Source organism: Erwinia sp. GW821-FHT03D09 (genome assembly GCF_059420805.1).
Window position 1 is genome coordinate 115343 of record NZ_JBWKUK010000010.1, and the last position, 57671, is coordinate 173013.

Annotated in this window: 45 protein-coding genes (2 of these 45 running past the window's edge); 29 read left to right on the forward strand and 16 right to left on the reverse strand. The window is 53.6% G+C overall.

Features of this window, described 5'->3' with window-relative positions; translation table 11 throughout:
- From AC07U6_RS11960 to AC07U6_RS11970, 3 genes are all read left to right on the forward strand, one after another.
- Positions 1-1105, forward strand: partial view of a replication-associated recombination protein A gene (locus AC07U6_RS11960; RefSeq protein ID WP_494762166.1) — the 3' portion only. Its footprint begins 239 nt before the window's first position; only the last 1105 of its 1344 coding nucleotides appear in the window; its start codon lies off the left edge, out of view; its stop codon occupies positions 1103-1105.
- A gap of 96 nt (positions 1106-1201) precedes the next feature.
- Positions 1202-2494 (forward strand): serine--tRNA ligase, encoded by a 1293-nt coding sequence (serS, locus tag AC07U6_RS11965; RefSeq protein WP_494762167.1) that lies wholly within the window; start codon positions 1202-1204, stop codon positions 2492-2494.
- 302 nt (positions 2495-2796) lie between these two features.
- On the forward strand, positions 2797-3954 hold the full coding sequence (locus tag AC07U6_RS11970) for an MFS transporter (protein ID WP_494762168.1): 1158 nt from the start codon (positions 2797-2799) through the stop codon (positions 3952-3954).
- 141 nt (positions 3955-4095) lie between these two features.
- Here AC07U6_RS11970 and pflA read toward each other — a convergent pair whose 3' ends face one another.
- From pflA to AC07U6_RS11995, 5 genes are all read right to left on the reverse strand, one after another.
- Positions 4096-4836, reverse strand: coding sequence for a pyruvate formate lyase 1-activating protein (gene pflA / locus AC07U6_RS11975; RefSeq protein ID WP_494762169.1), 741 nt, complete (start codon positions 4834-4836; stop codon positions 4096-4098).
- 135 nt (positions 4837-4971) lie between these two features.
- Positions 4972-7254 carry a formate C-acetyltransferase gene (pflB, locus tag AC07U6_RS11980; protein WP_494762170.1) on the reverse strand — a complete coding sequence of 761 codons (2283 nt, stop codon included), beginning with the start codon at positions 7252-7254 and terminating at the stop codon, positions 4972-4974.
- Between the two features lie 89 nt (positions 7255-7343).
- Positions 7344-8201, reverse strand: a complete 858-nt coding sequence (gene focA, locus AC07U6_RS11985) for a formate transporter FocA (protein WP_494762171.1) — start codon at positions 8199-8201, stop codon at positions 7344-7346.
- A gap of 356 nt (positions 8202-8557) precedes the next feature.
- Complete coding sequence (gene ycaO / locus AC07U6_RS11990) at positions 8558-10315, reverse strand: 30S ribosomal protein S12 methylthiotransferase accessory factor YcaO (protein WP_494762172.1); 1758 nt, start codon at positions 10313-10315, stop codon at positions 8558-8560.
- Complete coding sequence (locus AC07U6_RS11995) at positions 10312-10491, reverse strand: hypothetical protein (protein ID WP_494762173.1); 180 nt, start codon at positions 10489-10491, stop codon at positions 10312-10314. Before AC07U6_RS11995 ends, ycaO begins: the two co-directional genes overlap by 4 nt.
- Before the next feature lie 133 nt (positions 10492-10624).
- On the opposite strand from AC07U6_RS11995, the gene serC reads away from it, so the two are divergent.
- From serC to AC07U6_RS12055, 12 genes are all read left to right on the forward strand, one after another.
- On the forward strand, positions 10625-11710 hold the full coding sequence (serC, locus tag AC07U6_RS12000) for a 3-phosphoserine/phosphohydroxythreonine transaminase (protein WP_494762174.1): 1086 nt from the start codon (positions 10625-10627) through the stop codon (positions 11708-11710).
- A gap of 90 nt (positions 11711-11800) precedes the next feature.
- Positions 11801-13087: a 3-phosphoshikimate 1-carboxyvinyltransferase gene (aroA, locus tag AC07U6_RS12005; RefSeq protein WP_494762175.1), complete on the forward strand. Its 1287-nt coding sequence runs from the start codon at positions 11801-11803 to the stop codon at positions 13085-13087.
- 209 nt (positions 13088-13296) lie between these two features.
- The gene (gene cmk, locus AC07U6_RS12010; RefSeq protein ID WP_494762176.1) at positions 13297-13980 is read left to right on the forward strand and encodes a (d)CMP kinase; all 684 of its coding nucleotides are present in this window, start codon (positions 13297-13299) and stop codon (positions 13978-13980) included.
- Positions 13981-14131: 151 nt separating this feature from the next.
- Positions 14132-15805 (forward strand): 30S ribosomal protein S1, encoded by a 1674-nt coding sequence (gene rpsA, locus AC07U6_RS12015; RefSeq protein WP_105593445.1) that lies wholly within the window; start codon positions 14132-14134, stop codon positions 15803-15805.
- An 84-nt stretch (positions 15806-15889) separates the two neighbouring features.
- Entirely contained in the window at positions 15890-16177 is a 288-nt protein-coding gene (ihfB, locus tag AC07U6_RS12020) for an integration host factor subunit beta (protein ID WP_105593444.1), read from the forward strand.
- A gap of 215 nt (positions 16178-16392) precedes the next feature.
- A complete protein-coding gene (locus AC07U6_RS12025; protein WP_494762177.1) occupies positions 16393-18657 on the forward strand; it encodes a ComEC family protein in 2265 nt (754 codons plus the stop codon).
- Between the two features lie 35 nt (positions 18658-18692).
- Positions 18693-20441 (forward strand): lipid A ABC transporter ATP-binding protein/permease MsbA, encoded by a 1749-nt coding sequence (msbA, locus tag AC07U6_RS12030; protein WP_494762178.1) that lies wholly within the window; start codon positions 18693-18695, stop codon positions 20439-20441.
- Positions 20438-21412 (forward strand): tetraacyldisaccharide 4'-kinase, encoded by a 975-nt coding sequence (lpxK, locus tag AC07U6_RS12035; RefSeq protein ID WP_494762179.1) that lies wholly within the window; start codon positions 20438-20440, stop codon positions 21410-21412. The genes msbA and lpxK overlap by 4 nt, the downstream gene beginning before the upstream one ends.
- A gap of 61 nt (positions 21413-21473) precedes the next feature.
- The gene (locus AC07U6_RS12040) at positions 21474-22697 is read left to right on the forward strand and encodes a winged helix-turn-helix domain-containing protein (RefSeq protein ID WP_494762180.1); all 1224 of its coding nucleotides are present in this window, start codon (positions 21474-21476) and stop codon (positions 22695-22697) included.
- 79 nt (positions 22698-22776) lie between these two features.
- Entirely contained in the window at positions 22777-22959 is a 183-nt protein-coding gene (locus tag AC07U6_RS12045) for a Trm112 family protein (protein ID WP_494762181.1), read from the forward strand.
- Positions 22956-23702 (forward strand): 3-deoxy-manno-octulosonate cytidylyltransferase, encoded by a 747-nt coding sequence (gene kdsB / locus AC07U6_RS12050; protein ID WP_494762182.1) that lies wholly within the window; start codon positions 22956-22958, stop codon positions 23700-23702. Before AC07U6_RS12045 ends, kdsB begins: the two co-directional genes overlap by 4 nt.
- Before the next feature lie 136 nt (positions 23703-23838).
- Entirely contained in the window at positions 23839-24732 is an 894-nt protein-coding gene (locus tag AC07U6_RS12055) for a YcbJ family phosphotransferase (protein ID WP_494762183.1), read from the forward strand.
- On the opposite strand, the gene elyC is transcribed toward AC07U6_RS12055, so the two are convergent.
- Positions 24709-25497 (reverse strand): envelope biogenesis factor ElyC, encoded by a 789-nt coding sequence (gene elyC / locus AC07U6_RS12060; RefSeq protein WP_494762184.1) that lies wholly within the window; start codon positions 25495-25497, stop codon positions 24709-24711. The two genes, AC07U6_RS12055 and elyC, sit on opposite strands and share 24 nt — an antisense overlap.
- A 126-nt stretch (positions 25498-25623) precedes the next feature.
- On the opposite strand from elyC, the gene cmoM reads away from it, so the two are divergent.
- The 7 genes from cmoM to AC07U6_RS12095 all read left to right on the forward strand — a co-directional run bounded on the left by cmoM (position 25624) and on the right by AC07U6_RS12095 (position 36311).
- The gene (gene cmoM, locus AC07U6_RS12065; RefSeq protein WP_494762185.1) at positions 25624-26409 is read left to right on the forward strand and encodes a tRNA uridine 5-oxyacetic acid(34) methyltransferase CmoM; all 786 of its coding nucleotides are present in this window, start codon (positions 25624-25626) and stop codon (positions 26407-26409) included.
- Entirely contained in the window at positions 26406-27728 is a 1323-nt protein-coding gene (gene mukF / locus AC07U6_RS12070; protein WP_494762186.1) for a chromosome partition protein MukF, read from the forward strand. The genes cmoM and mukF overlap by 4 nt, the downstream gene beginning before the upstream one ends.
- Positions 27709-28428: a chromosome partition protein MukE gene (mukE, locus tag AC07U6_RS12075; protein WP_494762187.1), complete on the forward strand. Its 720-nt coding sequence runs from the start codon at positions 27709-27711 to the stop codon at positions 28426-28428. Before mukF ends, mukE begins: the two co-directional genes overlap by 20 nt.
- Positions 28429-32886: a chromosome partition protein MukB gene (mukB, locus tag AC07U6_RS12080; RefSeq protein ID WP_494762188.1), complete on the forward strand. Its 4458-nt coding sequence runs from the start codon at positions 28429-28431 to the stop codon at positions 32884-32886. It abuts the gene before it with no gap.
- Positions 32887-33104: 218 nt separating this feature from the next.
- Positions 33105-34904 carry a L,D-transpeptidase gene (gene ldtD / locus AC07U6_RS12085; RefSeq protein WP_494764461.1) on the forward strand — a complete coding sequence of 600 codons (1800 nt, stop codon included), beginning with the start codon at positions 33105-33107 and terminating at the stop codon, positions 34902-34904.
- A gap of 186 nt (positions 34905-35090) precedes the next feature.
- A complete protein-coding gene (gene mepK, locus AC07U6_RS12090; protein ID WP_105593430.1) occupies positions 35091-35639 on the forward strand; it encodes a peptidoglycan L,D-endopeptidase MepK in 549 nt (182 codons plus the stop codon).
- A 42-nt stretch (positions 35640-35681) separates the two neighbouring features.
- On the forward strand, positions 35682-36311 hold the full coding sequence (locus AC07U6_RS12095; RefSeq protein ID WP_494762189.1) for an MBL fold metallo-hydrolase: 630 nt from the start codon (positions 35682-35684) through the stop codon (positions 36309-36311).
- Between the two features lie 47 nt (positions 36312-36358).
- Here the strand turns inward: AC07U6_RS12095 and AC07U6_RS12100 are convergent, their stop codons facing one another.
- From AC07U6_RS12100 to pncB, 5 genes are all read right to left on the reverse strand, one after another.
- Positions 36359-37549, reverse strand: a complete 1191-nt coding sequence (locus AC07U6_RS12100; protein ID WP_494762190.1) for an amino acid aminotransferase — start codon at positions 37547-37549, stop codon at positions 36359-36361.
- 111 nt (positions 37550-37660) lie between these two features.
- A complete protein-coding gene (locus AC07U6_RS12105) occupies positions 37661-37930 on the reverse strand; it encodes a hypothetical protein (RefSeq protein WP_494762191.1) in 270 nt (89 codons plus the stop codon).
- Positions 37931-38157: 227 nt separating this feature from the next.
- Positions 38158-39276: a porin OmpC gene (ompC, locus tag AC07U6_RS12110; RefSeq protein ID WP_494762192.1), complete on the reverse strand. Its 1119-nt coding sequence runs from the start codon at positions 39274-39276 to the stop codon at positions 38158-38160.
- Between the two features lie 298 nt (positions 39277-39574).
- Positions 39575-40975 (reverse strand): asparagine--tRNA ligase, encoded by a 1401-nt coding sequence (gene asnS, locus AC07U6_RS12115; RefSeq protein ID WP_494762193.1) that lies wholly within the window; start codon positions 40973-40975, stop codon positions 39575-39577.
- A gap of 167 nt (positions 40976-41142) precedes the next feature.
- Positions 41143-42348: a nicotinate phosphoribosyltransferase gene (pncB, locus tag AC07U6_RS12120; protein ID WP_494762194.1), complete on the reverse strand. Its 1206-nt coding sequence runs from the start codon at positions 42346-42348 to the stop codon at positions 41143-41145.
- A 262-nt stretch (positions 42349-42610) separates the two neighbouring features.
- On the opposite strand from pncB, the gene pepN reads away from it, so the two are divergent.
- Positions 42611-45226, forward strand: coding sequence for an aminopeptidase N (gene pepN / locus AC07U6_RS12125; protein WP_494762195.1), 2616 nt, complete (start codon positions 42611-42613; stop codon positions 45224-45226).
- A 46-nt stretch (positions 45227-45272) separates the two neighbouring features.
- Here pepN and ssuB read toward each other — a convergent pair whose 3' ends face one another.
- The 4 genes from ssuB to ssuE all read right to left on the reverse strand — a co-directional run bounded on the left by ssuB (position 45273) and on the right by ssuE (position 48680).
- The gene (gene ssuB, locus AC07U6_RS12130; protein ID WP_494762196.1) at positions 45273-46064 is read right to left on the reverse strand and encodes an aliphatic sulfonates ABC transporter ATP-binding protein; all 792 of its coding nucleotides are present in this window, start codon (positions 46062-46064) and stop codon (positions 45273-45275) included.
- A complete protein-coding gene (gene ssuC, locus AC07U6_RS12135) occupies positions 46061-46852 on the reverse strand; it encodes an aliphatic sulfonate ABC transporter permease SsuC (protein ID WP_494762197.1) in 792 nt (263 codons plus the stop codon). The genes ssuB and ssuC overlap by 4 nt, the downstream gene beginning before the upstream one ends.
- Positions 46853-46927: 75 nt before the next feature.
- Entirely contained in the window at positions 46928-48073 is a 1146-nt protein-coding gene (gene ssuD / locus AC07U6_RS12140; protein ID WP_494762198.1) for an FMNH2-dependent alkanesulfonate monooxygenase, read from the reverse strand.
- Between the two features lie 55 nt (positions 48074-48128).
- Entirely contained in the window at positions 48129-48680 is a 552-nt protein-coding gene (gene ssuE / locus AC07U6_RS12145) for an NADPH-dependent FMN reductase (RefSeq protein ID WP_494762199.1), read from the reverse strand.
- 257 nt (positions 48681-48937) lie between these two features.
- On the opposite strand from ssuE, the gene pyrD reads away from it, so the two are divergent.
- Both pyrD and AC07U6_RS12155 read left to right on the forward strand, forming a co-directional pair.
- On the forward strand, positions 48938-49948 hold the full coding sequence (pyrD, locus tag AC07U6_RS12150) for a quinone-dependent dihydroorotate dehydrogenase (protein WP_494764462.1): 1011 nt from the start codon (positions 48938-48940) through the stop codon (positions 49946-49948).
- Positions 49949-50123: 175 nt separating this feature from the next.
- Positions 50124-50669 carry a cell division protein ZapC gene (locus tag AC07U6_RS12155; protein WP_494762200.1) on the forward strand — a complete coding sequence of 182 codons (546 nt, stop codon included), beginning with the start codon at positions 50124-50126 and terminating at the stop codon, positions 50667-50669.
- Between the two features lie 19 nt (positions 50670-50688).
- Here AC07U6_RS12155 and AC07U6_RS12160 read toward each other — a convergent pair whose 3' ends face one another.
- On the reverse strand, positions 50689-51798 hold the full coding sequence (locus tag AC07U6_RS12160; RefSeq protein WP_494762201.1) for a YcbX family protein: 1110 nt from the start codon (positions 51796-51798) through the stop codon (positions 50689-50691).
- 135 nt (positions 51799-51933) lie between these two features.
- Between AC07U6_RS12160 and rlmKL the strand changes: the two genes are divergently transcribed.
- The 4 genes in view from rlmKL to pqiB are tightly spaced (at most 18 nt apart) and all read left to right on the forward strand, a layout consistent with a single transcriptional unit that may run on beyond the window.
- Positions 51934-54051, forward strand: a complete 2118-nt coding sequence (rlmKL, locus tag AC07U6_RS12165) for a bifunctional 23S rRNA (guanine(2069)-N(7))-methyltransferase RlmK/23S rRNA (guanine(2445)-N(2))-methyltransferase RlmL (protein WP_494764463.1) — start codon at positions 51934-51936, stop codon at positions 54049-54051.
- 6 nt (positions 54052-54057) lie between these two features.
- Positions 54058-55971, forward strand: coding sequence for an ABC transporter ATP-binding protein (locus tag AC07U6_RS12170; RefSeq protein WP_205065221.1), 1914 nt, complete (start codon positions 54058-54060; stop codon positions 55969-55971).
- 18 nt (positions 55972-55989) lie between these two features.
- A complete protein-coding gene (pqiA, locus tag AC07U6_RS12175) occupies positions 55990-57264 on the forward strand; it encodes a membrane integrity-associated transporter subunit PqiA (RefSeq protein WP_494762202.1) in 1275 nt (424 codons plus the stop codon).
- Positions 57251-57671, forward strand: partial view of an intermembrane transport protein PqiB gene (pqiB, locus tag AC07U6_RS12180; RefSeq protein ID WP_494762203.1) — the 5' end (the start) only. Its footprint extends 1220 nt past the window's final position; the window shows 421 of its 1641 coding nt (coding positions 1-421); it begins with the start codon at positions 57251-57253; the stop codon falls past the right edge of the window. The genes pqiA and pqiB overlap by 14 nt, the downstream gene beginning before the upstream one ends.

The following is a 57671-nucleotide window of genomic DNA, read 5'->3' on the forward strand; positions in this document are numbered from 1 at the left end:
TATTTCCGCCGTGACATCCGGCGTGAAAGAGATACGTGAAGCCATCGATCGTGCCAGACAAAGCCGCAATGCGGGTCGCCGTACCATCCTCTTTGTCGATGAAGTGCATCGCTTCAATAAAAGCCAGCAGGATGCCTTCCTGCCGCATATTGAGGATGGCACCATTACTTTTATCGGTGCAACAACTGAGAACCCCTCGTTTGAACTCAATTCTGCGCTGCTTTCACGTGCCCGCGTCTATCTGCTTAAATCGTTAACCAGCGATGATATCGCCGGTGTGCTCGATCAGGCGATGTATGATGCTGAACGTGGCTTCGGCAAAGACAACGTCATTTTGCCGGATAATACCCGCAGTATGATTGCCGAACTGGTTAACGGCGATGCGCGTCGGGCGCTGAATACGCTGGAAATGATGGCGGATATGGCTGAGGTTAACGCAGAGGGCAAGCGTGAACTGACGCCGCAGCTGCTTAACGAAGTTTCAGGGGAACGCAGCGCCCGCTTCGATAACAAGGGCGACCGTTTTTACGATTTGATCTCTGCCTTGCACAAATCCGTGCGCGGTTCCGCACCGGATGCGGCGCTGTACTGGTATGCGAGAATTATTACCGCGGGGGGCGATCCGCTGTATGTTGCTCGCCGCCTGTTGGCTATCGCTTCTGAGGACGTCGGCAATGCTGACCCGCGCGGTATGCAGGTAGCTATTGCCGCCTGGGACTGCTTTACCCGGGTTGGCCCGGCTGAGGGTGAACGTGCGATTGCTCAGGCGATTGTCTACCTGGCCTGCGCACCGAAAAGTAATGCCGTTTACACCGCGTTCAAAGCGGCCATGCGCGATGCGCGTGAGAATCCGGATTACGACGTGCCTGAACATTTGCGCAATGCACCAACGAAGCTGATGAAGGAAATGGGGCTGGGAGCAGAGTACCGCTATGCCCACGATGAACCGAACGCTTACGCTGCCGGTGAGGACTATTTTCCCCAGCAGATGGCTCAGACGCGCTACTATCAGCCTACTTCTCGCGGGCTGGAGGGCAAAATCGGTGAAAAGCTCACCTGGCTTGCCGCTCAGGATCAAAATAGCCCGACAAAACGCTACCGCTGACCGGGGCGTTGCGGTAAGGTTACCTGCGAATTCAACGCATTCACTACGGTGAATGCGCCTTTTCTTTAATTCCATCACAACAAGCACAGGACAAGCATGCTCGATCCCAATCTGCTGCGTAATGAGCCAGACGCAGTCGCTGAAAAACTGGCACGCCGGGGTTTTAAACTGGACGTTGACACGCTGCGCGCTTACGAAGAGCGTCGTAAAGTGTTGCAGGTAGAAACTGAAAATCTGCAGGCAGAGCGTAACTCGCGATCCAAATCCATCGGGCAGGCTAAAGCGCGTGGGGAAGACATCGAACCGTTGCGTCAGGAAGTGAATGCCCTGGGCGAACGCCTGGATGCGGCTAAAGCAGAGCTGGACGCACTGCAAAACGATATTCGTGACTTCTCACTGGCTATTCCTAATTTGCCTGATGATGTGGTTCCGCTGGGTAAAGACGATACTGAAAACCTGGAAATCAGCCGCTGGGGCGAACCGCGTAAGTTCGATTTTGCGGTGCGCGACCACGTTGAGCTGGGTGAAATGGCCGCAGGCTTGGATTTTGCCGCAGCCGTTAAGTTGACCGGTTCTCGCTTTATCGTGATGAAGGGCCAGATTGCCCTGATGCACCGCGCGCTGAGCCAGTTTATGCTCGACCTGCACACTGAGCAGCATGGTTATCAGGAAACCTACGTCCCTTATCTGGTGAACCACGCCAGCTTATACGGTACCGGCCAGCTGCCTAAGTTTGGCGAAGATCTGTTCCATACCCGTCCTCTGGAAGAAGAAGCCTCCAGCAGCAACTATGCGCTGATCCCAACCTCGGAAGTGCCGCTGACTAACCTGGTTCGCGATGAGATCCTGGAAGAAGAGTCACTGCCGCTGAAGATGACCGCGCATACGCCGTGCTTCCGTTCCGAGGCCGGTGCTTATGGACGAGATACCCGTGGCCTGATTCGTATGCACCAGTTCGATAAAGTCGAGATGGTACATATTACTCGTCCTGAAGACTCCATGGATGCGCTGGAAGAACTGGTAGGGCACGCAGAGAAAGTGCTGCAGTTGCTTAATCTGCCGTACCGTAAAGTGCTGCTGTGCACCGGTGATATGGGCTTTGGTTCAACCAAGACTTACGATCTGGAAGTCTGGCTGCCGGCGCAGGACACTTACCGTGAAATCTCTTCCTGTTCTAACATGGGTGATTTCCAGGCGCGTCGTATGCAGGCACGCTGCCGTACCAAAACAGAGAAAAAACCGCGTCTAGCCCACACGCTGAACGGTTCCGGTCTGGCAGTGGGGCGTACTCTGGTTGCGGTGCTGGAAAACTACCAGCAGGCAGACGGTCGTATTGAAGTGCCGGAAGTGCTGCGTCCCTATATGAAAGGCCTTGAATACATCGGCTAATACCGATCGCTATTCATGCTGAACAGGCCGCCTGTGACATTGCGTCTCAGGCGGTTTTTTTTCATTGTTATCAAGCAAAATTTGTTATGGATATTTTCGTTCTCTGCAGCTTAATTTTATGCAAATTCAATGAGATATTTTTAGCTGTTGTGCTGGTTTTAATTCTGCTAACTTCTTGTAGATAAAAAAATTAAATCATTTAGCAGCAAATCGTGCTGCGACCATTTTTTGATGCTTTTACAAACCTTCGCGCGGTGGCATGATGCGTACAAAATCCTTCCTTATTCTGGTTTCTCACTACTATGTCCATCTGGTCGCGTTCTGTAATAGTGCTGCTTTGCGGTCTGCTGTTGCTGACGATTTCTATTGCTGCGCTGAATACTCTGGTTCCGCTGTGGCTGACACACGACGCGTTACCGACCTGGCAGATTGGTGTTGTCAGTTCCTCTTACTACTGCGGCAACCTGTTGGGTACCCTGATTGCAGGCTGGCTGATTAAGCGCCTGGGTTTTAACCGCAGCTACTATCTGGCTTCCCTGGTCTTTGCTCTGGGTACTGTCGCGCTGGGTCTGCAAAGCGGTTTCTGGACCTGGACGTTGTGGCGATTTGTGGCTGGCGTTGGCTGTGCGCTGATATGGGTGATTGTCGAGAGTGCGCTGCTGTGTAACGGCACCCTCCGTAATCGTGGCAGACTGCTGGCGGCCTACATGATCGTTTATTATGTCGCGACAGTTGCCGGGCAGCTGATGGTCAGTCGCGTTTCTACCGAACTGATGCAGGTGCTGCCGTGGGTGAGTGGTCTGATTCTGGCCGCTATTCTGCCCCTGGTCTTTACCCGAATTACCGCTTCTGCTTCAGAAGAGGGTGAAGAAGGGGCTTCTGGCCGTCTCTGGCCAATGCTGCGCCGTCGCAATGCTCGCTTAGGTATTAACGGCTGTATTATTTCCGGTATTGTACTGGGCTCATTGTATGGCCTGATGCCGCTGTATCTGTCGCATCAGGGAATGAGTGATTCCAACGTAGGCTATTGGATGGCTCTGCTGGTCAGTGCCGGTATTATTGGACAGTGGCCAATCAGCCGCCTTGCGGATCGCTATGGGCGTCTGCTGGTGCTGAGGGTTCAGGTCTTTGGTGTGATCCTCGGCGCACTGGCAATGCTGGGTAACGCGGCGATGGGCCCTGCGCTGTTTGTTCTTGGCTGCGCGGGTTTTACCCTGTATCCGGTCGCGATGTCCTGGGCCTGTGAGAAGGTCGCCCATCATGAACTGGTTGCGATGAACCAGGCGTTGCTGCTCAGCTATACCGTTGGCAGCCTTGCCGGTCCTGCCATGACTTCAATGTTGATGCAGAATTATTCAGATCGTTTGCTGTTTGTGATGATAGCCGTGGTGGCTTTGATTTATCTCGCCATGCTGCTGCGCAAAGCGGATCATCATATCAATCCGGTGGCACATGCCTGATAAACGGGCGTATTGAGTTACGTCTTGACTGAGCTGCATGCGGGCTCAGTCATACATGGTGGGAAGCAAAGGGCTGTTGCGTACCGGATGGTAAGCAAGAATATAAAAGGGCGACCCGGTTGGTCGCCCTTTTAGTTTTATCTAGTACATCACGAAGTGACCGTAGCCTTCAAGGATATGTTTAATCCGCTCCATGGTTTCCGCTTTGGGGGGATGTACACCGTCAAGCTTGTATTCCTCACCCATCGCTGCCCATTTGTGCTTGCCCAATTCGTGATAGGGCAGCATTTCAATTTTTTCTACATTGCCCATATCGCGAGTAAATTCACCGAGGCGGTGTGCGGAATCATCATCATCCGTATAGCCGGGCACTACCACATAACGTATCCAGGTGCGAATTTTCCGCTTAGCCAGATAGCGGGCAAAATCCAGCGTACGGTGGTTTGAAACGCCAACCAGAACCTGATGGATATCATCATTAATCTGCTTTAAATCGAGCATCACCAGGTCTGTAACATCCAGAAGCTCATCAATGACCGGGTCGTAGCGCCGCACGAAACCATTGGTGTCGAGGCAGGTATTAATGCCCTCGGCCTTACAGGCGCGGAACCAATCGCGAACGAATTCAGCCTGCAGGATGGCCTCACCACCGGAAGCGGTAACGCCGCCGCCGGATGCATTCATAAAGTGACGATAGGACACCACGTCCTTCATGAGTTCCTCGACCGTAATCTCTTTACCGCCGTGAGTATCCCAGGTATCCCGGTTATGGCAGTAGAGGCAGCGCATCAGGCAGCCCTGGAAGAAGGTGATAAAACGAATACCGGGACCATCAACGGTTCCGCAGGATTCAAATGAGTGAATACGTCCGATAACTGACATTGCGATGAATTCTCCACGTTGACGCAGTCTTAAGCTGCGTTAAGTCTGTTTTGACAGTGCCCTGCAAGAAGAAAAACAGACCACTGGCTAAACCGACTTCTAACGGCGGCCCTCCGAAGAGGGCCCCGCGGGGTATTACATGGTTTGCGTGAAGGTACGGGTAATCACGTCCTGCTGCTGTTCTTTGGTCAGCGAGTTAAAGCGAACAGCATAACCAGAAACGCGAATGGTCAGCTGCGGATATTTTTCCGGATCTTCCATCGCTTCCAGAAGCATCTCACGGTTCATCACGTTGACGTTAAGGTGCTGACCGCCTTCGATGCTGGCTTCATGGTGGAAGTATCCATCCATCAGGCCTGCGAGGTTGGTTTTACGCACGTCATCGTTTTTACCCAGCGCGTTTGGCACGATAGAGAAGGTATAGGAAATACCATCCTTAGCGTAGGCAAACGGCAGTTTGGCAACGGAGGTTAAAGAAGCCACCGCACCTTTCTGGTCACGACCGTGCATCGGGTTAGCGCCGGGTCCGAATGGTGCGCCGGCGCGACGTCCGTCTGGGGTATTACCGGTTTTCTTACCGTACACCACGTTTGATGTAATGGTCAGGACGGACTGAGTCGGTACGGCGTTACGGTAGGTGTGCAGTTTCTGAATTTTCTTCATGAAACGCTCAACCAGGTCGCAGGCAATATCATCAACGCGGGAATCATTGTTACCGAACTGCGGATACTCACCTTCAATTTTAAAGTCTACCGCCAGGCCATCTTCATCACGAATGGTGGACACTTTGGCATACTTAATCGCTGAGAGTGAGTCAGCGGCAACCGACAGGCCTGCGATACCACATGCCATGGTGCGATAGACGTCACGATCGTGCAGTGCCATCAGTGAAGCTTCATAGCTGTATTTGTCATGCATATAGTGGATGACATTCAGCGCGGTGACATACTGTTTTGCCAGCCAGTCCATAAAGTGATCCATACGCGCCATCACTTTTTCGTAATCCAGCACCTCATCCATCATTGGTGCTTCTTTCGGGCCTACCTGCATTTTCAGTTTTTCATCCACGCCACCGTTAATTGCGTACAGCATGGTTTTCGCCAGGTTGGCACGGGCGCCGAAGAACTGCATCTGTTTGCCAACGATCATTGGGCTAACGCAGCAGGCGATAGCGTAGTCATCGTTGTTAAAATCAGGGCGCATCAGATCGTCATTCTCATACTGCAGAGAAGAGGTATCGATAGAGACTTTCGCCGCGAATTTTTTAAAGTTCAGAGGCAGTTTTTCAGACCAGAGAATGGTCATATTAGGCTCCGGTGACGGGCCCATGGTGTAGAGCGTATTCAGGAAGCGGAAGGTGTTTTTAGTCACCAGGGTACGGCCATCAACGCCCATACCGGCCAGTGATTCCGTTGCCCAGATTGGGTCACCGGAGAACAGCTCATCGTATTCAGGGGTACGCAGGAAGCGAACCATACGCAGTTTCATCACCAGATGGTCAATCAGTTCCTGCGCTTCTTCTTCGGTAATTTTGCCAGCTTTCAGATCGCGGCTGATGTAGATGTCGAGGAAGGTTGACACGCGACCGAAGGACATCGCTGCACCGTTCTGCGATTTCACCGCAGCAAGGTAACCAAAGTAGGTCCACTGCACGGCTTCCTGAGCGGTCGTTGCCGGGCCAGAGATATCAAAGCCGTGTTTCGCCGCCATTTCTTTAATCTGCTGCAGCGCGCGATGCTGATCAGCAATCTCTTCACGCAGGCGGATAGTGGCTTCGAGGTTGACGCCATTTTCCATATCGCTCTGCAGAGAAGCGAACTGGGCAAATTTGTCTTTCATCAGATAATCAATACCGTACAGCGCAACGCGACGGTAGTCACCGATGATACGGCCACGGCCATAGGCATCCGGCAGGCCGGTCAGCACACCTGATTTACGGCAGCGCAGAATATCCGGGGTGTAAACATCAAATACGCCCTGGTTGTGGGTTTTACGGTACTCGGTAAAGATTTTTTTCAGTGAAGGATCGAGCTCGCGGCCGTAAACCTTACAGGAGCCTTCCACCATTTTGATGCCGCCGAAGGGGATCAGCGCACGTTTCAATGGAGCTTCGGTTTGCAGACCAACAATCTTTTCAAGGTCTTTTTCGATGTAGCCAGCATCATGAGAGGTAATGGTCGCCACAAGGCCGGTATCAAAATCAACCGGCGCATGGGTTTTGTTTTCCAGCTTGATGCCTTCCATGACCTTATTCCACAGGGTGGTGGTCGCCTGAGTGGCATCGGCCAGGAATGACTCGTCGCCTTCATATGGAGTGTAGTTTTTCTGGATGAAGTCACGAACGTTGACGCTGTTCTGCCATTCACCTTCTGCAAAACTGTCCCAGGCTTTTGCCATATCTTTATTTAGCTCGGTCATGTGATACCTACCTTTATAACGTGAAGTTCGTTGTACGTTGCCGTCAGACGGTGATCGGCCTGCGGCTGTATAAGATTCTGTTACAGAAGTCAGTGGTGATCGCCATCGCGCAGATAGATCACCCAGTAAGTTAACCCTACCAGCAGTCCGCCACCGATAATGTTGCCGATGGTAACGGGGATCAGGTTGTCAGTAACAAAGTTGCTGACGGTAAGGTGTGAAAACTGTTGGGCTGTTGCCCCGGTTGCCTGCCAGAACTCTGGCGAAGCAAAATCTTTGATGACAATGGCCATGGGGATAAGAAACATATTGGCTATGCTGTGTTCGAAGCCGCTGGCCACAAACATGGCAACCGGCAGAACCATGGCAAACATCTTATCCATAAGGCTGCGGCCGGAATAACTCATCCACACCGCCATACACACCATCAGGTTAGCCAAAACTCCCAGGCATACTGCTTCGATAAAGGTGTGGTGCATTTTATGGTCAGCGGTCTGCAGGACGTTCAGCCCCCATGCGCCGTCTGCGGTCATGTATTGACCCGCGAACCAGATCAGGGCGACGAAGAAAACGGCACCGATAAAATTGCCAACGTAAACATTAATCCAGTTGCGTGCCAGTTGAGCCCAGGTGATTCTGCCGCTGGCTTTAGCCACTACGATGAGAACGGTAGAGGTGAAAAGGTCGGCACCGCAAACAACAACTAACATCAGGCCCAGTGAAAAGCAGATACCTCCAACCAGTTTTGCCAGTCCCCAGGGGATGGTGGCGGTGCCGGTAGTTGCCGTGATGTAAAAAGCGAAAGCGATAGAGATAAATACGCCTGCGTTAATTGCCAGAAAGAAGGTGGTGAACGGTTTTTTTGTCGCTTTATAGACGCCAGCGTCTTCAGCAACTTTGGCCATTTCAGCAGGTAATAATAGATCAAAGAGGTTGCCAGCTTTCACACTAACGTTCTCCAAAAATTAGTCAGCAAGGAAAGTCTAACAAACGAGTATAGAAGGGAAATTGATATGGATCATGGTGGCCTGGCAATGCAGCCATTCATACCGTAGATAAGTACGATTTTTTGTCATATCTATATGAAAAATAATAAATAAAACTTTTTTAATTTTTAAAAAAATAATTTAATTATTATTCTCGAGCATCATGGAAAGGTAAAAAAATGGCGGTGATTAATTCTAATTTGTGAAAAGAAAAAAGGTAGCAGCTATTAACTGTTACCTTTTTTTAACTTATCGCCTGCGGTACATTTTCAGAAAGAAATTACCCACATCTGGCGCCATTGAGTAATGGTGTGGGTTTATTTCCAGTAACGGCGTTTTGCCGCCTGTAATTTCTCATAAGTCGCCAGCAGAGACTGGTGTGCAGGGAATGCCAGCAGATCGCTATCTACATTTTGCAAACCGTAGAATGGCGCTTCACCGCTAATCGCTGCAGAAGCATTATCGACCGCTTCCTGACCGTACATGCGCACGAATGCTGTATGGTATTGCAGTGGATCGCGTTCATCTTCCTGGCTCAACAGCAGCAGAGTCTGCAGGCAACGGTAGTAGTTTGCACGTGCGGGGCTGAAGATAGACTGGTTGAATTCCATCGTCCACTCGGTCCAGATCAGCGCCTGATCGAGATCGCCACCGGCCAGCGCGAGCATGGCCTTGAGTTCACCGATACGCAGTGTGTACCAGCCGTTATCTTTACCGGTCGCCAGGCCCAGCAGCTCACGTACGCGAGTGAAGTCGTCGTGGCCGTCTTCATCCAGCTGTTCCAGCAGTGCCAGGTAGTCTTCTTTTTCCCAGTTGCTGTCAGGCAGGTTGAGCAAGGTATCGCGCAGGTATGCGCCCATGCTGTTATTCGCCAGCAGCAGATCTTCAGCAGGATAAATATCGGACATGCCCGGAACGATAATACGGCAGGCATAAACATCCAGATGCTGATAATCGGCAATATAAACTTCCTGGCCTTCCGCATCAAAGATCGCCATCAGAGTGGCGAACTCTTCTTCCGTTGTACCCTTGAAGCTCCAGTCAGCAAACGCATAGTCGGCGTCGTCTTTAAACAGATCCCAGGAGATCAGACCACTGGAATCGATAAAGTGGGTTTCAAGGTTAGCGTGTTCGGCAACTTCTTCATCATCGAAAGTTGGTGGAGTAAAGACATCAAGGTCTTTCAGTCCGCGGCCCTGCAGCAGTTCGGTAACTGTACGTTCCAGCGCTACGCCGAAATCAGGATGCGCACCGAATGAGGCGAAGCAGGTGCCATTCTCCGGGTTAAACAGCACCACGCAAATCACCGGATATTTTCCGCCCAGGGAAGCGTCGTAGGAGAAGATAGGAAAACCTTCGGCTTCAAGGCGATCGATGGCTTCCACGACGCCAGGATAGCGGTTCAGCACATCTTGTGGAATCGCCGGCAGGCTGATGGATTCAGCAATAATGCGATTCTTAATATAGCGCTCAAAGACTTCAGACAGACCCTGTACGCGGGCTTCGTTAGCGGTGTTGCCCGCTGACATACCGTTGGATACATAGAGGTTGCCGATGATGTTCATCGGAATATAGACCGTCTGCTGGTCTGACCGGCGCGTGAACGGCAGGCCGACAATACCGCGATCGGCATTACCGGACTGAAGGTCGATAAGATCGCTGGCGCTCAGCTCATTTTCCGGATCGTAAAATTTACGCAGGCGCGCGTCGAGAATACCTTCTGGCAGCTGGTCATCTTCAGGCAGCGGGAACCATTTTTCGTTGGGATAATGAACGAAATCGCTATTGGCGATCTGCTTGCCCAGCCAGAAATCGGCAAAGAAATAGTTGGTAGAAAGACGTTCAAAATATTCACCCAGCGCGGAAGCCAGCGCTGCCTTTTTGCTGGCGCCTTTACCGTTGGTGAAGCACAATGGGCAGTCGCGATCGCGAATATGCACTGACCAGACATTGGGAACCGGATTCAGCCAGGACGCTTCTTCAATATTGAAGCCCAGATCCTGTAATTTTTGCTGAAAGCGCGCGATGGAATCTTCCAACGCGGCGTCTTTGCCTGGAATATAAGTTTGAGTCATTTTGCCCACTCGTTATTGATTGTGCGGAAAGCGCGCAATGATACGGGTTTTCCGCTGGAATCGCCATCCGGCAACCAAAAATTCATCTGCTGAAGAATGCCATATTCCGCCGAAACAGGAACAGAGGCGTTTGCAGTGGTGGAAAACGCCTCACAAAATATCGTTTGCTGTTTCATTTACCCTACAAGCTGTTGCGGCCGCAGCCTGAAAACTGGCCGGTTGACCGGATAAATCATTGCAGCATCGGGGAGGCAATGATAAAACCGATAAAGGAATCAAAACCGATTGATCTGAAAGTGGTGAGGAGAAATGAGTCAGGTTTTCAATTTTAGCTCTGGCCCGGCAATGTTGCCGGTAGAAGTGCTCCGTCGTGCTGAGCAGGAACTCTGCAACTGGCAGGGGTTAGGCACCTCCGTAATGGAGATCAGCCACCGCAGTAAGGAATTTATTCAGGTGGCGGAAGAGGCAGAAAAAGATTTTCGCGATCTGCTGAAAATCCCCTCCAATTACAAAGTTTTATTCTGCCATGGCGGCGCGCGTGCACAGTTTGCCGCTGTTCCGATGAACCTGCTCGGTAGCCATACGACCGCAGACTACGTTGACGGCGGTTACTGGGCGGCCAGCGCGGTGAAAGAAGCGCAGAAGTACTGCACGCCGAATGTAATCGACGCGAAAACCACGGTTGATGGCCTGCGTGGCATCACCCCGATGAGTAGTTGGGCGCTTTCCGATGACGCAGCCTATGTTCACTACTGTCCGAATGAGACCATTGATGGCATTGCTATCAGTGAAACGCCTGATTTTGGTGATAAGCTGGTTGTCGCCGATCTCTCTTCAACCATTTTGTCCTCACCGATTGATGTTAGCCGCTACGGCGTACTGTATGCCGGTGCTCAGAAAAACATCGGCCCGGCTGGGTTGACGCTGGTTGTTGTGCGTGAAGACCTGTTAGGCAAGGCCCGCAAAGAGCTGCCTTCTATTCTTGACTACAAAGTGCTGGCTGATAACGGCTCGATGTTCAACACGCCACCTACCTTTGCCTGGTATCTGTCTGGCCTGGTATTCAAGTGGCTGAAAGAGCAGGGCGGCGTGGCCGAAATGGATAAACGTAACCAGCTCAAAGCCGATCTGCTGTACGGCACTATCGATAAAAGTGACTTTTATCGCAATGATGTCGCCCTGGCAAACCGCTCGCGTATGAACGTGCCTTTCCAGCTGGCCGATGCGTCACTGGACAAGCTGTTCCTTGAAGAGTCATTCGCTCATGGTCTGCATGCGCTGAAAGGCCACCGTGTAGTCGGCGGCATGCGTGCTTCAATTTATAACGCGATGCCACTGGAAGGCATCAAGACGCTGACTGATTTCATGATCGACTTCGAGCGTCGTCACGGTTAAGAATTTAGCCGAAACTGCAGTACGTTTTTAATCTGAAACCCCGCATTGCTGCGGGGTTTCATTGTAATTTTTTTGGAGAGTACGTTTCACATGCAGGATTCCCTGACGTTACAACCTATCGCCCTGGTCAACGGTACCGTTAACCTTCCTGGTTCCAAGAGCGTATCGAACCGCGCGCTTCTGCTGGCTGCACTGGCTAATGGCACCACCCGTTTGACTAACCTGCTGGACAGCGATGACGTTCGCCACATGCTCAATGCTTTGCAGCTGCTTGGCGTTGACTACACGCTGTCTGCTGACCGCACGGTGTGTGAAGTGGTAGGTCAGGGAGGGGCGCTAAAGGCTGACGGTGCACTGGAGCTGTTCCTCGGCAATGCAGGTACGGCGATGCGTCCGCTGGCAGCAGCGCTGTGCCTCGGCAGCAACGATATTGTGCTGACCGGTGAGCCGCGCATGAAAGAGCGTCCGATCGGCCATCTGGTTGATGCGCTGCGCCAGGGGGGGGCTGTGGTCGAGTATCTGGAACAGGAAGATTATCCGCCACTGCGTTTGAAGGGGGGATTTAACGGCGGTAATGTGTCCGTTGATGGTAGTGTATCCAGCCAGTTCCTGACGGCGCTGCTGATGACGGCTCCACTGGCGGCAAATGATACGCATATCGTCATTAAAGGCGAACTGGTATCGAAACCATACATTGATATCACCCTCAATCTGATGGCAACCTTCGGCATTGAGGTTGAGAACGACAGCTATCGCGCGTTCCACATCCGCGGGCAGCAGCAGTATCAGGCTCCGGGTGATTACCTGGTTGAGGGCGATGCGTCTTCTGCTTCCTATTTCCTGGCGGCGGCGGCCATCAAGGGCGGCACCGTTAAAGTCACCGGTATCGGCCGTAAGAGCATGCAGGGCGATATTCGTTTTGCCGACGTGCTGGAAAAAATGGGTGCCAGCATTGAATGGGGCGATGATTTCATTGCCTGTACGCGTGGCGAGTTGAATGCCATCGATCTGGACATGAACCACATTCCCGATGCGGCAATGACTATCGCGACGACCGCGTTGTTTGCCAAAGGCACCACGGTAATGCGCAATATTTACAACTGGCGTGTTAAAGAAACCGATCGCCTCGCGGCAATGGCCACTGAGCTGCGTAAAGTTGGCGCTGAGGTTGAAGAGGGGCACGATTACATCCGCATTACGCCACCTGCTGCGATCCAGTATGCAGAGATTGGTACCTATAACGATCACCGTATGGCAATGTGCTTCTCGCTGGTCGCACTTTCCAGTACCCCGGTCACGATTCTTGACCCAAAATGCACGGCGAAAACATTCCCGGACTATTTTGAACAGCTTGGCCGTATCAGCCAGCTTGCATAACAAACTATTCCGCTGCACCTCAGTGCGGCGGAAGCTGCGTTTATCTCGTTCTATTCTGCCGCATTACCCGCCTGTTGTTTGAACCTGCCTAAAATTTTGTAGCTGACTATGTTTAAGGGGTAACTATCCCGGTTTTTGCAGCGTATAATGCGCGACGATATTTGTCCGGGCACTGATAGCCGCGGACATTCCACCGACAGGAGAACGACATGACGGCAATAGCCCCAGTGATCACCATTGATGGCCCAAGTGGTGCGGGTAAAGGCACATTATGTAAAGCTATGGCCGAAGCATTGCAGTGGCACCTGTTGGATTCTGGCGCAATTTATCGCGTGCTGGCGCTGGCTGCGCTGCATCATCAGGTTGATATCACTTCTGAAGAAGCGCTGGTACCGCTGGCTGCACATCTTGACGTGCGTTTTGTGTCCAGCGAAGGCGAGATGGAAGTTATCCTTGAAGGTGAGGACGTTTCCGCAGAGATCCGTACTCAGGATGTCAGCAACACCGCTTCTAAAGTTGCCGCATATCCACGTGTGCGTGAAGCTCTGCTGCGTCGTCAGCGCGGTTTTCGTGAACTTCCGGGCCTGATCGCCGATGGGCGTGATATGGGTACCGTTGTATTCCCGGACGCGCCGGTTAAAATTTTCCTTGATGCCAGTTCGGAAGAACGTGCGCATCGCCGTATGCTACAGTTGCAGGAAAAAGGCTTTAGTGTTAACTTTGACCGCCTTTTATCCGAGATAAAAGAACGCGATGAGCGCGATCGTAACCGCGCGATTGCACCTCTGGTGCCGGCGGATGATGCCTTAGTGCTTGATTCGACAACGATGTCTATTGAGCAGGTCATTGAAGTTGCGCTAAAATATGCGCGCGAAAAGCTTGCCATTGTGTAATAGGTAATGCTGACGACCCTGCACTATACTGTGTAGCTGTTCGCAAAATTTAATTAACCCTGTGATATGGATGTTATGGGGCATGTGAAACAACCCCACCCGTCAGGATGTCAGGTGGACGTTAAATTGAAGAATCCTGAAGATTATCAATATGACTGAATCTTTTGCTCAACTATTTGAAGAATCCCTGAAAGAAATCGAAACCCGCCCGGGTTCCATCGTTCGTGGCGTCGTTGTTGCTATCGACAAAGACGTTGTTCTGGTTGATGCGGGCCTGAAATCTGAATCTGCAATTCCTGCAGAGCAGTTCAAAAACGCAGCCGGCGAACTGGAAATCCAGGTTGGCGACGAAGTTGACGTTGCTCTGGATGCAGTGGAAGACGGCTTCGGTGAAACCCTGCTGTCCCGTGAGAAAGCTAAACGTCATGAAGCTTGGATCACGCTGGAAAAAGCTTACGAAGATGCTGAAACTGTTACCGGTATTATCAACGGCAAAGTTAAAGGTGGCTTCACAGTTGAGCTGAACGGTATTCGTGCGTTCCTGCCGGGTTCACTGGTAGACGTGCGTCCAGTGCGTGATACTCTGCACCTGGAAGGCAAAGAGCTTGAGTTCAAAGTAATCAAGCTGGATCAGAAGCGCAACAACGTGGTTGTTTCACGTCGTGCGGTTATCGAATCCGAGAACAGCGCAGAGCGCGATCAGCTGCTGGAAAACCTGCAGGAAGGCATGGAAGTTAAAGGTATCGTTAAGAACCTCACTGACTACGGTGCATTCGTTGATCTGGGCGGCGTTGACGGCCTTCTGCACATCACTGACATGGCATGGAAACGCGTTAAGCATCCAAGCGAAATCGTCAATGTTGGCGACGAAATCAACGTGAAAGTGCTGAAATTCGACCGCGAGCGTACCCGTGTTTCTCTGGGTCTGAAGCAGCTGGGCGAAGATCCATGGGTTGCTATCGCGAAACGTTACCCAGAAGGCACCAAGCTGACTGGTCGTGTAACCAATCTGACCGACTACGGCTGCTTCGTTGAAATCGAAGAAGGTGTTGAAGGCCTGGTACACGTTTCTGAAATGGACTGGACCAACAAAAACATTCACCCATCTAAAGTTGTTAACGTGGGCGATGTTGTTGAAGTTATGGTTCTGGACATCGACGAAGAACGTCGTCGTATCTCCCTGGGTCTGAAGCAGTGCAAATCTAACCCATGGCAGCAGTTCGCAGAAACCCACAACAAGGGCGACCGCGTTGAAGGTAAAATCAAGTCAATCACTGACTTCGGTATCTTCATCGGCCTGGACGGCGGCATTGACGGCCTGGTTCACCTGTCTGACATCTCCTGGAACGCTACCGGAGAAGAAGCAGTTCGTGAATACAAGAAAGGCGACGAAATCGCAGCTGTGGTTCTGCAGGTTGACGCAGAGCGCGAGCGTATCTCCCTGGGCGTTAAGCAGCTGGCAGAAGATCCGTTCAACAACTACATCTCTCTGAATAAGAAAGGTGCAATTGTTAACGGTAAAGTGACTGCAGTTGACGCTAAAGGTGCTACAGTTGAATTAGCTGACGGCGTTGAAGGTTACCTGCGTGCTTCTGAAGCCTCGCTGGACCGTGTTGAAGACGCAACTCTGGTTCTGAATGTTGGCGACGATGTTGAAGCCAAATTCACCGGTGTTGACCGTAAAAACCGCGTTGTTAGCCTGTCTGTACGTGCCAAAGACCAGGCAGACGAGAAAGAAGCCATCAATACTGTTAACACCAAACAGGAAGAAGGTAACTTCTCTAACGCTATGGCTGAAGCTTTCAAAGCAGCTAAAGGCGAGTAATCTTCGCTTTAAGGGCAGCGCAAGCTGCCCTGTATCGTCGATAACTGCCAGAGCTATTCCTAAAAGGGATTAACCGGAGGTTTTATGACCAAGTCAGAACTTATTGAAAGACTTGCTGGCCAGCACTCTCATATACCGGCGAAAGTCGTTGAGGATGCGGTAAAAGAGATGCTTGAGCATATGGCGACGACCCTGTCGCAGGGCGAACGCATTGAAATCCGGGGATTTGGCAGCTTCTCTTTGCATTATCGTGCACCTCGTACCGGTCGTAACCCGAAAACGGGCGACAAAGTGGAGTTGGAAGGTAAATACGTTCCACACTTCAAACCAGGTAAAGAACTGCGCGATCGCGCCAATATCTACGGCAGCTGATAGCGACGAAACGATAAAAACGACACTACGGTGTCGTTTTTTTTGGCTGCGATACGGGGCTAAGCTGCATTGTAGAATCAGAACCCGGCACACAATATTCCCTTCTTATTGCTGCAAAACAGAAAGAGTTTGCGGCCTGTCTCTGAACACTGAACCTGCGCTGATGTCCGTCTCTCACCTGCATGTCACACTATGACCTGCATCAGGGAGGAAACATGCGCATAACGGCAACGCAGCTGGCAGGCAGTCTTATTCTCGGTACTTTGCCGCTCACGGTCATACCGCGGTTACCCGGTTATAGTTATGACATCGCTGCGCTGGGACTCTCATTTTTATTTATGCGCTGTTCACAACGCGTTGCTATCTTCGCAGCAATGGTCCTGCTCTTTTCTCTCTGGCCGTTGAATACCGCCCGATCCCTTCAGGGGCAGATTGATCGGCTGACGCAGGGAACAGTACGGGCGGAGGTACAAATTGACACCGTGCTGCCCGGCGGTGAGCGCGCCAGAGTACGTCTTTTCCGTCAGGATGGCCGGCTGCTTTTTCCTCCGATTTATGCTTCCTTGCGATTACCCAGCAGCGAACAGATTTTTTGCCAGGGGCAAAGGTGGGATATGGCCCTGGCACTTCGTCCGCTTCATGCTCAACTCAATGAGGGGGGATTCGATCGGCAACGATTTACTCTGGCCAACAGCATGCCGCTGACAGGGCGAGTGATTAGTGCAAAGGTTCGGCAGCCACGGTGCAGCTGGCGCGGTGCTATTATGAATTCTACCCGGCAGCACTATGGTCATCTCCCCTGGCAGGCCCTGATTTCGGCGCTGGCCTTTGGCGACCGTTCAGAGGTTAAGCGTGAAATTACCCAGCTGCTAAGGGAAACGGGGACGGCACATCTGATGGCAATCGCCGGGATGCAGATTGGACTGGCCGCAGGATTTGGCTGGCTGGTAGCCAGACTCATCCAGTTCTTTTTCCCGGCCTGGATGATTAACTATCGTTTCCCGTTGTACTGCAGTTTGCTGGTGGCATTGGTCTACTGCTGGCTTTCCGGAAGCAATCCGCCAGCGATGCGTGCGATGCTGGCTTTACTGATGTGGAGTGCGCTAAGGCTGAAGGGAATTAACTGCAGCAGCTGGCAGGTATGGCTATTTTGTATTGCACTTATCCTGTTTCTGGAACCGCTCAGCGTTCTGTCAGACAGTTTGTGGATGTCCGCTCTGGCCGTTGCGGGCTTGCTGATATGGTATCAAAGCTTTGCGCTTCCATTACGTTTCCGCAGAGGTAAGCGTTGGTTACCTCTGCGCCTGCTTCATCTGCAACTTGGCATGCTGTTGCTATTAATGCCGCTGCAGGTATTCATTTTCCATGGTTTTAGTCTGAGTGCGCTAGTGGCTAACCTGTGGGCCGTGCCGTTGATATCTCTGGTTACCGTACCGCTGATACTGACATCGCTGTTGGTTAACTTCCTACCGTTGTTCGGCCCTTTTATGTGGTGGCTCGCCGATCGCTCACTGGCGCTGGTTTTTTTCCCATTGCAGCAGCTGCCGAATGGCTGGTTTCCTCTGGAAAGCACATTCGCAGCCGGTTCACTGGCGTGTTGGCTTCTGCTGCTCGCGTTTCGCTTTGGCTGGTGGCGTAGCTCCCCTTCTACTCTTGTGGCGTGCACTTTACTGCTGCTGAGCTGGCGGAATTTTAGCGCTAAACCCGAGTGGCGAGTGGATATGTTGGATGTTGGCCATGGATTAGCCGTGGTGATTTCACAGCATGGCAAAGCGGTATTATATGATACTGGCAACCGTTGGCCCGGTGGAGATGTTGCCCATAGTCAGATTATTCCCTGGCTGGAATGGCAGGGGTTAACGTTGACCGACGTGGTCATCAGCCACGCGCATCTTGACCATATTGGCGGATTGCCGAGCATACAGTCCGCGTATCCCAATGCCCGGGTACGTAGTGCTTTAAAGCGCCAGGGGCATTTACCCTGTTATCGGAATACAAACTGGCGCTGGCAGGGGCTGACGTTTGAAGCGCTGTGGCCGCCAGAAGATATGCCCGGTGAGGGTAATAACCAGTCCTGCGTGGTGGCGGTTAGCGACGGGCGATGGCGCGTGCTGCTGACAGGAGATATTGAGCGCGAGGCGGAGCTGCAGCTCGTCGCCGGGCAGCGCGCCGCGCTGAGTGCCGATCTGTTACAGGTTCCGCATCACGGTAGCCGGACTTCATCAACCCCGCCGCTGCTGCGTGCGGTAGCGCCGAAGGCCGCTATCGCTTCAGCTGCACGTTACAGCGCCTGGCGGTTACCCGCAGCGAAAATAATTATGCGCTATGATGAAAATCACATCATCTGGCGCGATACTGCACTTTCCGGGCAGATTAGCGCGCGTTTTTTCGTTGATAACTGGCATCTTTTGGGGTTAAGAGAACAAATAATGAACCGTTGGTACCATCAGTGGTTTGGCGTACCCAGGGAATCCAGGTAGAATGAGCGGCTATTTCAACTAAAGCTGGTTAAATAATGCATCTGGATAAAGATCTCTCAACCTGGCAGACATTTCGTCGTCTCTGGCCAATGATTGTGCCTTATAAGGCGGGATTGATTGTGGCCGCTATCGCGCTGATCCTTAACGCGGCGGGCGATACGCTTATGCTGTCACTGCTGAAACCTTTACTCGATGATGGTTTTGGCAAGGCGGATAGTTCTGTTCTGATATGGATGCCGCTGGCCGTTATCGGTCTGATGCTAATTCGCGGTATTACCAGCTATGCCTCTAGCTACTGTATATCCTGGGTGTCCGGTAACGTAGTCATGGGCATGCGCCGCAGGTTGTTCAGCCACATGATGGGAATGCCGGTCTCGTTTTTCGATCAGCAATCGACCGGAACGCTGCTATCGCGTATTACCTATGATTCTGAGCAGGTCGCGTCTTCTTCTTCCAGCGCGCTGGTGACGGTTGTGCGTGAAGGGGCATCGATTATCGGCCTGTTTATTATGATGTTCTATTACAGCTGGCAGCTGTCGCTAATCCTGATTGTACTGGCTCCTATCGTCTCCTTTGCTATTCGCAGCGTGTCAAAACGCTTTCGTAATATCAGCAAAAATATGCAGAACACCATGGGGCAGGTGACCACCAGCGCCGAACAGATGCTGAAAGGGCATAAAGAAGTGCTTATCTTTGGCGGTCAGCAGATCGAAAGCGAACGTTTCGATCGCGTCAGTAATCGTATGCGCCAGCAGGGAATGAAGCTGGTCTCTGCATCATCGATCTCCGATCCTATTATTCAGCTGATCGCCTCTCTGGCTCTGGCATTTGTGCTGTATGCCGCAAGCTTCCCAAGCGTGATGGAAACACTGACCGCCGGTACGATTACCGTCGTGTTCTCCTCAATGATTGCGCTGATGCGTCCGTTGAAATCACTGACCAACGTTAACGCCCAGTTCCAGCGTGGAATGGCGGCCTGCCAGACGCTATTCTCGATTCTGGACAGCGAGCAGGAGAGTGATAAAGGTACCCGCACCGTCGATCGCGTGAAGGGAGATATCGAGTTTCGTAATGTAACCTTCGCTTATCCGGGCCGTGAAATCCCCGCGCTGAAGAACATTAATCTTAATATTCCTGCGGGAAAAACCGTTGCTCTGGTTGGGCGTTCAGGCTCAGGTAAGTCCACTATCGCCAGCCTGCTGACGCGCTTCTATGATATTCAGCAGGGTGAAATTTTAATGGATGGCCACGAGCTGCGCGAATACACCCTGTCTTCGCTGCGTAATCAGGTAGCGCTGGTTTCACAGAATGTGCACCTGTTTAACGACACCATCGCTAACAATATTGCCTATGCGCGCAGCGAGCAGTACAGCCGTGAAGATATTGAGAAAGCGGCCACCATGGCTCATGCAATGGACTTTATCGGCAAAATGGAACATGGCCTGGATACCGTCATTGGTGAAAACGGCGTGCTGCTTTCCGGCGGACAGCGTCAGCGTATCGCCATTGCACGCGCACTGCTGCGGGACTGCCCGGTGCTGATTCTGGACGAGGCTACATCGGCGCTGGATACGGAATCCGAGCGAGCAATTCAGGCAGCACTGGATGAACTGCAGAAAAACCGCACTTCGCTGGTCATTGCTCACCGCCTTTCGACTATCGAAAAAGCCGATGAGATTGTGGTCGTGGAAGACGGGCAGATTGTTGAGCGCGGTAGCCATGAAACGCTGCTGGCTGAACGCGGTGCCTACGCTCAGCTCTATAAGATGCAGTTTGGTCAATGATTGAACGCATCTGGAGCGGCCGCTCTGCGCTATATGTGCTGCTGTTGCCGCTTAGCCTGCTATACGGGCTCATCAGCAATTTGCTGCGGTTGAGTTACGTTTGGGGCTGGCGTAAAGCGTGGCGCGCTCCGGTTCCGGTGGTGGTGGTGGGTAACCTCACCGCCGGGGGTAATGGTAAAACCCCGGTGGTTATCTGGCTGGTGCAGTCTTTGCAGCGGCATGGTTTGCGCGTAGGCGTTGTCTCACGTGGCTATGGCGGCAAGGCTGAGCGTTATCCGCTGGTGCTGGGTGCCAAAACCAGCACGACTGAAGCAGGTGATGAACCGGTGCTGATTTACCAGCGTACCGGCGCTGCCGTGGCGGTTTCACCCAGCCGCCGCGAAGCCGTTGAGGCTTTGCTGGCAGCAGGGCCGATAGATATTATCGTTACCGATGATGGATTGCAGCATTACGCGCTGGCACGTGATATTGAGATCGTAGTTGTTGATGGCGAGCGTCGTTTTGGCAACGGCTGGTGGTTACCGGCGGGGCCGATGCGCGAACGTGCTGGTCGGCTAAAAAGCGTGTCTGCGGTGATCAATAACGGCGGCGTACCGCAGCCTGGTGAACTGGCGATGCAACTGGTGCCCGGTCCCGCGATTAACCTGTCCTCGGGCGCTGAACGTGATGCGGTAACGCTGGATAACGTCATTGCGATGGCGGGTATTGGCCATCCGCCGCGATTTTTCAATACGCTACGTAATCTGGGTATCTCTCCGGTAAAAGAGGTTGCTTTTGCCGATCATCAAAATTACAGCGCAGCGGCGCTCAGCGCGCTGGTTGAATCCGGGCAGACGCTACTGATGACCGAGAAGGATGCAGTGAAAGCCCGGGCTTTTGCCAGCTCAAACTGGTGGTATTTACCGGTGGAGGCCGTTGTGCAAAATGCCAATCCGCTACTGGCTCGTATTCTGGCGCTGAGCAAAGGCTAACGTTAAATTCCCGTTCAGCCGGTCAGCGCTCAACTGAACGTATTCGTTGACGGAGCGCGCCATGATCTCCTCAAACATTTCGTTGAACCATGCCCGTCAGCTACAGCTGGCGGCGCAGGGATTATTACGGCCACTACGACGAAAAGCAGTTTTCGACGATCTGCTTGCCAGCATCAGGCAAATGTCTTTACTGCAAATCGATACTATCCACGTGGTGGCTCGCAGCCCCTATCTGGTGTTGTTCAGCCGTCTTGGCGAATATTCTCCGGAGTGGCTGGAGCAGGCGCTGGCTCAGAAACTGCTGTTTGAATACTGGGCACATGAGGCCTGTTTTATTCCCATTGAGGATTACCCTCTGCTGCGCCACCGCATGTTGAACCCTGCCGCGCTCGGCTGGAAATACAATCAGGCCTGGATGGATCAGCACCAGCAGGAGATAACCGGGTTGCTGGAGTATATACGTGAACGAGGGCCGGTCCGATCCGCTGATTTTGACGCTCCGTCGGGTCAGAAACCAGGCTGGTGGTCTTGGAAACCGCATAAACGTCATCTGGAAAATCTGTTCAGCGCCGGGGAGTTAATGGTGACCGAACGGCGAAACTTTCAGCGAGTGTACGATCTGCGCCAAAGAATGATGCCGCAGTGGGATGACCAGCTGCACGCGCTGAGCGAAGAAGACGCGGTGCAGCAGATGCTGGAACGCAGTGCAGCCAGTCTCGGTATTTTCCATCCGTCATGGCTGGCCGATTACTATCGACTAAAGCGTGCGCCGGTAGCAACGTATCTTGCACAGCGGCTGGAGCAGGGACAGGTTCGCGCGGTAAAGGTGGAAAAACTCGGTGAGCTGTACGTTCACCATACTCGCTATTCGCAGCTGGAAAACCCGCAGGCAGCAACGCACACCGCAATACTCTCTCCATTTGATCCGCTGGTATGGCATCGCAAACGTGCTTCGGAACTGTTTGGTTTCGATTATCGCCTTGAATGCTATACCCCAGAAGCCAAACGTCAGTACGGTTACTTTGTTTTGCCGATTCTTCATCGTGGGGCCTTAAAGGGGCGGCTGGATGCCCGCATGCTGCGTAAAGAGCGCGTTTTGCAGGTCAGGGAACTGTGGCTGGAACCCGGTACGCGCATCAGCCAGCAGCTTCTGGATGATTTACAGTGCGCGCTGAACCGTTTTGCCCGTTGGCAGGGTGCTGAGCAGGTCAGGCTGGAGATGCTGCCACCGAAGTTAGCCCATCGCTGGTCCGCCGTCTGGCCCACCGGGGCGGATAGTGATTAATCCCGAAGTTAACAACAGCACCGGCAGCAGCTATGGTATTCTTTACCTACTGTAATTCCGGGTCCATTACGGAGGAACCATGGATCATCGTTTACTCGAAATCGTCGCTTGCCCTGTTTGTCACGGCAAGCTGTACTTCAATAAAGATCAGCTGGAGCTGATTTGTAAGCCTGACGGTCTGGCCTATCCGGTTCGTGACGGCATTCCTGTTTTGCTGGAAGTGGAAGCCCGCTCTCTGACGCTGGAAGAGACTCATCCATGAGTTTTATCGCCATTATTCCTGCCCGTTTTGCTTCTACTCGTCTGCCGGGTAAACCGCTGGTTGATATCCACGGTAAGCCGATGGTTGTCCACGTCATGGAGCGCGCGCTTGAGTCCGGTGCCGATCGAGTTATTGTGGCGACCGATAACGCGGATGTGGCCCGAGCGGTTGAGGCTGCTGGCGGGGAAGTCTGCATGACGCGCCCCGATCATCAGTCCGGTACTGAGCGCCTGGCGGAAGTGATTGAGAAGTATAACTTCCCGGACGATGCGGTTATCGTCAACGTGCAGGGTGATGAGCCGATGATCCCACCGGTGATTATCCGCCAGGTTGCGGACAATCTGGCTCGAAGTACGGCAGGCATGGCGACGCTGGCTGTCCCGATTACCTCTGCTGAAGAGGCGTTTAACCCGAACGCGGTAAAAGTGGTGCGCGATGCCAACGGCTACGCGCTCTATTTCTCGCGGGCAACCATTCCGTGGGATCGCGAGCGGTTCAGCTCTTCCCGTGATGAGATTGGCGATACCTTCCTGCGCCATATCGGTATCTACGGTTACCGTGCCGGGTTTATCCGCCGCTACGTCAGTTGGGAAGCCAGTCCGCTGGAGCAGATCGAGCTGCTGGAGCAGCTGCGTGTGCTGTGGTACGGCGAGAAAATCCACGTTGATGTTGCCAAAGCGATTCCCAGCGTAGGTGTGGACACGCCTGAAGATTTACTTCGCGTCCGCGAAGCGATGCAGTAACGTCTGCGGGGCCGGTTAACCGGTCCCTGATTCTCCGCTGAATTTGATCCTGCACGGGGTAAATTCCCCGCCTCAGCGCCATCATAGATACCCGCATTAACGACAGGGTATGCCCTCTTACCTGACAGGAGGAGAGATGGAACAACTTCGCAATGAACTGGCACTGGTACTGGGTGAGGCGGTCAGCCGCGTTGAATGTATTAAACGCCAGCCGGATGCCAGCCTCTACACGCTTTACGATGATAACGGCTATTCGCTGCCGATGGTCGCCAAGTATTTCCGCATTAAGGGTATTGCTGCACAGGAGGCGCACAAGCTGTCGCTGCTGGCGCGTGAAGGCCTGGTGCGTGTACCGGCGATCTACGGTCTGGTGATCAGCCAGCAGATGCCACTGCATGAGGTGTTGCTGATTGAACGGATGGGCGGCGTGTCGATTGAGGCGCCATCCCGCACCTATACACGCTGGCAGCAGCTACAGCAGCAAATCGTTGGAGGGCTGCTCAGCTGGCATAAAATCGACAGCCACGGACTGGTAGGTACGGTGGACAGCACCCAGAGAAACACGTGGCCAGCCTGGTATATGCAGCGGGTGGAGGTGATATGGGCAACGCTCAGCTATCTGAAACCGCCGCAGCTGACTCAGGAAGATCGGCAGATTCTGTACCGCAGCCGCGAGAACCTTGCCGCTCTGTTTCGCGATTTTGATGACCCCTGCGTGTTGGTCCACGGTAATCTGGCACTCAGCAGCATCCTGAAAGATGCCCGTGGCGACCAGCTGCTTGCGTTGGTCAGCCCCGGTAACGTCCTGTGGGCCCCGCGTGAGTTCGATCTTCACCCATGGTGCGGCAGCACAATGGGTGAAGAATTACTGGCCTGTTACCTCCAGCGGGCACCAGTGGCCGAAGAGTTTGTTGCACGCCGCTGGCTGTATATCCTCTGGGAGGAGATGCAGAAGCTGATTTTTACGGCTCAGTTTGACCGCCAGCGCTTTGATATTGCGGCGACATCACTCCTTCCCTGGCTGCGCTGAAGGGGGCGTCTCGGGTTTTATTGCCTGCCAGAGCCGTCCAATCCATTCATAGACCGCGCGTTCACTGTGCCCCAGCCATAAAGCCGATGGTGTGAACTTATCCCAGTAGCTAATAGGGGAGTCGATAGCCATCTGGTTAGCCGGTGCGGGCCACGGCTGCAGTCCCTGGCGCTGGAAGAAAACCATTGCCCGCGGCAGATGGCTGGCTGAGGTCACCAGTGCGAAAGACTTTTTGCCAATAATTTTTGCCACTTCCTGCGCTTCCTCTTCGGTATCACGCGGTTTATCGAGAGTGATGATCGCTTCCGCGGGTACGCCCAGCGACTGCGCCACACGCGAACCGACTTCAGCCGTGCTCAGCGGATTGGTCTTTGCCGCCGCGCCGGTGAAGATCATCTTTGCTCCCGGATTGGCCTGCCAGATGCGAATCCCTTCCGTCAGGCGCGGCAAGCTGTTGTTCAGCATATTGGAGCTGGGGGCCCAATCCGGGTTCCATGTATAGCCGCCGCCGAGGACGACAACATAATCGACCCGGTGCTGATTTTGCCAGGTGGGCCAGCGGTTTTCCAGCGGCCTTAGCAGGCTGTCGGCCACCGGTTGCAGGCCAAGCAGCAGTAACAGCAGCCATGCAGTGGAGATAAGCGTTTTGCCACTTTTCTGCCAGCGACTGAACCAGAGAAGCAAAATCCCTACTGCCATGAGTATCAACAGCACTGGCAAAGGAAGCAGCAGCCCGCCGATGACTTTTTTTAAGGTAAAAAGCATGAAAACAGGTTCCTTTTGTCCGAAAAAACATCACCCGGAAGCCGCATGATGACTGAAAGGTTTATTATCTGCCAGTGTATGCGAAAATGAGCGCCTGAATCACCCCTGAAAGCCGGAGCCGTCAGCATGCAGGATCGCAACTTCGATGATATCGCAGAAAAATTCTCCAAAAATATTTACGGTACGACTAAAGGCCGTATTCGCCAGGCAATTCTCTGGCAGGAGCTTGATGCGCTGCTGACAACGTTACCTGCTGCTCCTCTTTGCGTTTTGGACGCCGGTGGTGGAGAAGGGCAAACGGGCTGCGGAATTGCCGCGCGGGGGCATAACGTACTTTTATGCGATCTCTCCGCTGAAATGCTTAGCCGCGCGCGTCGCCTCGCCGAAGAAAAAGGTGTGAGCGACAACATGCAATTTAAACAAATCAGCGCTCAGCAGGCAGGCCAATATATGGATAAGCCCGTTGATCTGGTATTGTTTCACGCTGTACTCGAATGGGTGGCGGAACCGCAGCAGGCGCTGTGTGCGCTGTATGATGTACTCAAACCGGGTGGCGTATTGTCGCTGATGTTCTATAACATCAATGGTCTTACTATGCAGACCATGGTGCTGGGGAATTTTGGCTATCTACAAGCGGGATTGGGTAAGCGCAAACGTAAGACGCTATCCCCCGATTATCCGCGCGATCCGCAACAGGTTTATGGCTGGTTGCAGGAGTGCGGTTTCACTATTGAAAACAAAACCGGCATTCGGGTATTCCACGACTATCTGCGTGACAAAAATAAGCAGAGTGAACGATTTGATGAGGTTCTGGCGCTGGAGAAGCAGTACTGCCACCAGGAGCCATTTTTAAGTTTAGGGCGTTACATCCACGTCACAGCGCGGAAACCCATTCAAAAGGACGAGTTATGAGTGAATTTTCCCAGACTATACCTGAACTGGTGGCCTGGGCGCGAAAAAATGATTTTTCCGTCTCTTTGCCAACCGAACGTCTGGCATTTTTGCTGGCCGTTGCGGCTTTAAACGGCGAGCGCATGGATGGCGAAATGAGCGAAGGCGAACTGATAGATGCTTTTCGCCACGTCAGCGACGGATTCGAGCAGACCAGTGAAACCGTTCTGGTGCGTGCTAACAATGCCATTAATGACATGGTTCGTCAGCGCCTCCTCAACCGCTTCACCAGCGAATTTTCCGAAGGGAATGCGATTTATCGCCTGACGCCGTTGGCGATTGGCATCACCGATTACTATATCCGCCAGCGTGAATTCTCCACGCTGCGGCTGTCTATGCAGCTCTCTATTGTGGCAGGTGAACTGAAGCAGGCTGCCGATGCCGCCGAGGAAGACGGCGATGAATATCACTGGCACCGTAATGTTTTCGCCCCATTAAAGTATTCGGTCGCTGAAATATTCGACAGTATCGATATTACCCAGCGCATTATGGATGAGCAGCAGCAGGCGGTAAAAGACGATATCTCTCAACTGCTGAGTAAAGACTGGCGCGCGGCGATTTCCAGCTGTGAGCTTCTGCTGAATGAAACGTCCGGTACGCTGCGCGAACTGCAGGATACGCTGGAAGCGGCGGGGGATAAGCTGCAGGCAAATCTGCTGCGGATTCAGGACTCAATTATGAACAGTCCGGATCTCGGCTTTATCGACAAGCTTGTCTTCGATCTGCAAAACAAACTCGACCGCATTATTAGCTGGGGCCAGCAGGCTATCGACCTGTGGATTGGCTACGATCGCCACGTGCATAAATTTATCCGTACTGCGATAGATATGGATAAAAATCGCGTCTTTGCCCAGCGCCTTCGCGTCTCGGTGCAGAACTATTTCGATATGCCGTGGGCACTCACCTACGCCAATGCCGATCGCCTGTACGACATGCGCGATGAAGAACTGACGCTGCGCAATGAAGAGGTGACCGGTGAACTGCCGTCTGAGCTGGAATACGAAGAGTTTAATGAAATTCGCGAGCAGCTTGCCGCGATGATTGAAGAGGCACTGGCGATCTATAAAGCGCAGAAGCGGCCGCTTGATTTGGGCGCGGTGATGCGTGATTACCTGGCACAGTACCCGCGAGTCCGTCATTTCGACGTGGCGCGTATTGTTGTCGATCAGGCCGTGCGCTTAGGCGTGGCCGAAGCAGATTTCTCCGGTTTGTCCGCTGAGTGGCAGGCCATTAATGATTACGGAGCCAAGGTGCAGGCACATGTCATCGACAAATATTGAACAAGTGATGCCGGTTAAGCTGGCGCAGGCACTGGCTAACCCGATTTTTCCGGCGCTGGACAGCCAGCTGCGCGCAGGCCGTCATATTGGTATTGAAGAGTTAGATAATCACGCTTTCCTGATGGATTATCAGGAGTTTCTGGAAGATTTTTACTCGCGCTACAACGTTGAACTGATCCGCGCACCGGAAGGTTTTTTCTACCTTCGTCCGCGCTCCACAACGCTGATCCCGCGCTCGGTCCTTTCCGAGCTGGATATGATGGTCGGAAAAATTCTCTGCTACCTCTATCTCAGCCCGGAACGCCTGGCCAATGAAGGGATTTTCAGCCAGCAGGAGCTGCACGATGAGCTGATGTCGTTAGCGGATGAAGGTAAGCTGCTGAAGCTGGTGAACCAGCGTTCAACGGGCTCTGACCTTGACCGACAGAAGCTGCAGGAAAAAATGCGAGCCTCGCTGAACCGCCTGCGCCGTCTGGGCATGGTGTGGTTTATGGGTAATGACAGCAGTAAGTTCCGCATTACCGAATCGGTATTTCGCTTCGGCGCCGATGTGCGCAGCGGCGATGATGCTCGCGATGCGCAGCTGCGGATGATTCGCGATGGCGAGGCGATGCAGCTGGATGGCGGACTGGCGCTGAACGATGAGCATGATGACGGTGAAGCAGACCACAGCGCGCAGGAAAGCGGAGAGGAAGAATAAATGATTGATCGTGGCAAGTTTCGCTCACTGACGCTGATTAACTGGAACGGTTTTTTTGCGCGTACCTTTGACCTTGATGAGCTGGTCACCACGCTCTCCGGCGGTAACGGTGCCGGTAAATCGACCACCATGGCGGCCTTCGTTACCGCGCTGATCCCCGACTTGACGCTGCTGCACTTCCGTAACACCACGGAAGCGGGTGCGACGTCGGGTTCCCGCGACAAGGGGCTGCACGGCAAACTGCGCCCGGGCGTGTGTTACGCCGCGCTGGACGTGGTGAATTCGCGCCATCAGCGGGTAATCGTCGGCGTCCGCCTGCAGCAGGTCGCAGGCCGCGATCGTAAAGTGGATATCAAACCGTTCAGCATTCACGGCCTGCCAACGGCAATCAATCCGACGGAAATCCTGACCGAAACGGTCAATGCCCGCCAGGCGCGCGTGCTGCCGCTCAGCGAACTGAAAGACAAGTTCGAAGCGATGGAAAGCGTGCAATTTAAACAGTACAACTCAATCACCGATTATCATGCGGTGATGTTTGACCTGGGTATTGTGGCTCGCCGCCTGCGCTCTGCCGCTGACCGCAGCAAATACTATCGCCTGATTGAAGCTTCGCTTTACGGCGGTATCTCCAGTGCGATCACCCGCTCGCTGCGCGATTACCTGCTGCCGGAAAATAGCGGCGTGCGTAAGGCATTCCAGGACATGGAAGCCGCGCTGCGGGAAAACCGCATGACGCTGGAAGCGATCCGCGTGACCCAGTCCGATCGCGATCTCTTTAAGCATCTGATTTCTGAAGCGACCAGCTACGTTGCCGCAGATTATATGCGGCACGCCAACGAGCGGCGTATTCATCTGGATGGCGCTATTCAGCTGCGCAGCGAGCTGTTCACCAGCCGTAAACAGCTGGTCGCCGAGCAGTTCCGCCACGTTGAAATGGCACGTGAACTGGCCGAACAAAACGGCGCTGAGAGCGATCTTGAAACCGACTATCAGGGTGCCAGCGATCACCTCAATCTGGTGCAGACCGCGCTGCGCCAGCAGGAAAAAATCGACCGCTATGATGCTGATCTTGAAGAGCTGACCTTCCGCCTGGAAGAGCAGAACGAAGTGGTGGCGGAAGCGCGCGAAGTACAGGAAGAAAATGAAGCGCGCAACGAAGCGGCCGAGCTGGAAGTGGATGAGCTGAAAAGTCAGCTTGCCGATTATCAGCAGGCGCTGGACGTACAGCAGACCCGCGCTATTCAATATCAGCAGGCGCTTCAGGCGTTGCAGCGTGCAAAAGAGATTTGTCAGCTGGGCGATCTCAGCGTGGAAAATGCTGAAGAGTGGCAGGAAACCTTCCAGGCTAAAGAGCAGGAAGCAACTGAAAAACTGCTGCAGCTGGAACAAAAAATGAGCGTAGCGCAGGCCGCCCACAGCCAGTTTGAGCAGGCTTTTGAGTTGGTTACGCGTATTGCCGGTCCGGTTAGTCGTGCCGATGCATGGCAGACCGGGCGTGACATGCTGCGCGATGCCGCCAACCAGCGCTACCACGCGGAACAGCTTCAGCCGTTGCGTTCCCGTCTTTCCGAGCTGGAGCAGCGCCTGCGCGAACAGCAGGATGCTGAACGCCTGCTGAATGAGTTCTGTAAACGTCACGGCAATCGTGTTGAAGCTGATGAACTTGAGGCGCTTCACGGCGAACTGGAAGCGCAGATCGAACTGCTGAACGACAGCGTCGCCGATGCCGGTGAACGCCGCATGGCACTGCGCCAGGAGCTGGAGCAGCTGCGAGAACGCATTACGCGTCTGACCCGCCAGGCTCCACAGTGGCTGGCTGCGCAGGAGATCCTGACCCAGCTCAGTGAACAAACCGGGCAGCCGCTGGAAAGCAGCCAGCAGGTAACCGAGTTCATGCAGCAGCTGTTGGAGAGCGAGCGAGAAACCACAGTTGAGCGTGACGAAGTTGCTGCCCGCAAACGCGAACTCGAACAGCAAATTGAACGACTGAGCCAGCCGGGCGGGGCGGAAGATAACCGTCTTAATGCCCTGGCCGAGCGTTTTGGCGGCGTGCTGCTGTCAGAAATTTATGATGATGTGACCATCGATGACGCGCCTTACTTCTCGGCGCTTTACGGTCCGTCTCGCCATGCGATTGTGGTACCTGACCTTTCGCTGGTCCGTGACCTGCTGGACGGGCTTGAAGATTGCCCGGAAGACCTTTACCTGATCGAAGGCGATCCGCAGTCGTTCGATGACAGCGTATTTAACGTAGAGGAGCTGGAAAAAGCGGTGGTGGTGAAAGCCGGCGATCGCCAGTGGCGCTACTCCCGTTTCCCTAAAGTACCGCTGTTCGGCCGTGCCGCGCGTGAAAATCAGCTTGAGCTGCTGCACGCCGAGCGGGAAACCCTCGCCGAGCGCTACGCTACGCTCTCTTTTGACGTGCAAAAAGCGCAGCGCCTGCACCAGTCCTTCAGTCGGTTTGTCGGTAGCCATCTTGGCGTGGCATTTGAATCCGATCCGGAAGCGGAAATGCGTCAGCTTAACAGCCGCCGGAGTGAAGTTGAACGCGTGTTGAGCAATCACGAAAGTGAAAATCAGCAGCAGCGCCAGCAGTTTGACCAGGCAAAAGAGGGCGTCGCGCAGCTGAATCGCCTGCTGCCGCGCGTCAGCCTGCTACTGGATGACACGCTGCAGGACCGTTACGACGAAGTGCTTGAGCGTCTGGACGAGGCGCAGGAAGCTGCGCGGTTCATTCAGCAGCATGCTGCACATCTGGCAAAGCTGGAGCCGATCCTTTCAGTATTGCAAAGCGATCCCGAACAGCACGAACAGCTGAAGCTCGACTATCAGCAGGCACAGCAGCAGCAGCGTGATGCGCGCCAGCAGGCTTTTGCGCTAACTGAAGTTGTTCAGCGCCGCACGCACTTCAGCTATACCGACTCCGCCGGTATGCTCAACGGCACCAGCGATCTGAATGAAAAACTGCGCCAGCGTCTGGAGCAGGCGGAAGGCGAACGCGCCCGCGCCCGCGAGCAGCTTCGACAGCATCAGACGCAGCTGACCCAGTATTCTCAGGTGCTGGCGTCGTTGAAAAGTTCGTATGACGCCAAGCGTGACATGCTGAAAGAGCTGCAGCAGGAGATGCAGGATATCGGCGTGCAGGCCGATGCCAGTGCGGAAGAACGCGCGCGCCTGCGTCGCGATGAGCTCTACAGCGCGTTGAGTAATAACCGTGCGCGCCGTAATCAGCTGGAAAAACAGATTACCTTCTGTGAAGCCGAAATGGATGCGCTGCAGAAAAAACTGCGCCGCGTTGAGCGTGAGTACCATCAGGGCCGTGAGCAGGTGGTCAATGCCAAGGCGGGCTGGGTTGCGGTACTAAGACTGGTGAAAGATAACGGCGTTGAACGCCGCCTGCATCGCCGCGAGCTGGCTTATATGGGAGGCGATGAACTGCGCTCCATGTCGGATAAGGCGCTGGGTGCGCTGCGTCTGGCCGTGGCAGATAATGAGCATCTGCGCGATGTGCTGCGTCTGTCGGAAGATCCGAAACGCCCGGAGCGTAAGATCCAGTTCTTTATCGCCGTCTATCAGCATCTGCGTGAGCGTATTCGCCAGGATATTATTCGCACCGACGATCCGGTTGAAGCGATTGAACAGATGGAGATTGAACTGAACCGTCTGACCGAAGAGCTGACCGCCCGCGAGCAGATGCTGGCGATCAGTTCACGCAGCGTGTCGAACATTATCCGCAAAACGATCCTGCGTGAGCAGAACCGCATTCGTCAGCTGAACCAGGGACTACAGGCGGTCAGCTTTGGCCAGGTTAACAGCGTGCGGCTGAACGTCAACGTCCGTGAAGCGCACTCAACGCTGCTGGACGTGCTTTCCGAAGAGCACGAACAGCATCAGGATCTGTTTAACAGTAATCGCCTGACCTTCTCAGAGGCGCTGGCGAAGCTGTATCAGCGCCTGAATCCGCAGATTGATATGGGGCAGCGCACGCCGCAGACCATCGGTGAAGAGCTGCTGGACTACCGCAACTATCTTGAGATGGAAGTGGAAGTCAACCGTGGTTCTGACGGCTGGCTGCGTGCAGAAAGTGGCGCGCTGTCTACTGGTGAAGCAATCGGTACGGGGATGTCGATTCTGGTGATGGTGGTCCAAAGCTGGGAAGAAGAGTCCCGTCGCCTGCGCGGTAAGGATATTTCACCTTGCCGACTGCTGTTCCTGGATGAAGCGGCACGTCTGGATGCGAAATCGATCGCCACGCTGTTTGAGCTGTGTGACCGTCTGGAGATGCAGCTGATCATTGCGGCTCCGGAAAATATCAGCCCGGAAAAAGGCACAACCTATAAGTTAGTGCGTAAGGTATTTAATAATACCGAGCACGTACACGTTGTGGGGCTGCGCGGATTCTCCGCTGATATTCCGGCGAATTCAGGCGGAGCGGAGAGCAGTACCGGGGCTGGCTGACGTAGAATTATTACCTGGCGGAAGTGGTAAAATCCCCGTCAGCGGATTACTCTCAACAACGGCATTTGCAACGTAAGAGGCAAATGCCTTTTTCTGTTTATATACTTAAAATAGATGTTCACTACCGATCAGCATTAATTGCTGACTTACTACAGGGAGCAAGGATGTTGCTGCAGAAATCTTCGATCGCTAAGGCCAGTGTTATCGGCTGTAGCCTGATGTTTGGGCTGGCATACGTGTCTCCCTCTTTGGCAGGAATCCCACCTGTTTCTGCCCCGGTTAATCATCGCGTTTCCGTGGCGCAGAGCCAGGCTGAAATTACCGCAGCGATGTCGCGCTTCGGTTCCCCTTTTTATCTAAAAACGTTAGCTCCGCTCTACGCGAATCGCGGTATGCAGCCGATGTGGCAGGATAGTCAGGCAATACAGCAGTTCCAACAGCAGCTTGCCGAAGTGGCGATTTCTGGCGTTCAGCCGCAGTTCACCCAGTGGGTGAGGATGCTGACGGATAAAAATATCAGCGGGCTGGCACGCGATGTGGTGCTCTCTGATGCGCTGCTGGGCTATCTGCAATTCACCTCAAGCGTACCAAGCAAGGGTGAAGTCTGGCTGTATAGCAATGTGCCATACAAAATGGAAACCCCACCGCTGTCGGTGATCAATCAGTGGCAGAAATCGTTGACTCATGGCAGCCTGAACGGTTTTATTCTGTCGCTGGTTCCGCAGCATCCGCAGTATTCGCGCATGCACAATGCACTGAAAACGCTGCTAACGGATAATCGTCCATGGCCGCAGTTGACCGACAGACAAACCCTCCGCCCGGGGCAGATCAGTAATGATGTTCCTGCGTTGCGGGATATCCTGCAGCGTACAGGGATGATGTCATCAGAAAATGAGCTGCCGAAGCCTGCCGATGAAGTGGTCGGTGCCGTTGATGCACCAATGGTTCATGATGATGACAATGCGCAGCCGGATGTAACAGCAGGCCAAAACCAGGCGGTTAACAGCGCTGTTGTCAGTCCTTCCGCCACCACTACCACCGATGTACAGCCAGAAACACCGAATAACATTGGTAATGTGCAGGGCGCGGTGGTGCCCGTAAACAGTGATAATGTGTACTCGCCTGAGCTGGTGGAAGGCCTGAAGCGTTTTCAACGCTGGCAGGGGCTGGAGGCGGATGGTTTAATCGGTCTGCGTACCCGGGAATGGCTGAATGTTTCGCCTCAGCTGCGTGCTTCGCTGCTGGCACTAAATATCCAGCGACTGCGACTGCTGCCTGACGACATGCACAATGGCATCATGGTCAACATTCCTAACTATTCACTGGCCTATTATGTTAACGGTAATGAAATTTTGTCCTCGCGGGTTATCGTTGGACGGCCGGATCGTAAAACGCCGTTGATGCGCAGCGCATTGAACAATGTGGTACTTAATCCACCGTGGAATGTGCCGACTACGCTGGTGCGTAAGGATATTGTGCCAAAGGTGAAGCAGGACCCCAGCTATCTTTACAAGCACAATTATACGCTACTGTCGGGGTGGAGCGGCGAGTCTGAAGTGATCGATCCTTCAATGATCAACTGGAGCATGGTATCCGCTAATTCATTCCCATACCGTATTCGTCAGGCACCGGGACCGACCAACTCGCTGGGACGCTATAAGTTCAATATGCCAAGTTCAGATGCGATCTATTTGCACGATACGCCGAACCACGGTCTTTTCCAGCGGGATATCCGCGCACTGAGTTCGGGTTGCGTACGTGTAAATCGAGCTTCCGATCTGGCGAATTTGTTATTGCAGGATGTTGGCTGGAACGATAAGCGTATTTCCGGTGCGCTGAAGGAAGGTAATACCCGCTTTGTTTCTATCCGCCAGCGCGTTCCTGTGAACCTTTATTATCTTACTGCGTGGGTTGCCGATGACGGACAACCTCAGTTTCGTACAGATATTTACAATTATGACAGTACCGCTCGCTCAGGAGTTCAGATTCTGACGCGTGCTGGTCAGTTATTGCTCTAGCGGTTGATTATTCAGCATTTCTGTGGCGGGCATAAAAACCGCCACCGATCGGCGCAGCGGCGGTAGATAGCGTCCCTGCGCCGGTTTACATTTTGTCGGGTTGACGGGGGGGGGTTACATCGGTAAGGTTTTGGGCAGTGTTGTAAAAGCACGTTTCTAACTACTTTTTCCAGGTAATACTGATTAATGGACAAATTCGACTCTAACCGCCGTAAATTACTGGCGTTAGGAGGAGCAGCGCTTGGTGTCGCTCTCCTTCCGACACAGGCATTTGCTTCGCTTTCCACCTCCCGTCCTCGGGTATTGACGCTAAGCAATCTGAATACCGGTGAAAGCCTGAAAACGGAATTTTTCAATGGTAAAAAATATGACAAGGATGAACTGGTTCGTCTGAATCATTTTTTCCGCGATTACCGGGCGAACAAAATAAAGACTATCGATCCACATCTCTTTGATCAGCTCTTCCGTTTGCAGACCATGCTGGATACTCGTAAACCTGTACAGCTGATTTCAGGCTATCGTTCACTGGCCACAAATAACTCCCTGCGATCCCATAGCCGTGGCGTAGCTAAACACAGCTACCATACCCTCGGCCAGGCGATGGATTTCCATATTGACGGCATTGCTCTCAGCAATGTGCGCAAAGCTGCTCTCGCTCTGCGAGCGGGTGGTGTAGGATACTATCCGAGTAGCAACTTTGTGCATATTGATACCGGTCCTGTAAGGCACTGGTAAAACGGAACGCCGGCCTTTTGTCGTTGCCGGCAGTGGAGCGTTATGAACTATCATATTATTCCCGTCACGGCTTTCTCGCAGAACTGTTCGGTGATTTGGTGCCCGGAAACCCGGGAAGCCGCTCTGGTCGATCCGGGTGGTGATGCGGACAAGATCAAACAAGAAATTGCCTCTCTGGATGTGGAACTGAAGCAGGTTCTGTTGACCCACGGACATCTCGATCATGTTGGGGCCGCCGCCGAGTTAGCAGAGCACTATGGTGTTAAGATTGTCGGACCTCATAAAGCTGACCTGTTCTGGCTGGAAGGATTACCGACTCAGAGTCAGATGTTTGGCTTTGGTTACTGTGCATCCCTTACGCCAGATCGCTGGCTGGAAGAGGGCGAAACGGTGTCTGTAGGTAATGTTGCGCTGGAAGTCCTGCTTTGCCCGGGGCATACCCCAGGCCACATCGTGTTTTTTGACCGGGTTGGTCGGCTGCTGGTTTCTGGCGACGTCATTTTCAACGGTGGTGTAGGGCGGTCTGATTTCCCGCAGGGCAGCCACAGCGATTTGATTGCTTCTATCCATACGAAGCTGTTACCACTGGGTGATGACGTGACGTTTATCCCCGGTCACGGATCAATCTCAACGCTTGGGCGGGAAAGAATCAGCAATCCTTTCCTGCAATAAATAATAAAGCCTGCAAACGCAGGCTTTATTATTTCATCCGTAGCGAATTACAGTACGGCGACGATCGCTTCACACAGTGGTGACATATTATCAGGTGTCATACCCGCCACGTTAACGCGACCGGAATTAACCGCATAGACACCAAACTCATCACGCAGGCGTACGACCTGGTCTTTTGTCAGACCGCTGAATGAGAACATACCGTTCTGGCTGATGATAAAGCTGAAATCACCTTTCGCGCCTTTTTCCTGCAAGGTATCAACAAACAGCTGACGCATGCGCTGGATGCGCTGGCGCATATCGGCCAGTTCCTGCTCCCATAGCGCGCGAAGAGCCGTATTGCTGAGGATAGTTGCGACGACAGCCGCACCGTGAGACGGTGGGTTGGAGTAGTTCGCACGAATGGTCGCTTTAACCTGGCTGAATGCCGTATCTGCAACGGCGGCTTCAGCGGCAACCAGCGTAAAGGCACCCACGCGCTCGTTATACAGGCCAAAGTTTTTAGAATAGGAGCTGCAGACAATCAGTTCCTGATGGCTGGCAGCGAAGATACGCAGGCCTTCTGCATCTTCTTCCAGTCCACGGGCGAATCCCTGATAGGCGAAGTCGAACAGCGGCAGCCAGCCTTTAGCCAGCGACAGTTTTGCCAGCGCTTGCCACTGTTCCGCCGTTGGATCGATCCCGGTTGGGTTATGGCAGCAGCCGTGGAACAGAACCACGTCTCCGGCCTGCGCGGCGTCGAGGCTGCTGACCAGTGCATCAAAGTCCAGAGTGTGATTAGCAGCATCGTAGTAGGCGTATTCACACACTTCCAGACCGGCAGCGGCAAACACGTTCTTGTGGTTCGGCCAGCTAGGGTTGCTCACCCAGACGCGTTTAGCACTGGTCTGGTTAGCAATAAAGTCTGCCGCAATGCGCAGTGCGCCGGTTCCACCTGGCGTTTGCGCAGTGCGTGCGCGTTTCGCGGTGATAATGGCACTGTCGGCGGAAAACAGGAGTTCCTGCGTGCAGCGAGCAAAGTCAGCAATACCGTCAATGCTAAGGTAATTTTTGGTTGTTTCGTTTTCCAGCAGATACTGCTCAGCTTTTTTTACGCTGGCCAGCACCGGCGTTTTGCCGGTTTCATCTTTATACACCCCGATACCGAGGTTGATCTTATTTGGGCGATCGTCAGCACGAAACAGGTCGGCTAAACCAAGAATGGGATCGGCGGGTGCAGCTGCAATACGTTCAAACATAATTGAAGTCCGTTAGCTTAATCTAAAGCGAAGTGAGCAATCAGGTTACCGTCAGAAAGATGAAATTGCCAACCGTTTGCGCTAAAAAAGCCGGGTAAAGATCAAGCTTCGTTAAAAGAAAACGTTGACGGTGGTCATGCAGGTAGCGGCAATGGCGACGGCGGTAGCAATTATCCAGCGAGCCTGGTTAGTTATCTCTTTATGTATGCCGCCCATTTCTTTATGAATACCTACCAGACTTTGGCGCATTTCCGTTCTCAGCTCTGCCAAATCGGTTTTAGTTGCAAACGTTTCTGAGCGCGCCGTCAGGCAGGCGAGGTCGATTTTAATTTGGCCAGTGTCTTTTTCAAGTTGCTCAATACGATTGATAATAACGTCCATAGCGTCTTCCTTATGCCAAATCCTTTTTTAAGCATGAGTCTACGACAGCTGTTAAAAATATCATCCTATTTGTCAGGCCAGGTTCAGGTTTACGGTCGGGTTGGGAAGGGGATCGCAGAGTCTGTGTAAGCGGATGAAACTAGGGGCGAAAGGAAAAACAAAAACGGGGCCGAAGCCCCGTTTGTTGCGAATTGCACGGTGGGCACATTCCCACCGGCAAAAGGCAATTAGAACTGGTACTGCAGGCCAACACCAACGGTATCGTCGGTAGATTTGCCAGCTGCACGAGTGTAGTCGGTGTCGTCCAGCAGGTTGATACGGTAATCAACATAGGTAGACATGTTTTTGTTGAAGTAGTAGTAGGTACCCACTGAGACGTATTTAACCAGGTCAGCGTCGCCGCCGCCGAAGGTAGAACCGTTACCGCTGAAGCCGTCCAGTTCCTTACCTTTAGACTGCAGGTAAGCGATGGATGGGCGCAGACCGAAGTCGAACTGGTACTGTGCAACCACTTCGAAGTTAGTCGTTTTGTTAGCAGCGATGTTGGTTACAGCCGCGTTGCTTGCACCGTAGTTGGTGGTGTTACGGGATTCACCGTAGAATGCCGCCAGGTATACGTTGTTTGCGTCATATTTCAGACCCAGGCCGTATGCGTCAGCTTTGTCGCCGGTGCCGTCTTCTTTCTGCTCAACGGTACGGTTAGCAGAGAAGTAAGAACCTACTGCGCTGATGCCCATGCCGGTGTCATATGCTACAGAAGTACCCCAGCCGTCGCCGTTCTGGAACTTAGCTTCACGACCTTCATTTTTACCCTGGTACTGTACAGCGAAGCTCAGGCCGTCAACCAGACCGAAGAAATTGCTGTTACGGTAAGTAGCAACACCTGAAGAACGACCGATCAGGAAGTTGTCGTTGTCCTGGTACAGAGTGTCATCGCCGAACACTGGCAGCTGGTCAGTGTAAGACATTGCGTCGTAGATCACGCCGTAGTTACGACCGTAGTCGAATGAACCTGCGTCACCGAATTTCAGACCAGCAAAGCCCAGACGGGTTTTGTTACCAGACTGCACGTCAGCGCCGCCTTCAGTGTGGTTAGCCTGAATGTTGTATTCCCACTGGCCGTAACCGGTCAGCTGGTCATTAATCTGAGTTTCGCCTTTAAAACCGAAACGCACATAAGTTGCATCGCCGTCGTCGCCAGCGTTGTCAGAGAAAGTATGACGCGCATCAACTTTACCGTACAGATCCAGTTTGTTGCCGTCTTTGTTGTAGATTTCTGCTGCGTTGGCTGCACCAGCCGCTAACAGAGCTGGGATTACCACTGCAAGAATGTTGCGCTTCATCATTTTTATTACCCTCATTGGAGTTATTTGGACACCTGCCACTGCCGTCAAGAATTCGTTACAGAATCATGATGAGAGTTTGGTGTCTTCCTGTGTCTGCACGCATCTTTCCATTCGTAGCGCGGTTAATCTAGTTGGAAAATGCTACTAATATCCTATTCTGGTTACAAATGGAAAATATATGTAACAATATGTAAAAATAAGGGAACTTTGTGAGTGAACTCAAAATTTACAACAATAAAAAAAGGCCAGCGAAGCTGGCCTTTGTATATATATGAATTTTTTATATTTAATTCTGAAATCAGAAAGAAGCGTTCCGCGGAGTACGTGGGAATGCGATAACATCCCTTACATTTTGTACTCCGGTAACATAGGCGATTAATCGTTCGAAACCTAAACCGAAACCTGAATGCGGTACGGTACCGTAACGACGAAGATCGCGATACCACCAGTAATCTTCTTTATTCAGCCCCATTTCTGCCAGACGGGCGTCAAGAACATCCAGACGCTCTTCACGCTGGGAACCACCGATAATTTCACCAATTCCCGGGGCCAGAACATCCATCGCCGCAACGGTTTTGCCGTCATCGTTCAGGCGCATATAGAACGCTTTGATGTCTTTCGGGTAGTTTTTCACCACCACCGGTGCCTTGAAGTGTTTCTCGGCCAGGTAACGCTCGTGCTCAGAAGAGAGATCGATACCCCATGAAACCGGGTTCTCAAAGGTTTGCCCGGATGCCAGCAGGATCTCTACCGCTTCGGTGTAATCAACCTGGGCAAAATCGGTAGTGACAAAACGCTCCAGACGAGTGATGGCTTCTTTATCTACGCGCTCTGCGAAGAAGGCCATATCATCGGCACGCTCTTCCAATACGGCTTTAAAGACGTATTTCAGCATCGCTTCGGCCAGTGCGGCGTTATCTTCCAGGTCGGCAAAGGCGATTTCCGGCTCCAGCATCCAAAACTCAGCCAGGTGACGGCTGGTGTTAGAGTTCTCGGCGCGGAAGGTTGGACCGAAGGTGTAAATTTTAGAGATCGCGCTGGCGTAGGTTTCACCGTTCAGCTGGCCGGATACGGTCAGGAACGATTCTCTGCCGAAGAAATCTTCTTCGTAGTTGACCTTACCTTCCGGCGTGCGCGGCAGGTTTTCCAGATCCAGTGTGGATACGCGGAACATCTCGCCTGCACCTTCGGTATCTGAAGCGGTAATCAGCGGCGTGGAAACCCAGAAGAAACCCTGCTCGTCAAAGAATCTATGCAGCGCCTGAGCCAGCGTATGGCGCACGCGGGCAACGGCCCCGATCAGGTTGGTGCGCGGACGCAGGTGAGCCACTTCTCGCAGATATTCAATGCTGTGGCGCTTAGCGGCCATCGGATAGGTGTCAGGATCATCAACCCAGCCAATCACTTCTACGTGGGTGGCCTGAATCTCAAAGCTCTGTCCTTCGCCCGGCGATTCCACCACTTTACCGGTGACAATCACGGAACAGCCTGTGGTCAGGTGCAGAACTTCATCCTGATAATTATTCAGAGAATTATTGACCACAGCCTGAACGGGATTAAAGCAGGAACCGTCATAAACGGCGATAAAGGAAATACCGGCTTTTGAATCTCTTCGGGTACGCACCCAGCCACGTACGGTGACTTCGCTGTCAACCGCAACCCGGCCGTGCAGTACATCCGCTACAGGCACAACGCTCATATAAGTCTCTCACTATTGATCTGAATAGGAATGGTTACCCCAAATTTTGGGTCTTGCTATGTTACTTGCCGGGCGAGGAGAAACAAGAGGAATTCAATGAATGTGGGGAGATTTATTCAGTATTGGCGGAGTTGCGGGCCAGAAAGCGTCTGGCCCTAAGGGAAGTCTTAACTGGCTTTCTTCACCAGCGGCAGATCGAAGGCTTTCCGCAGTGCGCGAACGAACGCCTGATCCTGGCAAATCGTTTTGCCGGGGCTGTCGGAAAGCTTGGCTACCGGTTTGCCGTTACACTCGACCAGTTTAATGACGATGTTTAGCGGTTTAACCTGAGGAATATCGCAGGTCAGGCGTGTGCCAATACCGAACGCCACGTTAATACGCTGGCCGAAATGGCGGTAAAGCGCCACGGCGCTGTTGAGATCCAGATTATCGGAGAACACCAGCGTTTTGCTGAGCGGGTCGATTCCCAATTGCTGATAATGGGCAATCGCTTTTTCTCCCCACTCCTGCGGCTCACCGGAATCATGGCGCAGTCCCTGATAGGCGCTGGCAAAGTTGCGGCCAAAATCGCGCAGGAAGGCATCCATCGTAATGCAGTCGGTGAGGGCGATACCTAACTGATCAGGGTACTCTTCCAGCCAGGCCTGCAGTGCAGCGCGCTGACTGTTCGCCAGTACCGGGCTGATTTGCTGATGTGCCTGAAACCATTCATGGGCCTGCGTTCCCATTGGGGCGATATCCAGACGACGGGCAATTTCATAATTGCTTGAACCCACCAGCCACGGGAAATCCTGCTTCAGCGTGCTGACAATTGCCAGATGCACATCCCACGAAAAGCGGCGGCGCGTGCCAAAATCCATCAGACGGAAGCGCGACATATCCAGATCGGCGGTCAAACCGGCGAACTGGTCGAGTTTGCTTTTGAGTTTATCGACGGCCATTTCCGCCTTCACCAGCGGAGAGCGGTGGCGATGCACGACCTCACTAATAAGCGCAAGCAGTGGGACTTCCCACATAATCACTTCACGCCACGGGCCGCTGATGCGGATATCCAGCTTGCCCAGATTATTGTGCACCTGAACCTGCTGCGGGTTGTATCGGAATTCCCTTAGCCAGGCGAGATAGTCAGCGGTAAAGAAAGGCAGGCTGGAGAGATAGGCAAACTCTTGATCGTTCAGCGTCAGCGTTGCCATCATCTTTATCTGTTGTACGATTTCATCGGCGTACAGGCCCAGCATATCGTCACCACGGCAGCGAAATTCGGCTGCAACCGTAACGTCATGATACCGGTGAAAAACCGCCTGCTGCATATGGAGTTTGTAGGCGTCGGTGTCCAGAAGCGTAGTCAAAATCGGGGAAGCGTGTCGTGTCATGGTGCGTTTCAGCATCCTCTGGCGAAGAGCGTTATCCCTGGTTCAAATGGAAAAAAGTCGCAGGAGTATAACCCGAATACTCATTTATTGAACCCGATCACAGCATAATTCAGACGGGGTGGTCGAGGACATTATGTGCTCATGTTAACAGTATGTATCATTTTCCATCAATCCCGCGTTTCGTGTGGAATCAGCGTGGCAACCATGCGATAACAGGAATAAACTTGAAAAGTTAAATTAATTATCGACGTGAGAAGGACTTATGACGCAACTGCCGCAAGCTAAGAACCGCCATGATTATCGTGCACCCGACTACACGATTACCGATATCGATCTGACGTTCGATCTTAATGCCAGCACCACAAGGGTGACTGCCGTCAGCCAGATTAAGCGTCTGGCAAGTACCGACGCCGAGCTGCGTCTGGACGGTGAAGATTTGACGCTGGTGTCGATTGCCGTCGATGAGCAGCCGTGGGAACATTATCGGCTGGAGGAAGGGGCGCTAATTATCAGCCGCCTGCCCGACGCATTTACGCTGAAGATTGTTAATGATATCCACCCGAATAAAAACACCGCGCTTGAGGGATTGTACAAATCCGGCGAGGCGTTGTGTACCCAGTGTGAAGCGGAAGGTTTCCGCCATATTACCTGGTATCTTGACCGCCCGGACGTGCTGGCCTGCTTTACGACGACCATTATCGCCGAGCAGGCGCTGTATCCTTATTTACTGTCAAACGGCAACCGTATAGACGGCGGCGAACTTGAAGGTGGCCGTCACTGGACCAAATGGCAGGACCCGTTCCCGAAACCCTGCTACCTGTTCGCGGTGGTGGCCGGTGACTTCGACGTGCTGCGTGACAGCTTCCGTACCCGTTCCGGCCGCGATGTGGCGCTGGAGATCTTCGTCGATCGCGGCAATCTTGACCGCGCCGACTGGGCGATGACCTCGTTAAAAAACAGCATGAAGTGGGATGAAGAGCGCTTCAGTCTGGAATACGACCTGGATATCTTTATGATAGTGGCCGTTGATTTCTTCAATATGGGCGCGATGGAAAACAAAGGCCTGAACGTCTTCAACTCTAAATACGTGCTGGCGAAGGCGGAAACTGCGACCGATAAAGATTACCTCGGTATTGAGGCGGTGATCGGCCACGAATATTTCCATAACTGGACGGGCAACCGCGTGACCTGCCGCGACTGGTTCCAGCTCAGCCTGAAAGAAGGGCTGACCGTGTTCCGCGACCAGGAATTCAGTTCGGATCTGGGCTCCCGTCCGGTTAACCGTATTGACAACGTGCGCGTGATGCGCGGCGCACAGTTTGCTGAAGATGCCAGCCCGATGGCGCATCCGATTCGCCCGGAGCAGGTGATCGAGATGAACAACTTCTACACGCTGACGGTGTATGAAAAAGGTTCGGAAGTGATCCGTATGATGCACACGCTGCTGGGCGAAGCGGGCTTCCAGAAAGGCATGCAGCTCTATTTCGAACGCCATGACGGCAGTGCGGCAACCTGTGATGACTTTGTGCAGGCGATGGAAGACGCATCGAATGTCGATCTGTCGCAGTTCCGCCGCTGGTACAGCCAGTCGGGTACACCGGTGCTGTCCGTGCGTGATGACTATAACCCTGAGCTTGAGCAATACACGCTGCACGTTACCCAGATGACGCCGCCGACCGCCGATCGTCAGGAGAAGCTGCCGCTGCATATTCCGCTGGATATTGAACTGTACGACAATAAAGGCCAGCCAATCCCGCTGCAGCACAATGGTCATCCGCTGCATAACGTGCTGAACGTTACCGAAAGTTTCCAGACGTTTGTTTTTGACGGTGTTCCGGTGCAGCCCGTACCGTCGCTGCTTCGTGAGTTTTCCGCACCGGTTAAGCTGGATTACAACTGGAGCGACGCGCAGCTCACCTTCCTGATGCGGCATGCGCGTAACGATTTTTCGCGCTGGGATGCAGCACAGAGCCTGATGGTGAATCATATCCGGCTGAACGTTGCCCGCTATCAGCAGGGGCAGCCGCTCTCCCTGCCGCTGCACGTGGCGGATGCTTTCCGCGCAGTTCTGTTAGAGGAGAACAGCGACCCGGCGCTGATGGCACTGATCCTGACGCTGCCGAGTGAGAATGAAATTGCTGAGCTGTTCGATACCATCGATCCGCAGGCGATCGCGGCGGTGCGTGAAGCGCTGATGCGCACGCTGGCTGAGGAACTAACGGATGAGCTGCAGGCGGTATACCGGGCGAATCAAACCGCTGAATATCGCATTGAACACGCGGATATCGGTAAGCGCGCGCTCAAAAATATCTGCCTGAGCTATCTGGCGTTTGCCGATACGGCGGCGGCCGATAAGCTGGTCAGCGATCAGTATCACCGTGCTAACAATATGACCGACAGCATCGCCGCGCTGGCTGCGTCCGTCGCAGCACAGTTGCCGTGCCGTACTGAGCTGCTGACGGCGTTTGATGAGTGCTGGCATCATGATGGTCTGGTGATGGACAAATGGTTTGCCCTGCAGGCAACCAGCCCGGCGGGAGATGTGTTGACTCAGGTCAGAGCGTTGCTGAATCACCGCTCCTTCACCCTCGGCAACCCGAACCGCGTTCGTTCGCTTGTTGGTGCGTTTGCTGCAGCCAATCCGTCGGCGTTCCACGCGCAGGATGGCAGCGGCTATCAGTTCCTCGTCGAAATGCTGACCGATCTGAATACCCGCAATCCACAGATTGCCGCAAGACTGATTGAACCGCTGATTCGTCTGAAGCGTTACGACGCCTCCCGCCAGGCGCTGATGCGTAAAGCGCTGGAGCAGCTGAAGGGGCTGGATAAGCTTTCGGGCGATCTGTTCGAGAAAATCGAGAAAGCGCTAAACGCCTGAGTCTGGCGGCAGCGTTAGATAAAGGGGCGATCGCATCGCCCCTTTATTATTTGTGTTGTGCGAAGCGCTGCGCAGTCGGTGGTACCTGGCGCTTCATCACGCGATCGAGGACTTCGGCCTCCAGTTCGGCCAGTCGGACCGAACCTTTACGTCGTGGGCGCGGGAGATCAATACTGAGATCGAGGCCAATATTTCCTTCCTCTATTAACAGCACGCGGTCTGCCATCGCCACCGCTTCGCTCACGTCGTGCGTGACGAGCAGTACGGTAAAATGATGCTGCTGCCACAGCGACTCAATCAGGTCCTGCATTTCAATCCGCGTTAAGGCATCCAGTGCACCGAGCGGCTCATCCAGCAGCAGCAGACCGGGGCGATGGATCAGCGCTCTGGCCAGTGCCACGCGCTGTTTCTGGCCGCCCGAGAGGGCCGCGGGCCATTCTCCGGCGCGATCGGCCAGCCCGACGGCGGCAAGTGCGTCCAGCGCGTTTTGCTTCCAGCCGCGTCCTTTTAATCCCAGGCCGACGTTATCGATGACGCTTTTCCACGGCAGCAGTCGGGCATCCTGAAACATCAGGCGAATATCCTCGCGCGCCTCACTCAGCGGTGCACTCCCCGCCAGAAGTTCGCCGCTGCTGGCTTTTTCCAGTCCGGCCAGTAGCCGTAACAGGGTGCTTTTACCACAGCCGCTGCGGCCGACCACCGCGACAAATTGCCCGGAGGGAATATGCAGATCGATGCTGTTCAGTACGGTGCGGCCATTGTACTGTTTGCTGGTGCCGTTAATGTTTAACGGCGTCCCTGCGTTCAAACGCGCTGGGGCAGAACTGAGCTCGCTCATGCATTCTCCTCTTTCAGTTGATATGCCGGATGCCAGCGCAGCCAGACGCGCTCCAGTAGCTGGGCACTGACATCAGCCAGTTTGCCAAGCAGGGCATAAAGAGCGATCGCCACCACGACCACATCGGTTTGTAAAAATTCTCGGGCGTTCATCGCCAGATAGCCGATACCGGAATTGGCGGAAATCGTTTCGGCCACAATCAGCGTCAGCCACATCAGACCGAGGGCAAATCGGACGCCAACCATAATTGAGGGCAGCGCGCCCGGCAGCACAACCTGAATAAACAGGCTCCAGCCGGACAAACCATAGCTGCGCGCCATTTCCACCAGGCCGCGATCGACATTGCGAATACCGTGACAGGTATTCAGATAGACAGGGAACAGGGTGCCGAGGGCGACCAGAAAGATCTTGGCCGATTCATCAATGCCAAACCACAGGATAACAAGCGGGATCAGCGCCAGGTGAGGTACGTTGCGCAGCATCTGTACGGAGGTATCCAGAAGGCGTTCGCCCAGACGCGACATGCCGGTTATCAGGCCAAGAAGCAGTCCGATGGAGCCGCCGATCCCGAAACCCAGTACAGCGCGCCAGCCGCTGATGGCCAGATGCTGCCACAGCTCCCCGCTGGCGGAAAGGCGCCAGGAAGTCACCAGCACCGACTCGGGGGAGGGGAGAATGCGTGTAGAAAGCCAGCCGGTTTGTGAAGCCAACTGCCAGACTGCAACCAGCAGTACCGGCAGCGCCCACGGCAGCAGCGCATTGGTGATCTGTTTAGTTACTTTACTCATGCCAACCTCATGAACCCTCTCGGCGGATATTGCCGTAAAACTGAAATATCCGCACGCCAGCACGGCGGGGTGTTATTAGCTTTGGGAAACTTTTTGCGGCGCGAAATCATGCGCAACGTGCTCGCCGTGGGCGTTGATTTTCGCAGGCTGAGGCACCTCCGGGATGGCCAGGTCAAGGTGCGGGAACAGCAGTTCACCCACGCGATAGGCCTCTTCCAGATGCGGATAACCAGAAAGAATAAAGGTTTCAATGCCGAGTTCGGCGTATTCCTGCATTCTTGCGGCGACGGTCGGGCCATCGCCGACCAAAGCCGTACCGGCACCGCCGCGCACCAGGCCGACTCCGGCCCACAGATTCGGCGCGATCTCCAGCTTATCGCGCTTGCCGCCGTGCAGAGCGGCCATTCGCTGCTGGCCGACGGAGTCGGTGCGCGCCAGTGCGGCCTGGGCTTTGGCAATCGTGGCATCATCAAGATGAGATATCAGCCGGTCCGCGGCCTGCCAGGCTTCCTCATTGGTTTCACGGACGATCACGTGGAGGCGGATACCAAAGCGCACTTTACGACCCAGCGCGGCGGCTTTTGCCTGCACCTGAGCAATTTTTTCTTTTACCTGGACGGGAGGCTCGCCCCATGTCAGATAAACATCGACCTGCTCAGCCGCTAAATCCTGGGCGACCTCTGACGAGCCGCCAAACCACAGAGGTGGCCTTGGCTGCTGTACCGGCTTAAACATCAGTCGAGCGCCGCGCACGTTGACGTGCTTACCTTCATAATTAACGGTTTCGCCTTCCAGTACCCGACGCCAGACGCGGGTGAACTCGGCCGATTCTGCATAGCGTTCGCGATGATCGAGGAATACACCGTCACCGGCGAGTTCTTCCGCATCGCCTCCGGTCACGAGGTTAAACAGGGCGCGGCCGTTGGATAGGCGATCGAGTGTAGCGGCCTGGCGAGCTGCATGGGTGGGCGATGTGACGCCCGGGCGAAGAGCAACCAAAAAACGCAGCCGCTGCGTCACCGGAATCAGCGAAGCGGCGACCAGCCAGGCATCTTCACACGATCGCCCTGTCGGGATCAGCACGCCGCCAAATCCCAGGCGGTCTGTTGCCTGAGCAATTTGTTGCAAATAGGTGTAATCCACCGGGCGGGCGCCCTGATTGGTGCCCAGGTAATGACCATCACCATGAGTGGGAAGAAACCAGAAGACGGACAGGCTCATCGTTTTACTCCTTAATTCAGGGGGTGTGGCTGCGCCAGCAGAAAACAGAAACGGGTTAAACGGCCGCGGCCAGCGGTTGATGGCGGCGGGCCAGCGCATGCCAGAAGGTATCTACCGATTCCTCCAGACGGGCGGCCAGACCTGGCGCTAATTCCGGCTGACGATCGTAGTGGGCAATCTGGCTGTCATCGGCAAAGACGCCATGCAAGACTTCCTGAGCCTTCAGGGCGTTCAGTACCGGCTTAAGCGCGTAATCCACCGCCAGCAAATGTGCGACTGTGCCGCCGGTGGCCAGAGGCAGCACCACTTTGTGCTCCAGCGCGCGTTCCGGCAGTAAATCAAGCAGAGTTTTCAGCGCACCGGCAAAAGACGCTTTATAGACCGGTGTTGAAACGATCAGCCCGTCGGCTTTTTCCAGGTCTTCCTTAAAGGCCAGCAGTGCGGGGGAGTCAAAGCGCGCGTAAAGCAGATCTTCAGGATGGAAGTTATGCAGATTCCACGGGATAACCTCAACGCCGCGCTGCTCAAGAGCGCGCTGGCACACCGTCAGCAGTGCAGTGGAGCGAGAAGGAAAGCGGGGGCTTCCCGCCAGAGTAATAATGCGCATAACCACTCCTTATAGCTAAAAGTTATTAATTAAACACATTCAAGAACTGATTGGTTTATCCTGACAGAGCGGGGAGAGGGGCTTAAATGATTTATCCGGCATTTTTTTGCCGTTTTTTTCATATAGCGGCAGACGGTGTTGACGGTGTCGCTAACAGGACGCACTTTTTTTCAGCTTTTACGCCACGATGTTTCCATTTAGTGCCTGAATACCGGATAATACGACCCCGATTTTCTATCGGGACCTCAGGAGTGACCATGTATTATCCCCTCGTTCGTAAGGCGCTGTTCCAGCTCGATCCTGAGCGCGCGCATGAACTGACTTTGCAGCAGCTGACGCGCCTTTCCGGCACCCCCTTCACCGCTCTGGTTCGCCAGTCTTTACCGTTTAAGCCGGTTAATTGCATGGGATTGACGTTTAAAAATCCGCTGGGACTGGCTGCCGGGCTGGATAAAAACGGTGAATGCATTGATGCCTTTGGCGCAATGGGATTTGGTTTTATTGAAATTGGTACGGTCACCCCACGTCCGCAGCCGGGCAATGATAAGCCTCGCATGTTCCGCATTGTAGAAGCGCAGGGCATCATTAATCGCATGGGGTTTAATAATCTGGGTGTTGATCATCTGGTAGAGAACGTTAAGAAAGCCCACTATGACGGCATTCTCGGCATTAATATCGGTAAGAATAAAGACACACCGGTTGAGCAGGGGAAAGAAGATTATTTAACCTGTATGGATAAAATTTATCCGTATGCGGGCTATATTGCTATCAACATCTCTTCACCTAACACGCCGGGATTGCGCAGTTTGCAATACGGTGAAGCGCTGGATGATTTGCTGGAGGCGATTAAAACCCGCCAGGCTGAACTTCAACAGATCCATCATAAATATGTTCCAGTTGCTGTGAAGATCGCGCCCGATCTTTCTGAAGAAGAATTGATCCAGGTTGCCGATAGTTTACAGCGGCACAATATAGATGGCGTTATTGCCACAAATACCACTCTCGATCGTTCTTTGATTAAAGGGTTAAAACATTGTGACGAAGCCGGAGGGCTGAGTGGTCGTCCTGTACAGTTGCGCAGTACGGAAATTATTCGTCGCCTCTCCGCTGAACTGAAGGGCAGCATGCCAATTATAGGCGTGGGCGGTATTGATTCGCTGGTTTCAGCGCGTGAAAAAATGGAGGCGGGCGCTTCACTGGTACAAATATATTCCGGCTTTATTTACAAAGGTCCGCCACTAATAAAAGAAATTGTGACCCACATTTGAGTAAAAAATGCCAGGGGCTTTATTTTCGCCTCTGGCTCGTTTATATTTTGTTCTGTTAGATCGTTATTAAGTCTTTTTGGCGTGTTGCTGTAAGTTAAAAAAAGTAGTCGTTTTTTCCCGGACCATAAGTATTTTTCCGGACATTCTGTAACCCATAATTACCACAGGACTCATCATGAGGATAAAACCGGACGATAACTGGCGTTGGTTTTTCGACGCAGAACAAGACCGTATGATGCTGGACCTGGCTCGCGAACAGCCATTTCGCTCACGTTTTCCCCGTAAGATGCTCACGCCGGATGCCTTTGATGTTTCAGGTTTTTGTGTAGATGACGCTGCATTGTTTTTCACCTTTGCTGAGCGATGCCGCCAGGCCGAGCTGGATTCTGAACAGCATGCTGAACTGGTGCTGAACGTGCTGGTGGCAACTCGTTTCCTCAAGCCGCTGATGCCCAAGAGCTGGCATTTTGTAACTCAGGCGCACGGTGGTTTTCGCCCTGAAGAAGGCGATCTGGTTTGCGTTACCGTTAGCGACAGCGGTGAGCAGGCGACGATGATCGTCGTAGAATCGGGTGAGAATGCGGCACTCTGCCTGCTGGCTCAGCCGGAGCTAATCCTGGCCGGTCGCAGTATGATGCTGGGTGATGCGATAAAAATTATGCACGATCGTCTTACGCCTCAGGTTAAACCTGATGCACTGCAGTTTGCTCGCGCGGTGTAACTCACCGCGCAAGATTATCTTAACGTAGAACCAGATCGCCTGACGGGATACAGCTACAGCTGAGTATGGTTCCATCTTTCCGTATTGCCCCTTTTTTCAATGCGCTGACCTCGCCACTGATCAGGGTAACTTTGCAGCTGCCGCAGATCCCTGCGCGGCAGGAGTAGGGAATACGGATTCCCTGCATTTCCAACTGCTCCAGTAGTACCTGCTGATTGTTGCCGCTGAACGCCTGCCCGTTCCAGCTGAGGATCACCTCACCGGGTGGTTGTGCGTCTATTGGAAGCGTTTCGGCCACTTCACCACTACCGTAGGTGCGCACGGGCTGGCGTTTAATCACCTCAAGCCTGTCGCCAGTCCGGATAACGCCGCTGCTGCGGGCAACCAGATTCATCCCGAAGTCGATATCGCCACTGCCGTCCTGTGCGCTGCGAAAACGCTGGAGCGTGGCCAGCGGTTCGCCGCTGGGATGTTTGTGGCCGCGCTGGGGGCTGATGGTGGTAAACACGCAGCGGCTGCAGGGTTTAGGGAGATCGAAAAGCACATCGCCGATCTTTACGGTTGACCAGCCGTCTTCGGCCCAGGCATCCGCGCCGGTAATCACCAGGTTTGGACGGAACTGCTCCATTCTGACGCCTGCCGGGCAGCGCTGTTGTAAATCAAACAGTGAGGCCTCATTGATTAACAGGTAGGGGAAACCATCGGCGAATCCGAGAGGAACATGTTCAAAATGTTTTACCCGGCGGGTCATCCGGGGACCAACCCAACGCAGCTGGAGCGGCCGGGGGAAAAAACCGCTCAGCCACTGGTTGATATTGCCCGGGGCAATCAGGGCACTGAAGTGGCTCCCCCAGACTTCGGTGGGCTCGCTGTCAGGAAGGAAATCCTCAAACAGCACGGTTGCGCTACTGCCATCGGGTGCGCTGAGCTGTAAACCCCCCATAATTAACGCCGGAGTGAACAACACCATTTCGGGATACTGGCGCGCGGTAATAAAGGTGCCATCAGGTTCGGTAAGCATAAAAATGCGATCGAAAGCCAGGCCACTTCCCAGAGCCTGCGCATGCGAAACCTGCATGCCGCGCATAGATTTTACCGGGTGAATAAATAACCGTGACAGTGTGATCATGGTGCTGGCTCCTTGTGCAGCCGATATATGCCCCTGTTAAGCCAGAGTTTCTGCAGCAAAAGAAGCTAACTTTATGACATGGCGCCATGATTAGCTATAATGCGCAGCAATTTTCTGATGACGATAAGTGACACTATGAATTCTCTGTTTGCCAGTACGGCGCGTGGGCTCGAAGAGCTGTTAAAAAGTGAACTGGAAGCCCTTGGCGCGCAAAGCTGCCAGGTCGTCCAGGGCGGCGTACATTATCAGGGTGACGATCGTCTGATGTACCAAAGTCTGATGTGGAGCCGTCTGGCGTCGCGCATCCTGCTGCCGCTGACCGAATGCGGTGTTTACAGCGATCTGGACCTCTACCTCGGCGTGCAGGCGATTGACTGGCCGGCGATGTTCGGCAGCGATAAAACCTTCGCCGTGCATTTCAGCGGTCTGAATGATGTGATCCGCAACAGCCAGTACGGCGCGCTGAAGGTAAAAGACGCCATCGTTGATAGCTTCACCCGTAAAGGGCTGACGCGCCCGGATGTCGATCGCGAGTTGCCGGATATTCGGGTTAATGTCTGGCTGAATAAAGATACGGCCAGCATCGCGCTGGATTTGAGCGGTGAAGGCCTGCACATGCGTGGCTATCGCCAGCAGACCGGCCAGGCACCGCTGAAAGAGACGCTGGCTTCCGCTATCGTGCTGCGTTCCGGCTGGCAGTCGGGTACGCCATTGGTCGATCCGATGTGTGGTTCCGGTACGCTGCTGCTGGAAGCCGCCATGATCGCCTGCGATCGGGCTCCGGGCCTGCACCGCAACCACTGGGGCTTTACCGGCTGGAGCAAGTTTGACGCAGCGCTCTGGAGTGACGTTAAGCAGGAAGCGCAGGCGCGGGCGAAGAAAGGCCTGCAGGAAAATACCTCACGTTTCTTCGGTTATGACAACGATCCGCGCGTAATTGAAAGTGCACGCGCCAATGCCCGCCGTGCTGGCCTGGCGGAGCGTATCAGCTTCACCCTCCAGGATGTGCTGAAGCTGCAAAACCCGCTGCCGGAAGGGCCTGCAGGAACGGTGCTGAGCAACCCACCTTACGGCGAGCGCCTGGAAAGTGAACCCGCGCTGATCGCGCTGCACAGCCAGCTGGGCCGTCTGATGAAAGCCCAGTTTGGCGGCTGGAATTTGTCGCTGTTCAGTGCATCACCGGAACTGTTGAGCTGCCTGCAATTGCGTGCCGATCGCCAGTTTAAGGCGAAAAACGGCCCGCTGGACTGTGTGCAGAAAAACTATCAGCTGGCGGCGAATCCGTCGGGTGGCGCCATTGCGCAGCTGGCCGATGATTATGCCAACCGCCTGCGTAAAAATCTGAAGAAGCTGGATAAATGGGCGCGTCAGGAAGGCATTGAATGCTACCGCGTCTATGATGCCGATCTGCCGGACTATAACGTTGCCGTTGACCGCTACGGTGACTGGGTGGTGGTGCAGGAATATGCGCCACCAAAAACCGTTGAGCCAGCCAAAGCGCGCCAGCGTTTGTTCGATGTGATTGCGGCAACGCTCAACGTCATGGAACTGCCGACCAACCGACTGGTGCTGAAAACCCGTGAAAGGCAGAAAGGTAAAAGTCAGTATCAAAAACTGGGTGAGAAGGGGGATTTCTTCCAGGTCAGCGAATTTAATGCCAAACTGTGGGTCAATCTGACTGATTATCTTGATACTGGCTTGTTCCTTGACCATCGCATCGCCCGCAAAATGCTTGGCCAAATGAGTAAAGGCAAAGACTTCCTCAACCTGTTCGCTTACACCGGCAGCGCCAGCGTTCATGCTGGTCTTGGCGGTGCGCGCAGTACCACCACGGTGGATATGTCGCGTACCTATCTGGAGTGGGCTGAGCGTAACCTGCGGCTTAACGGCTTAACCGGCCGCCAGCACCGTCTGATGCAGGCAGATTGCCTGAACTGGATGCGTGAGGCCGATGAACAGTTCGATCTGATCTTTATCGATCCGCCAACGTTCTCTAACTCCAAGCGTATGGAGGAGAGTTTTGACGTGCAGCGCGATCATCTGGATCTGATGAAAGATCTTAAACGCCTGCTCAGAGCGGGTGGTACCATTATGTTCTCTAACAATAAACGCGGCTTCAAGATGGACTTCGCCGGGCTGGAAGCACTGGGCCTTGAGGCTCACGAAATTACCGCCAAAACGCAGTCACAGGATTTTGCCCGTAACCGTCAGATTCACAACTGCTGGCTGCTGACGCATGCCGGTAAGGAATAAGTTTTTATGTCACTAATCAGTATTCATGGCGCTTACCTCTCATTCAGCGACGCGCCGCTGTTGGATAACACTGAACTGCACATCGAAGAGAATGAGCGCGTTTGTCTGGTCGGGCGTAACGGGGCGGGTAAATCCACGCTGATGAAAATCATCAACCGTGAACAGCCACTGGATGACGGACGTATCATTTATGAGCAGGATCTGATCGTGGCACGTCTGCAACAGGACCCACCGCGTAACGTCGCTGGTTCGGTGTATGATTTCGTTGCCGAAGGCGTGGAAGAGCAGGCTGAACACCTGAAAGCCTATCACGCGATTTCACACCTGGTGATGGAAGATCCGAGTGACAGAAATCTGAATGAGATGGCGCGCCTGCAGGCGATCCTCGATCACCAGAATCTCTGGCAGTTGGAAAGTCGTATTCATGACGTGCTGGAAAAGATTGGTCTTGACGGTGATGCCGAGCTTTCCTCTCTTTCAGGCGGCTGGCTGCGTAAAGCAGCGCTGGGGCGCGCGCTGGTCAGCAACCCGAAGGTGCTGATGCTCGATGAGCCAACCAACCACCTGGATATCGAAACTATCGACTGGCTGGAAACGTTCCTGAAAACGTTCCAGGGCAGCATTATCTTTATTTCTCACGACCGTTCATTTATCCGCAATATGGCGACCCGTATTGTTGATCTTGACCGCGGCAAGCTGGTGTCCTGGCCAGGAGATTACGATCAGTATCTGCTGGGTAAAGAGGAAGCGCTACGCGTTGAAGAGATGCAGAACGCAGAATTTGACCGCAAGCTGGCGCAGGAAGAAGTGTGGATACGTCAAGGCATCAAAGCCCGACGTACGCGTAACGAAGGCCGCGTACGCGCGCTGAAAGCCTTGCGCCGTGAACGTTCAGAACGCCGCGAAGTGATGGGTAAAGCCAACATGCAGGTGGAAGAGGCATCCCGTTCAGGCAAGATTGTCTTTGAAATGGAAAACGTTAAATACGGTATAGCGGGCAAGCAGCTGGTTAACGATTTCTCTCGCCAGGTTCAGCGCGGTGACAAAATTGCCCTGATCGGCCCGAACGGCTGCGGTAAAACCACGCTGCTGAAGCTAATGCTCGATCAGCTCAAGCCGGACAGTGGCCGGGTACATATTGGTACTAAACTGGAAGTGGCCTACTTTGACCAGCACCGTGCAGAGCTGGACCCGGACCGCACGGTGATGGATAACCTGGCTGAAGGCAAGCAGGAAGTGATGGTTAACGGCAAACCGCGACACGTGCTGGGTTATCTGCAGGAGTTCCTGTTCCATCCAAAACGCGCGATGACGCCGGTGCGAGCATTGTCCGGTGGAGAGCGAAACCGACTGCTGCTGGCTCGCCTGTTTCTGAAGCCGAGCAACCTGTTGATTCTCGATGAACCGACCAACGACCTGGATGTTGAAACGCTCGAGTTACTGGAAGAACTTATCGATGGCTATCAGGGCACGGTACTGCTGGTCAGCCACGATCGTCAGTTCGTTGATAACACCGTCACCGAATGCTGGATCTTTGATGGCAACGGCGAAATTGGCGCGTTTGTGGGTGGTTACCATGATGCTCAGCTTCAGCGTACGGCCTGGAAACAAAACCGGGCTGCGGCTAAAAATACGGTTTCTCAACCACGTCAGGAAAGCGTTAAAAGCGAAGCAGTGAAGAAAACGGCTGCTAAGCTGAGCTACAATTTACAGCGCGAACTGGAACAGCTGCCGCAGAAAATGGAAGAGCTGGAAGCACAACTTGCTGCGTATCAGGCTCAGGTTGCTGATGTAAACTTCTTTAACCAGCCGCACGAGGCAACTCAGCCGGTTCTGGATGCGCTGGCAAAAGCCGAACAGGAACTGGAAACGGCTTTTGAACGTTGGGAATACCTTGAGTCGTTAAGTAACGGCGCGTAATTTTATTGAGGGAAAGGTATGTGTTCGTCGTACCACGCACATCAATGGATTCTATGTCCGCAGTGTGACCTCATGACACAGTTGCCCGTGCTTCTGCCGGGCAGCAAAGCAAGCTGCCCGCGCTGTCATACCACACTTCATTCCAGCTGGGTTGAACCGCTCAGGCGGCCAGCTGGCTATGCGCTGGCGGCGCTGTTTATGCTGCTGCTGGCCAACCTCTTTCCCTTCGTTAATATGCGGGTTGCGGGTTTAAGTAGCGAAATATCCATGATGCAGATTCCTCAGGTGATGGTTTCTGAGGACTACAGCAGTCTGGCTACGCTGTTTATGCTCTTCGTTCAGGGCGTGCCCGCGTTCTGCATGATAGCGATTCTGCTGCTGGTCAGCCCGTTAAAACTGCCGCTGTCGTTGAAACGGGGTATGACCCGTATCCTGATGCAGCTGCGGAGCTGGGGCATGGCGGAGATTTTTCTCGCCGGAGTCCTGGTCAGTTTCGTCAAGTTGATGGCCTATGGCGATATCGGCATTGGTAGCAGCTTTATCCCCTGGTGCCTGTTTTGTGTGCTGCAACTGCGGGCATTTCAGTGCATAGAACGACGCGTGCTCTGGGAACGAGTGGCACCGCTGCCGCCGCTTCCTGCGACGCCGGTGGCCGGGATTAGCGGCCTGCGTCAGGGGATGCGTTCCTGCGCCTGCTGTACCGCCGTGCTGGCCAGCGATCGGTTAGTTTGTCCACGCTGTGGGAGCCACGGCCATGCCCGGCGTAAGCACAGCCTGCAGTGGACGCTGGCGCTGCTGTTAACCTCTATATTGCTTTATATTCCCGCAAACCTGATGCCGATCATGATCACCGAAGCGCTGGGCAACAAGATGGGCTCGACGATTATGGCCGGGGTTATCCTGCTGTGGAGCGATGGCTCCTATCCGGTCGCGTTAGTGATATTCGTTGCCAGTATCATGGTCCCGTCACTCAAGATGCTGGCGATTGCCTGGTTATGCTGGGACGTTAAAGGCGACAGTCGTCATCACCTTGACAGTGAACGGATGCACAAGATTTATGAAATGGTGGAGTTTGTTGGACGCTGGTCAATGATCGATGTATTTGTTATTGCCGTACTGTCGGCACTGGTGCGAATGGGGCGGTTGATGAGCATTTATCCCGCCATGGGCGCGCTGTTATTTGCCATGGTCGTCATCCTGACGATGTTTGCCGCCATCACGTTTGATCCCCGACTGACCTGGGATCGGGTAAAAGATAAGAGTTCTGAGGAGTCGTTGAGTGATGGACAATAATCACAGTACCGCCAGAGTAGAGCACATCAAGCGCTGGTCGCCGGTGTGGATCGTACCGATTGTCACCGTGCTGATCGGCGGATGGATCCTGTTTTATCATTTCAGCCACCAGGGGCCGGAGGTTACGCTGATCACCACCAATGCGGAAGGCATTGAGGGGGGGAAAACCACCATTAAAAGTCGCAGCGTGGATGTTGGCATAGTGGAGAGTGCCGTACTGACGGACGACCTGCACCACGTTGAAATTAAGGCGCGTCTGAATTCCGGTATGGAAAAACTCCTGCGTGAAGACAGTGCATTTTGGGTCGTCAAACCGACCATTGGCCGCGATGGCGTCAGCGGCCTGGGAACGTTGCTGTCCGGTGCCTATATTGAACTTCAGCCTGGCGCGAAAGGCGAAAAAGCGA

Bases quoted from the DNA above. Each gene is read 5' to 3' on its own strand.
- serC (WP_494762174.1), top strand. From the start codon at position 10,625: ATGAGTCAGGTTTTCAATTTTAGCTCTGGCCCGGCAATGTTGCCGGTA.
- lpxK (WP_494762179.1), top strand. From the start codon at position 20,438: ATGATTGAACGCATCTGGAGCGGCCGCTCTGCGCTATATGTGCTGCTG.
- AC07U6_RS12095 (WP_494762189.1), top strand. From the start codon at position 35,682: ATGAACTATCATATTATTCCCGTCACGGCTTTCTCGCAGAACTGTTCG.
- cmk (WP_494762176.1), top strand. From the start codon at position 13,297: ATGACGGCAATAGCCCCAGTGATCACCATTGATGGCCCAAGTGGTGCG.
- ssuE (WP_494762199.1), bottom strand. From the start codon at position 48,680: ATGCGCATTATTACTCTGGCGGGAAGCCCCCGCTTTCCTTCTCGCTCC.
- AC07U6_RS11995 (WP_494762173.1), bottom strand. From the start codon at position 10,491: ATGAAACAGCAAACGATATTTTGTGAGGCGTTTTCCACCACTGCAAAC.
- pqiA (WP_494762202.1), top strand. From the start codon at position 55,990: ATGTGTTCGTCGTACCACGCACATCAATGGATTCTATGTCCGCAGTGT.
- mukE (WP_494762187.1), top strand. From the start codon at position 27,709: ATGTCATCGACAAATATTGAACAAGTGATGCCGGTTAAGCTGGCGCAG.
- AC07U6_RS12105 (WP_494762191.1), bottom strand. From the start codon at position 37,930: ATGGACGTTATTATCAATCGTATTGAGCAACTTGAAAAAGACACTGGC.
- kdsB (WP_494762182.1), top strand. From the start codon at position 22,956: ATGAGTTTTATCGCCATTATTCCTGCCCGTTTTGCTTCTACTCGTCTG.
- rpsA (WP_105593445.1), top strand. From the start codon at position 14,132: ATGACTGAATCTTTTGCTCAACTATTTGAAGAATCCCTGAAAGAAATC.
- ssuB (WP_494762196.1), bottom strand. From the start codon at position 46,064: ATGAGCGAGCTCAGTTCTGCCCCAGCGCGTTTGAACGCAGGGACGCCG.
- ihfB (WP_105593444.1), top strand. From the start codon at position 15,890: ATGACCAAGTCAGAACTTATTGAAAGACTTGCTGGCCAGCACTCTCAT.
- pflA (WP_494762169.1), bottom strand. From the start codon at position 4,836: ATGTCAGTTATCGGACGTATTCACTCATTTGAATCCTGCGGAACCGTT.
- ssuD (WP_494762198.1), bottom strand. From the start codon at position 48,073: ATGAGCCTGTCCGTCTTCTGGTTTCTTCCCACTCATGGTGATGGTCAT.
- rlmKL (WP_494764463.1), top strand. From the start codon at position 51,934: ATGAATTCTCTGTTTGCCAGTACGGCGCGTGGGCTCGAAGAGCTGTTA.
- pflB (WP_494762170.1), bottom strand. From the start codon at position 7,254: ATGACCGAGCTAAATAAAGATATGGCAAAAGCCTGGGACAGTTTTGCA.
- serS (WP_494762167.1), top strand. From the start codon at position 1,202: ATGCTCGATCCCAATCTGCTGCGTAATGAGCCAGACGCAGTCGCTGAA.
- pepN (WP_494762195.1), top strand. From the start codon at position 42,611: ATGACGCAACTGCCGCAAGCTAAGAACCGCCATGATTATCGTGCACCC.
- AC07U6_RS12040 (WP_494762180.1), top strand. From the start codon at position 21,474: ATGATCTCCTCAAACATTTCGTTGAACCATGCCCGTCAGCTACAGCTG.
- AC07U6_RS12045 (WP_494762181.1), top strand. From the start codon at position 22,777: ATGGATCATCGTTTACTCGAAATCGTCGCTTGCCCTGTTTGTCACGGC.
- ldtD (WP_494764461.1), top strand. From the start codon at position 33,105: ATGTTTGGGCTGGCATACGTGTCTCCCTCTTTGGCAGGAATCCCACCT.
- ssuC (WP_494762197.1), bottom strand. From the start codon at position 46,852: ATGAGTAAAGTAACTAAACAGATCACCAATGCGCTGCTGCCGTGGGCG.
- AC07U6_RS12160 (WP_494762201.1), bottom strand. From the start codon at position 51,798: ATGATCACACTGTCACGGTTATTTATTCACCCGGTAAAATCTATGCGC.
- pncB (WP_494762194.1), bottom strand. From the start codon at position 42,348: ATGACACGACACGCTTCCCCGATTTTGACTACGCTTCTGGACACCGAC.
- AC07U6_RS12170 (WP_205065221.1), top strand. From the start codon at position 54,058: ATGTCACTAATCAGTATTCATGGCGCTTACCTCTCATTCAGCGACGCG.
- mukB (WP_494762188.1), top strand. From the start codon at position 28,429: ATGATTGATCGTGGCAAGTTTCGCTCACTGACGCTGATTAACTGGAAC.
- msbA (WP_494762178.1), top strand. From the start codon at position 18,693: ATGCATCTGGATAAAGATCTCTCAACCTGGCAGACATTTCGTCGTCTC.
- elyC (WP_494762184.1), bottom strand. From the start codon at position 25,497: ATGCTTTTTACCTTAAAAAAAGTCATCGGCGGGCTGCTGCTTCCTTTG.
- AC07U6_RS12055 (WP_494762183.1), top strand. From the start codon at position 23,839: ATGGAACAACTTCGCAATGAACTGGCACTGGTACTGGGTGAGGCGGTC.
- ycaO (WP_494762172.1), bottom strand. From the start codon at position 10,315: ATGACTCAAACTTATATTCCAGGCAAAGACGCCGCGTTGGAAGATTCC.
- mepK (WP_105593430.1), top strand. From the start codon at position 35,091: ATGGACAAATTCGACTCTAACCGCCGTAAATTACTGGCGTTAGGAGGA.
- AC07U6_RS12025 (WP_494762177.1), top strand. From the start codon at position 16,393: ATGCGCATAACGGCAACGCAGCTGGCAGGCAGTCTTATTCTCGGTACT.
- aroA (WP_494762175.1), top strand. From the start codon at position 11,801: ATGCAGGATTCCCTGACGTTACAACCTATCGCCCTGGTCAACGGTACC.
- ompC (WP_494762192.1), bottom strand. From the start codon at position 39,276: ATGATGAAGCGCAACATTCTTGCAGTGGTAATCCCAGCTCTGTTAGCG.
- AC07U6_RS11970 (WP_494762168.1), top strand. From the start codon at position 2,797: ATGTCCATCTGGTCGCGTTCTGTAATAGTGCTGCTTTGCGGTCTGCTG.
- mukF (WP_494762186.1), top strand. From the start codon at position 26,406: ATGAGTGAATTTTCCCAGACTATACCTGAACTGGTGGCCTGGGCGCGA.
- AC07U6_RS12100 (WP_494762190.1), bottom strand. From the start codon at position 37,549: ATGTTTGAACGTATTGCAGCTGCACCCGCCGATCCCATTCTTGGTTTA.
- cmoM (WP_494762185.1), top strand. From the start codon at position 25,624: ATGCAGGATCGCAACTTCGATGATATCGCAGAAAAATTCTCCAAAAAT.
- pyrD (WP_494764462.1), top strand. From the start codon at position 48,938: ATGTATTATCCCCTCGTTCGTAAGGCGCTGTTCCAGCTCGATCCTGAG.
- AC07U6_RS12155 (WP_494762200.1), top strand. From the start codon at position 50,124: ATGAGGATAAAACCGGACGATAACTGGCGTTGGTTTTTCGACGCAGAA.
- asnS (WP_494762193.1), bottom strand. From the start codon at position 40,975: ATGAGCGTTGTGCCTGTAGCGGATGTACTGCACGGCCGGGTTGCGGTT.